Here is a 57671-nt window from a genome sequence, read left to right on the forward strand (position 1 = left end):
CACGTTCTTGCTCCTTCTGCAGTGGAAACGGGCCGGCACCCGCGTACGTGCGCCGCGACCCGTTGCCAGCCTAGTGCCCTGGCTCACTTCGCCACCCGCGCAGGTCACGATCCGGCGTCAGCCGCGCGCCTCCCCGTGGCCGCGCCGCCCCGGACGTACGGTGAAGTGGTGACCAGCGGCCCGCCCACCGGTGTTCCCGTCGACTTCGCAGCAGCCCTCGCTGACCTGCGCGGGGCGGCCCTGCGCGCCGAGGTACGCCTCACCGAGATCCCCGCCCCGCGCCGGGTGGCGCCGTTCAGCGTGGCGCTCTCCGGCGACGTCCTGCCCGGCGCGCCGCCTGCCCGGCGCGAGCCGGACCGGCCCGACGAGCACGACCACGACACCGACCCGCTCGCCACCGGCCGCTTCGTCGTGCTGCACGACCCGGCGGGCCAGGAGGCCTGGCACGGCACGTTCCGCGTGGTGACCCTGGTGCGGGCCACGCTGGAGCCCGAGATGGCCGCCGACCCGATGCTGGCCGACGTCGCCTGGTCCTGGGTGGGCGAGTGCCTCGAGTCCGCGGGCCTGGTGCCCGGCACCGACACGCTGGCCGACGGCGGCACGGTCACCCGGGTGCTGTCACAGAGCTACGGCGCCCTGGACGGCACGCCCGACGCGGTGGACCTGGAGATCCGCGCGTCGTGGACGCCCGTCGACACGCGGCTCGGGACGCACCTGCGCGCCTGGGCGGCCCTGCTCACGACGGCCGCGGGAGTGCCGCCGCTGCCCGAGGGCGTCGCGGCTCTCACCAGGCGTTTTACCGACCGATCCAGGCAACGCCATACGGTAGGCCCATGACCACCACGGAGCGAGGAGTCCCTGCGGAGACATCGACGCCCGTGCAGCCACCCGTCACACCACTGACCGAGCCCGCCGACGGGCTGCCCGATGTCGTGGCGACGCCCGGTGCGTTCGCACGAGTCGTCGAGGCGTTCGCCGCCGGCTCGGGCCCCGTGGCGGCCGACGCAGAGCGCGCCTCCGGGTACCGCTACGGGCAGGCGACCTACCTGGTCCAGGTACGGCGCGCCGGGGCGGGCACGGCACTGATCGACCCCGTCGGCGTGCCCGACCTGGGCGCGCTGGGCGAGGCCGTGGGCGACGCCGAGTTCGTGCTGCACGCCGCCTCCCAGGACCTGCCGGGACTCGCCGCGCACGGTCTGCACCCCGCCCGCGTCTTCGACACCGAGCTCGCGGCGCGGCTGCTCGGCATGGAGCGCGTGGGCCTGGCCGCCGTCGTGGCCGAGGTGCTGGGGCTCGGGCTGGCCAAGGAGCACTCCGCCGTCGACTGGTCCACCCGCCCGCTGCCGGAGGACTGGCTGCGGTACGCCGCCCTCGACGTCGAGGTGCTGGTCGAGCTGCGCGACCGGCTCGCCGAGCGCCTGGAGGCGGCCGGCAAGACGCAGTGGGCCGCGCAGGAGTTCGAGGCGGTGCGCACCGCCGCGCCGCCCGCGCCGCGCGTCGACCCGTGGCGCCGCACGTCCGGCATGCACGTGCTGCGCAACCCGCGCCAGGTCGCGGCCGTGCGGGCGATGTGGGTCGCGCGGGACGCCAGCGCCCAGGCGCGCGACATCTCGCCGGGCCGGGTGCTGCCCGACCGCGCGATCGTCGCGGCGGCCAAGGCCATGCCCAGGACCGCCGGCCAGCTCGTGATGCTGCCCGAGTTCGCGGGGAAGGGCACCAAGCGCCGGGCCGCCTACTGGCAGAAGGCGATCGACGACGCGCGCGCCCTGCCCGACGCCGAGCTGCCGACCGTGCGCGGACCGCGCTCCGACGGTCCGCCGCCGCCGCGCACCTGGGGCGACCGTGACGCCGCCGCGGCGCGCCGCCTGACCGCCGCCCGCGAGCTCGTGACCGCGCTGTCCGAGGAGCTGAGCATCCCGGTGGAGAACCTGCTCCAGCCCGACGCGCTGCGCCGGCTGTGCTGGACACCGCCGTCGCCCGCGGACGCCGCCGGGATCGCCGACTTCCTGCGCGGTCGCGGCGCCCGCGAGTGGCAGGTCGGGCTCCTGGCCGAGGGCCTGGAGCGGGCGTTCGCGCAGGCCGCGCAGGACCCGGTGTGAAAGCCCCGCGCCGACCCCAGTAGAGTCGTCCCCATGCCAGCCCTGTCGGAGCCCATCACGCTCGCCGTCGACGTCGTCACCGATCCTTCGACCTGGGACCGCGAGGTGCTCGCCCTGGGCGGGCACCCGCTCCAGCTGTGGGGCTGGGGCGAGGTCAAGGCGGCCGGAAGCTGGCGCGCGCACCGGCTGCGGGTCACCGAGGACGGCTCGACCGTCGGCCTCGCGCAGCTCCTCGTGCGGCCGCTGCCGGCCCAGTTCCGGGCGCTGTCCTACGTGCCGCGCGGCCCCGTCGTCGCGCACCACGACGGCGAGACCGCCCAGGCGGTCTTCGGCGTGGGCGACACCGCGACGCGCAACGCCGTGACCAACACGGTGGTGGAGTGGGCGCGCGAGAACGTGGGCGGCGTCGGCATCACCATCGAGCCCGACTGGCCCGCGGGCACCCAGCTCGACCTGGCCGGACGGCGGTACGCGCCGAACCAGATCCTCATCCCGAGCACGCTGATCCTGGACCTGACGCGCCCCGCCGACGAGCTGCTGGCCGACATGCGCAAGTCCACGCGGTACGAGATCCGCAAGGGCTCGCGGGCCGGTCTGGACATCCGCCGGGTCACCGAGGACGCCGAGGTGCTGCGGGTGCTCGACGTCTACAAGGAGACCGCGCAGCGCGCCGGGTTCGCCATCCACGCCGACGAGTACTACCTGGACATCAACCGGCAGCTCGGCGACAAGTCGGTGCTGGTGGCCACCTACATCGACGACGTGCCGGTGTGCTTCGCGTGGTGCGTCAACTCGGCCAGCACCTCGTTCCTGCTCTACGGCGGCGGCAACGACGCCGGCCGCAAGGCCACGGCCACCGCGCCCACCTACTGGCGCACCATCGAGATCGCCCGCGAGCAGGGCCTCGTGCGGTACGACATGAACGGCCTGCTCAACGACGGCATCAGCGACTTCAAGAAGAGCTTCGCGAAGCACACGGACGAGCTCGTGGGCTCGATCGACGTGTCGTTCTCGCGCTGGTACACGACCTGGAACAGCGCGCTGCCGACCGCCAAGAAGGTGGTCCGCAAGCTCCGCGGCAACTGACCCGCACCCACCCGCCGGAGCGCAGGAGCGCACACGGCTCGCCGAGCGACACGGAAGTGCGCTTCTACCCAGTCGTCGGGCCCGGAATCACGCTGATTTCGGGCCCGACGACTGGGTGGAAGCGCACTTCTTGCGTTTCGAGACTGCGTTTCAGAACCGCACGGGACCCGGTCTCAGATCGTGCGTGCTTTTTACCGGTACTCGCGGTAGCGTGTATCTCGATCCAGCGGCGTCGCTCATGGACGCCGCCGTCCCGAAAACCCCAGGAGTTCTGCTGATGACCGCAGCCCCGGAAACACCGCGTGCCCGCCGTGCCGTACGCGACGTCGTCTTCGTCGACGGCGCCCGGACGCCGTTCGGCAAGGCCAAGCCCGACGGCATGTACGCGCAGACGCGTGCCGACGACCTGATCGTCAAGGTGGTGCGCGAGCTGCTGCGGCGGCACCCCGAGCTCCCCCCGGAGCGCATCGACGAGGTGGCGATCGCCGCCACCACGCAGCAGGGCGACCAGGGGCTCACCCTCGGCCGCACCGTGGGCATGCTGGCCGGCCTCCCCCAGTCCGTGCCGGGCTACGCCATCGACCGCATGTGCGCCGGCGCCATGACGGCCGCCACCACCACGGCCGCGGGCATCGCCATGGGCGCCGCCGACGTCGTGATCGCGGGCGGCGTGGAGCACATGGGCCGCCACCCGATGGGCTTCGACGCCGACGTCAACCCCCGGTTCGTGGCCGAGAAGCTCGTGGACCCGCAGGCCCTGAACATGGGCGTCACCGCGGAGAACCTGCACGACAAGTTCCCGCAGCTCACCAAGGAGCGCGCCGACCGGTTCGCCGTCGAGTCACAGGCCAAGTACGCCAAGGCGCTGGCCAACGGGAACATCGACCCGGACCTGGTCCCCGTCGCCGTCCGCTCCGCGGAGCTGGGCTGGGGCCTGGCCACCGCCGACGAGCTGCCCCGCCCGGAGACCTCCTTCGAGTCCATCCAGGGCCTCAAGACGCCGTTCCGCGCGGGCGGCCGCGTCACCCCCGCGACGTCGTCCCCGCTGACCGACGGCGCCACGGGCGCCATCCTGGCCGCCGGCGACGTCGCCGCCGAGCTGGGCCTGCCCGCGAAGATGCGCCTGGTGTCCTACGGGTACGCCGGCGTGCCGCCGGAGATCATGGGCTACGGCCCGGTGCCCTCCACCGAGAAGGCGCTGAAGGCCGCGGGCCTGACCATCGACGACATCGGCCTGTTCGAGCTGAACGAGGCGTTCGCCGTGCAGGTGCTGTCCTTCCTGGACCACTACGGCATCGCCGACGACGACCCGCGCGTCAACCCCTACGGTGGCGCGATCGCCATGGGCCACCCCCTGGCCAGCTCCGGCGTGCGCCTCATGACGCAGCTCGCCCGCCAGTTCGAGCAGCACCCCGAGGTCCGCTACGGGCTGACCGCCATGTGCGTGGGCCTGGGCCAGGGCGGCAGCGTCATCTGGGAGAACCCGCACCACGCCGACTACTCCGGCCACACGGACGAGGAGAACTGACCCGTGCCTGAGACCACCACCCCCAGCGCTCCGGCGGAGCGCGTCACCCACTCGCTCGTCCGCGACGTCACCCTGCCGGGCGGCGCCGGCGTCCTCGCGCTGGTCACGCTCGACAACGGCCTGGACCACACCAAGCCGAACACGCTCGGGCCGGCCGGCATGGCCGAGCTCAAGGCGGCCCTGGAGATCGTCCGCACCCGCGCCGAGGCCGGCGAGCTCGCCGCCGTCGGCGTGACGGGCAAGCCGTACTTCCTCGCCGCCGGCGCCGACCTCAAGGGCGTCACCACCCTGAACGGCCACGACGAGGCCGTCGAGCTGGGCCGCATGGGCCACGCCGCGTACACGATCCTGGGCGACCTGCGCGCTGCCACGGGCGTGCCGACGTTCGCGTTCGTCAACGGCCTCGCGCTCGGCGGCGGCCTCGAGGTCGCCCTGAACTGCGACTACCGCACCGTGGCGTCCGACGCCGCCGCGCTCGGCCTGCCCGAGACCGGCATCGGCCTGGTGCCCGGCTGGGGCGGCGCCTACCTGGTGCCGCGCCTGGTCGGCGTGGAGAAGGCCGTCGAGGTCATCCTCACCCGCCCGGCCGCGAACAAGCCCTTCAAGCCCGCCGAGGCGCTGAAGATCGGCCTGGTGGACGCGCAGTTCGACGCCGCCGACTTCCTGGAGCAGTCCATCATCTGGGCCGCCAAGGTGGTCACCGGCGCGATCGAGGTGCCGCGCCGCGAGCTCGACCCGCAGCCCGTGTGGGACGCCGTCGTCGGCGCCGCAAAGGCGCAGCTCGACGCCGTGGTCGGCACCTCGCGCCCGGCCCCGGGCCGCGCCCTGGAGCTGATCGCCGCCGCCCGCAACGCCACGAAGGCGGACGCGTTCGCCGCCGAGAACCAGGCCCTCGCGGACCTGATCATGTCGGACGAGATGCGCGCCAGCATCTACGCGTTCAACCTGGTGGGCGCCGGCAAGAAGCCCGTGGGCGCGCCGGACCCGCAGCTCGCCCGGCCGATCACCCGGGTCGGCGTCGTGGGCGCGGGCCTGATGGCCGCCCAGATGGCGTTCCTCTTCGCGCAGCGCCTCGGCGTGCCCGTCGTCATGCGCGACCTCGACCAGGAGCGCGTGGACAAGGGCCTGGCCTTCGTGCGCGAGACGGCCGAGAAGCTGGCCGGCCGCGGGCGCCTGACGCCGGAGGCCGCCACCCGCATCGTCTCCTCGGTGTCCGGCACCACGGACGTCGGCGAGTTCGCCTCGTGCGACTTCGTCATCGAGGCCGTCACGGAGGTGATGGGACTCAAGAAGAAGGTGTTCGCCGAGCTGGAGGGCGTGATCGCCCCCGAGACCATCCTGGCGACCAACACCTCGGCGCTGTCCGTCACCGAGATGGCGGCCGACCTGGCCCACCCGGAGCGCGTGGTCGGCATCCACTTCTTCAACCCGGTGGCCCAGATGCCGCTGGTCGAGGTGATCAACGCCGACAAGACGTCGCAGGAGGCCCTGGCCACGGCGTTCGCGGTCACCAAGAAGCTCCGCAAGACCGCGGTGCTGGCGGGCGACCGCCCGGGCTTCGTGGTCAACCGGCTCCTGCTGCTCGTCATGGGCAAGGTCATGGACGCCATCGAGAACGGCACGCCGGTCGACGTGGCCGACCGCGCGCTGGCGCCGCTCGGCTTCCCGATGCCGACGTTCGAGCTGCTGGACCTGGTCGGCCCCGCCGTCGGCCTGCACGTGCTCACCTCGCTGCGCGAGGACCTGGGCGACCGCATCCCGGCCTCCCCCGGGCTGCAGAAGCTGGTGGCCGACGGCACCCGCGTGGTGCTCGACGCGCCGGCCAAGGGCCTGCCCAAGCCCGTCGACCCGGCCATCCAGGCCGTGTTCGGCGACGCGCTCACGCCGGGCGAGACCGGCCGCCACGGCGAGGTCGTGCTCGACGGCGACGGCGTGCTCGACGCGGTGCTCACCACCCTGACCACCGAGATCGGCCTCATGCTGGAGGAGGGCGTGGTGCCCGGGCCGCAGCAGATCGACCTGGCCATGATCCTCGGCGCCGGCTGGGGCTTCCACACGGGCGGCATCACGCCGTACCTGGACCGCACGGGATACAGCGAGAAGGTCCTGGGCAGCCGGTTCCTGCCGGACGGCGTGGCGAACGTCCCCGTCGGCTGAGCCGGAGCCGGCTAGCACCACCCGCGGGACCCTCCGACGCCCGGCGCACACGACGTGCCCCGGTGTCGGAGGGTCCCGCTACGCTCTGCGAACATGACAGCCGCCGGACCGGTCACGCGCGCGCACTACGTCGTCGTCGGCGACGGTCCCCTCGCCTTCCGCCTCACCCGGGCCCTCAGCACCCGCTTCCGGGGCACGGTCGCGGTGCTGGTGCCCGACCGCACGTCGCGGTACGCCCAGGAGATGGCCGTGCTGGACGGCGTGGACGTCCTGGGAGCGGAGCGCGTCGACGAGAAGGCCCTCCTGGCGGCGGGCACGGACCGGGCCGCCGCGGCCGCCCTCGTGGACCAGGACGACGGCGGCAACGTGGCCCTCGCACTCCTGCTGCGCGAGACCTGGCCCGCGCTGCACGTCGTGGTCCGCATCTTCGACGAGTCGCTGGGCCGGCACCTGGAGCACGACCGCTGCACGGTCCTGTCGTCGTCCGCGTTCGCCGCACCCGAGATCGTCGGCGCGGCGCTGCGGCGCCAGGTGCGGCTGCCGGTGCGGCACCGTCGCCTCGTCACCGTCTCGGACGAGGAGCCGTCGCTGCCCACCCGCATGGTCCTGTTCGCGACCGACGGGGCCGACACGGTGGTGGCCCTGCCGAGCGGGCGCGAGCTGGCGGCGCTGACCCCCAAGGTCCTCCTGGCGGACGCCGGCGAGGACGACGTGCTGCCGGAGGTGCGGGCGGAGCTGGAGCCCGACGAGGACGAGGTGGACCCGCACCGGCCCCGCCGGTTCGGCGAGTACCTGCGGACCCTGGCGCTCACGTCCGGGTGGAACCTCCTGCTCGCCGCCGGGGTGCTCCTGGTGGTGGTGCTCGTTGGGGCCGTGACCATCAAGCTGGCCACCGGCGCGTCGTTCCTCGGGGCGCTGTACGAGGCCGTGCTGCCCTCCCTGGCGGGCAGCGATCCCGACCACGACGCGCACCCGGTCGTGAAGGTCACGCAGGTGGCGCTGACGGTCGTCAGCGTCGCCGTCATCCCCTGGGTCACGGGTGTGGTGGTCGACGGCGTGGTGCGCACCCAACGGCTGCTCGACACCGGCTCCCCGCTGCACGCGATGTCCGACCACGTGGTCGTCGTCGGCATGGGGGACCTCGGCACGCGCATCGTGCGCTCCCTGGACCGCCGCGGCGTGCCGGTGATCGCCGTCGACGTCGACGAGTCCGCCCGCGGCATCGCGGTGGCGCGCGCCCGGGACGTGCCGGTGGTGATCGGCGACGCCCGCCGGGCCACGACCCTGCGCGGCGCGTACGTCGGGGCCGCCCAGGCGATCGTCGTGGTCACGAGCGGCGGCGCCACGACCATCGGGATCAGCTTCGCGGCCCGCTCGATCCCGCGGGCCAAGGACGCCCCGGCGAGCCTGCGCACCGTCCTGCGGGTGTTCGACCGGGACCTGGCCCGCCGCATCCGGCGCGAGATCCCGGACTCCGTGGGGCTCAGCTCGTCGTTCCTGGCCGCGCCGTCCTTCGCGGCGGCGATGATCGGCCAGGAGGTCAAGGCCACCATCCCCTACCGGGACCGGGTGCTGGTGCTCGCCGAGATCCTGGTCGAGCGGGGCAGCGCGCTCGACGGCGCGCACAGCAGCGACGTCGGCCTCGACGAGGGCGGGGCCGTGGCCCGGGAGCCCGACGGCGACGGGCCGCCCGTGCGCAGCCGCCTGCTGGCGATCGACTCGGTGACCCACTCGAGCGGCGGGGGCGGGCGCATGTTCGAGCCCTCGCAGGGCCGCACGCTGAACCCGGGCGACCGGGTGTTCGTCATCGCGACCACCGCGGGCCTGCTCCACCTGCGCGACCTGGCGAGCGCCCCGGCGGGCCTGACCCGGGCGGCGAGCGGCCTGAACGACTGACCCGGGATCGGACCGTTCGCCGGTCCACCGCACGCCTAGGGTCGGGACCATGAAGAACGGTCTCAGCGTCCCCCAGGGCGCGGCGCTCACCCTCGGCGCCATGCTCGGCACCGGCGTCATCTCGCTCCCGGCCCTCGCCGCCGGCGTGGCCGGTCCGGCTTCGCTCGTGGCGTGGGCGGGTCTCGTGCTCCTGTCGATCCCGCTCGCCACGACGTTCGCCGCGCTCGGCGCCCGGCACCCCGACGGCGGCGGCGTGGCCACCTACGCCCGGCTCGCGTTCGGCGAGCGGGCGTCCACCATGGTCGGCTGGGCGTTCTACGCGACCATCCCGGTGGGCGCGCCCGCCGCGGCGGGCTTCGCGGGCGCCTACGTCGCGGACGCGACAGGCGGCGGGGCCGGCACCGCCCTGGCCACGACGGTCGCCATCATCGCGGTCTGCGCCGTCATGAACTGGTTCGACCTGCGCGTCTCCGGCACCGCGCAGCTCGTCATCGCGGGCTCGGTGGCGCTGCTGCTGGCCGTGGCCGTGGTGGTGGCGCTGCCGCACGCACAGCCGGGCAACCTCACGCCGTTCGCCCCGCACGGCTGGGGCGCGGTCGGCTCGGCGGCGGCGCTGCTGGTCTGGGCCTTCGCCGGCTGGGAGATCCTGGGCTCGCTGTCCGCCGAGTACTGCCATCCCTCCCGGGACATCCCGCGGGCCACGGCGATCGCCGTGGCGGCGGTCGGCGTGCTGTACCTCGGCGTCGCGTTCGCCACGGTCGCGGTGCTCGGGCCCACCCCGGGCCCGGCGCCGCTGTCCGACCTGCTGGTGCTCGGGTTCGGCGAGCACGCCCGGCCGGTCACCACGGTGGTGGCCGTGCTGCTGACCGTCGGCGCCATCAACGTCTACTTCGCGGGCGGCAGCCGGATGGGCGCGGCCCTCGCACGGGACGGCGCCCTGCCGGGCTGGCTCGCCGCCGAGCCGGGCCGCACGCCGCGCCGCTCCCTGGCCCTCATCACGGTGGTCGCGCTCGGTACGACGGCGGTGCTCGCCGCGACGCACCAGTCCACGGACGCGATCCTGCTCATGGCGACCGCGACGTTCTCCCTGCTCTACGTGGTGGGGACCGCGGCGGCGCTGCGGCTGCTGCCCCGCTGGGGCGCGGCCTGGTGGTGCGCGGCCGTGTCCCTGGTGGCCGCGCTCGGTCTGCTCGTGATGACCGGGGCGCACATGACCGGGCCCGTGGTCGCCGCCCTCGGCGGGCTCGCCTGGACGGTCTGGCGCCGTCGCCGGGCGCGGGCCACGGCGGCCGTCGCGGCCCCTGCCACGGCGGCCGCCACCACGCCCGTCGTGACACCCGTCGCGGCACCCGTCACGGCTCCAGCAGGCGACCCAGAGCCTGGATGCCTGGCCGGATCGAGCTCGTGACCGCGGCGCCGATGCCGAGCACGAGGCCGTCCCGGTGGGGTCCGGTCGCGAAGGAGGCCAGCGAGTCCAGGCCGATGGACCGCCGTCGGGCACGGGAGACCAGGGCGGTCGAGGTCAGCGGGGCGGCGTCGGAGAGGTAGGCCGCCACGTGCAGGCCCGCCGCCGCCGGGACGGGCTCGACCGGCAGCCCGGCCAGCGCGTCCAGCAGGATCTCGGTCCGCTCGGCGTAGACCGCGGACGCCTTGCGGACGTGCCGGGCGAGCAGGCCGTCGTCGATGAGGCGCGCGAGCGCACCCTGCACGTGCACGGCCCCGTGCCCGTCGGTGAGCTGGCGCGCGGCGAGCAGCGCCTCGCGCAGCGACGGCGGCGCCACCAGGTACCCCACGCGCAGACCCGGCAGCAGCGACTTCGAGAAGGTGCCCACGTAGACCACGCGGCCGTCCCGGTCCAGGGCCTGCAGGGACTCGAGCGGACGGCGCGCGCGACGGAACTCGCTGTCGTAGTCGTCCTCGATCACCGCCGCGTCGTGCCGCGCCGCGTGCGCCAGGAGGGCGCGCCGTCGCGCGAGCGACAGCGGCATGCCGAGCGGGAACTGGTGCGACGGCGTGGTGTAGATCAGGCGGGCGCGCGTCGGGATCTCGTCCACGACCAGGCCCTCGGCGTCGACCGGCACGGGCACCACCCGCGCCCCGTGGAGCGCGAACAGCTCCCGGGCCTCGGGATACCCCGGGTCCTCGACGGCGACGACGTCCCCCGGTTCGAGCAGCACGCGCGCCACCAGGTCGAGGGCCTGCTGGGCGCCCGTCGTCGCGATGACGTCGTCGGGCCCGGAGCTGACCCCGCGAGCCCCCGACACGTAGCGGGCCACGGCCGCACGGAACCGGGGCAGGCCCGCCGGGCCGCCGTAGGAGCCCGCCGCGACCCCGCCCGCGCGCGACTCGGCCGCCAGCAGCCGACGCCAGGTGTCGAACGGGAAGAGGCCCGCGTCCGGGATGCCCACGCGGAAGTCGTGGGCCGGTGGCGGCGCGTCGCCGCTGGCGGGCTGCACCGCCCACCGCCATCCCGCACGCGGCCGCAGCACGCCGGGGCTGCGCCGCCGGGCGGGCACCGCGTCGCGTGCGGCCGCCGTCGCGAACGTCCCGGCGCCGGTCCGCGTCTCCAGGAAGCCCTCCGCGATGAGCCGTTCGTACGCCGTGGCGACGCTGGCGCGCGAGACGCCGAGGTCCCGCGCGAGGTCGCGCGTCGAGGGCAGCCGCTCCCCCGCCGGCACGCGGCCCGTGGTGAGCGCGGCGTGCAGGGCGCGGTAGATCGCGTCGGTACGCCCGGTGCGGTTGCTGAGATCGACGGCGAGGTCCACCTGCCGATCATGGCGCATCGGGCGGGCCGGCTCGTCACAGTTCGGACTCAGCGAACAAATCACCCGGCCAACCAGGCGTTTTCGGGCTTTTCGCCCGGCCGTCGGACCTAGCATCCGGGCGTATGAGCACCGATAGCGCACCGGCGAAGGCCTCGGCCGAGGAACCGTCCGGCGCGACGTCCGAACAGCCCGACACGACCGACGAGACCGTCTCCGAGCTGCTGTCCGAGGCAGCGGCCCGGGCTGCCGTCCCGGGGGCGGCGCCCGCACGGGCCTCGTCCGGCGCAGCGCCCGGGACGTCATCCGCCGCGACGCCTGAGGGGACGCCCGGGGCGGACGAGCCGGGCGGCCCGACCGGAGCGCCCGACGAGCCCGCGCACGCGGGCGACCTGCCGCCGTCGGCCCGCCCGCTGACGGCCGCGCTGCTCAACCTGAGCGGCCTCGGGCTGGGCTACCTGCACCTGCGGGCGTGGATCCGCCTGGCCGTCGCCCTGGCGGCGACCGCGGGCCTCGCCTGGGTCGCGCTGCCGATCGGGCGCGAGCCGATCGCCGCCTGGTGGGCGGTGGGTTACGTGGGCGCGCTCGCGCTGCTCGCCCTGGACGCCGCGCTCCTCGCCCGACGGCGGGCTCGGCGCGCGACCCGGAAGCGGACGGTCTGGACGCCGAGGGCCGCCGGCCGGGTCGCGTGGGCGACGCTCGCCGTCGTGCCGCTGCTGAGCGTCGGGTACGTGGTGACCCAGCACGAGGTGCTGGAGGAGTACCTCGCCTACGACCTCGACCAGGCGGCGCAGAGCCTGGAGTCCGCGGGCTCGGTGTTCGGGCCGTTCCGGGACGAGTACGACGCCGCGTACGCGATGTACGTGCGGACGGCGGACGAGCACCCCAGCACGCGCGCCGCCGACCGGGTCCCCGGGCTCGTCGACGACCTGTACACGCAGGCCAAGGGCAAGGACGCGTGCAACGCGCTGACCGTGGTGCGGCACTTCGCCGAGCCGGGCACCCCCGGGCCGCTGCAAGGTGTCGCCGAGGCCGAGGTGCCCGACGCCCTGCACGACTGCGGGATCCGCTCCGCCGACCTCGGCCAGTTCCCCACCGCGAAGAAGTACCTCACCGAGCTCCTGGTCGACCACCCGGTCAGCGACCCGGCCGCCGCCCTGCCCGGCGACCTCGAGAAGTGGCGGGACGGGCTGCTCAAGGACCTGGCCGGCAAGGACGGCTGCGACGACACGGAGCACGTGACGGGGTCGACGGGTTTTCTCGCGGGGTTCGACTCGGGCAAGGTCAGCGCCCTGGCGGACGAGGCACGCACGAAGGTGCCGGCCGGGCTGCTGAAGTGCGGCGTGCAGCAGCTCGAACGGCGGCAGTACGCGGCGTCGGCCCAGAACATGGCCGGCCTGCTCGAGTCGTACCCGAGGGCCAAGGAGGCCGAGTACGCCGAGCGGGTCCAGATCGCCGCGGGCATCGCCCTGGTGGACCCCAAGGCGGGAGTCAAGGTGCCGGCCCGCGACGAGCCCGAGGGCACGATCACGCTGACCGTCTACAACTACAGCCCCGACGAGTTCGAGATGGTCTACACCGGACCCGCGACCGGCGTCGTCAAGATCGAGGCGTGCGACGACTGCGAGTACATCGCGGAGGGCGACGACCCCGAGTGCAGCGTCTACTCGCTGACGCACCCGAGCAAGACCGTCACCATCCCGAAGGGCGACTACATCACGGCCACCCGCTACGACGGCATCGTGCAGGGCTGGCTCGGCAACGAGGTCGACAAGGTGAGCTACACCGCCAGCGGCGGGCTCTGCACCTGGACCTACGAACACTGACCACCGACGACCGGGCCAACCGGTCCCGTGCCGCCGAATTGAGTTCCCCCGGCGGCACGGGACCGGTTGAATACGTTCCGACATGACTACGTACTACACGTCCGACCTGCACTTCGGACACCTGAACATCATCCGGTTCTGCGACCGCCCGTTCCCCGGCGTGGGAGCCATGGACGCCCGGCTCGTGCAGCTCTGGAACGAGACCGTCACCGACGACGACACCGTGTGGGTGCTGGGCGACGTCGCCCTCGGCGCCCTCGACGAGTCCCTCACCAACATCGGCAGGCTCGCGGGGCGCAAGATCCTCGTGCCCGGCAACCACGACCGCTGCTGGGAGGGCGACCGCTCCCTGCGCAAGGGCGAGCCCGAGGCGCGCGCGAGGCGTCGGGCGAAGGAACGAGAGCGCTACCTTGCCGCGGGCTTCGCCGAGATCCACGACCGGCCCGAGCCGGTCACGGCCGACGGCCATACCTTCGAGCTGTCCCACTTCCCCTTCGAGGGCGACTCGCACGGCGCGGACCGGTACGTCGAGTACCGGCTCGCGGACCGGGGCGGCTGGGTGGTGCACGGCCACGTGCACGACACCTGGCGGCAGCGTGGGCGGCAGATCAACGTCGGAGTCGACGCGTGGGGCGGGCGGCCGGTCGCGGCCGGGACGATCGCGGGTCTGATCGCGGACGGGCCGCGCGACCTGGAGCCACTGGCCTGGGCGTGACGGCCGGCCCGGGGCACGGCCGGTCCGGACATGACAAGAGCGCACGTTCGCAGGTGATGAACGTGCGCTCAGGCGTCAGGTGCGTGGCGTCGCAGGTTCGCGGCACACGCACTGCGTCAGCGGATACGCCAGGGCGTCGTCCGCGACGCGGGGGTCATGCGGATACGAGGGACTCCGCGTCGCGGTGCTCCCGGTCGAACTTGTACGACTCGATCTCCGCGGCGCTGAACATCAGGTCTGCACCGACCATGTGGTAGTCGATCTCACCGGCCTCGAGAAGGTCGATGACGTGCAGCTTCGAGACTCCCAGCAACCGCGCGGCTTCGAGCGTGGTGAGGTCCTCGTGCGGACGGTCGGCTTCGGCTTCCATTGTGATCTCGTTCACACCTCAAGTCTTGCGCGTTCCGGTGCCCCGAGTCCAGTCGAATCGGTGCGAGTTTCGATATTGGGCGGTGATTCTTTTTTCCGCCGAGCCGACACCCACGGAAACCGGCACCACACTCACACTCTGGACATATCGGTCATTCAAGTTTGTACACCACGGCACCCGCTCGAGGAATGTGGCCCGAGGCTCCCTAAAGGGGATTCCCGGTAACGAACTTCCACCCCGTGGCTAACGGTGAGCAAGTCGGACCAGCTGCACGTCACCACGTGAGGATCCCGTGGGCACTTTGTACCCGTCAGTAGCCCCGGCACCTCGCCAAATCCCCCGGCGAGCAACAAACACGCAGGTCAGGGAACTAGGTTTCCGGATCAACCCTGCTTGCACCTTCTGGACGCGGAGCATTCCTTCCGTTGAATTGTGTTACCGGGCTAGCACTTCTCGGACTGCACATGGCAGGATCCACACACCCCGCTCAGAACGGATCACGCCCAACAGACAGTGTTTTGTGAACAGGTCTGAAAGCTGTCTGTCTCAGACGAGGACATTGGTAGAAGAGCGGTCTGGAGCACCCCATGCCTGTCGAAGTGATCCTGCTCTCGGAGCACGAGTCTCACGTCCAAGCCGTGAACGAGACCGCGTACGAGGTCAACGTCAACCACTACCGGGATCGCGCGCAGGAGCGCTTCGTCGCCGCCGACGACTGGCTCCTGCCGATCCTGACCGCACTCAGCAACCGGCCGGGCGCACGCGCCCTCGACGTCGGTTGCGCGGTCGGGACCAACTCCCTCTACCTCGCCAAGCAGGGTTACGAGGTCACCGGCCTCGACTTCAGCCCGCGGATGATCAGTGCGGCGCGGGCAGCTTCCAGGGACACCGGGCTCGACAACCGACCCGTCTTCATCCGCCAGGACTTCTGCACCTGGGTACCCGAGGACCACCTGTACGAGCTCGTGCTGGCCACGGCGTTCGTCCACCTCTTCCCCGAGCCGCTGGACGGCTCGATCACCGAAGCGCTCCTCTCGCACGTCGCGCCTGGCGGGTCCGCGATCATCTCGACGACGGTGGAAGCGGATCACTCGCAGGGGCTCAGGTCCAAGCACGACGAAGTGGGCCCCGGCCCTGGGCAGCCGCTCAGCGACCTGCGCTGGCGGAACCACTACACCAGGAGGTCGTTCCGCAGCCTGATCGAACGAGTCTCCGTGAGCCGGCCAGGCACGACGTGGACCGTCGACGAGCACGTGTCACCGGATCCGGGACGCCCACAGAAGTCCTGGTCGGACATCGTGATGACCCGGACGACCTGACCCGGCCGGGACCATGCCGTCAGGCCCGGGACGGTTGGAGGCCGCGATAGAGCGCCGTCCGAAGCTCTATCGCGTACGGCTCGAGCGCGGGCATACCCAGCTCGACCGCAGTCGAGATCTCAGACTCGACGTCGTACGGCACACGGATGATCTGCATCCCGAACGGCGCCGGGCTCTGCTCACCGATCGCTCCTTCGAGCACGACGTAGCTCGGCACCGGCTCGTCCAGCGGGTTACCGACGCTCCCGACATTGAACAAGGTCCGGCCGCCGTCGATCTCGACGAACGCCTCGTGGATGTCGCCGTAGCCGACCACCGAAGGAGCCGGGCCGTCACCCGTCATGAGGGTGTTGGCGAACATTCCTTCGAACTCGTCTGCCGTGTGGTTCGCACGGACCCGCACATGTGGACTGGTCGCCGACGCGTGAAACAGCCGAATGCGCCGACCGCTGATCAGCACGTCATGGCTCAGCGGCAACGCACTCAGCCAGTCACGCTGGTCCTGGCGCAGCTCGTCACGCCACCAGACCATCTCGGGCGACGACTCTTCCCGCAGCACCGGAAGGTGGTCGTCCCAGTTGCCGCGGATGTTGACGGCACAGGCTTGTTCGCAACGATCCACGACCTCACTGCCCCGCGGACCCTTGCCGACGAGATCGCCCAGATTGATGATCAGCTCGACGCCGCGCTTCTCGATGTCGTCAAGTACCGCGTCGAGAGCGGTCAGGTTTCCGTGGACGTCGCTGATCAGGGCGACTCGTTCCAGAGACATCACTGGATCGTGCCACACCCACCCGTGAGGATCACCAAACAGCATCGAGGTGTCGCGCGGAGGTCACACGGGCCCCGCACTCGCGAGCTGATAGCCGAGCAGGCGGTCCAGCTCGCGCAGGACGTGCGTCACGTATGGCCGGTTACCCCGCGGACCGTCGAACCCTGATGCGACGAGACGTATCCATGCCGGCCGCCGGCGGAACACGTGGAACTCCATGTAGCCCTTCGGCTCGTCCGACCAGGGGTCCGCGATCGTCGCACTGTGCTGCACCCACGCTCGATAGGTGTGCAGATGCACCGCGCCCTCGGCGCCCTCTCGGCCGAGCCGTTCCTCCAGCGACCTGATCGTCAGGTAGGCCCTCTCCACGCGGTCCGCGAAGGCATGCTCGTCGTAGAAGTCGTCCATGAGCGCGCGTACCCGCCGTTGGGAACGCAACCAGTGCGGATCCACCATCACGAAGTCCACTCGCACCCCCCGGCGGGTTGCCTCGACGATGTGGTCGACGTCCTTCGTGACGGCGGTGAGCCCGACGCCGAAGCACACCACGCGCTCGCTCGCGGCGCTCCAGACGTCATGAACGTCCGCCTCGCGGCTGTAGTCGCCGCCCACCGCCTCGATGCCGCGCATCCGCCGCCTGTCCTCCTCGAGCCGGCGGGAAGACTCGACCAGCTCACGGTAGACCCACAGCGGTGCCACGATGATGACCACGGCAGTCATGCAGTAGACGATCACTTCTGCCGCAGGCTTGGGAACGACATCCGGCACGAAGGTCAGAGCAAGGTTGGACGCCACGCCCAGCGCCACCACGATCAGCCCACCCTGGGCCCATCGTCCGTGGCCCCTCACCGTCCGGGCTTCCGGTGCTGCATGTGGACCACCCCAGGCGTCTCTGCGAACCCGCACATCTCCCGGCGCCACACACCTCCCGGCGCTCAAGCCGCCAGGATAAGGCAATGAAAGAGCAAATTCTAGCCGTTTTCGGACATAGCACTCCGTTGCAGTCGTCGGAGCCGGCACCATGTCCTACGCCGCGACCAGCCCCCCGAGCTCCAGCGCCTCCGCCCGCACCCGCCGCGCCTCGTCGAACCGCTCCTGGTCGTGCAGCGCAAGCGCCAGCGTCCGCAGCGCCTCGGCGAGGCGCGGGCGGTACTTCGCGGCGTTCTCGGCCAGGAGCTCACGCAGCAGGGCGACGGCCTCGCGCACGAGCTCGACTGCCTCGTCGCCGAGGCGGAGGACGGCGAGGAGCGCGCCCAGGTTGCTCAGCGACTGGGCCAGCCGGGCGCGGTAGCGGTGTGGGTCGGCGTCGGCCAGGCCGCGCCACGTCCTGGTCGCCTCGTGCTCCGCGTCGAGCGCATCCTGCGACCGGTGCAGCCGGGAGTGGGTGACGCCCAGGGCGGACAGCGCCTCGGCCAGCTCGGGGACGTACCGCCGCGGGTCCTCGGCCGCGAGGCGCCGCAGCACCTCGACGGCCTCCTGCTGGAGCTCGCGCCCCTCCTCCCACCTGCCCGCGTCGGACAGCCGGGTGCCCAGCGCCTGGAGGGAGCGCACGAGGTCCGCCAGGTAGCACCCCGGGTTCTCCTGGGCGGTCCGCCGCCGGATCGCGACGGCGTCCACGAGGTGCTCCAGCGCCTCCTCGGTCCGCCCCTGCGCCGTCAGCACGTTCCCCAGCACCTCCAGCGCGTCGCCGAGGCCGGGCAGGTGCGAGTCCGGGTCGACCGCGGCCAGGCGGCGCCGGAGCCCCAGCGCCTCCTCGGCGGGGGCCAGCGCCTCCGCACCCCGGCCCAGCTCCAGCAGCCGGCGCGCCACGTCCGAGAGGGAGCTGGCCAGGGGCGCGGCGCACCGCTCGGGGCTCCGGCGGGCGACGGCACGCCACAGCGCGACCGCCTCGCGGCTCGGCCCGAGCGCGACCAGCGGCTGCCCCAGCTCGGCGCGGGTCGCCGCCGCGGCCGTCTCCGCCGCGGCCAGGTCGAACGCGACGGCGTCCGGGTGGTCCGCGGCGACCAGGCGGAGCAGGCACCCGGCCTCCTCCAGGCAGGGCAGCGCCTCGGCCGGGCGGCCCTGGGCCGCGCAGGTGGCGCCCAGGTGCGCGAGCACGGCCGCCAGCCGGGGACGGAACCGGTGCGGGTCGGCCTCCACCGGCCCGCGGAGCAGGCCCACCGCCTCCCGCTCGAAGGGTTCGGCGTCGGCGGCCCGGCCCACGTCGCCGAGCGCGACACCGGCGTCGGCCAGGGCCTCGGCGCGGCGGGCGACGTCGTCACGACCGGTGGCGGCGAGCGTGCGCAGCGTGATCTCGGCGCGCAGCTCGCCGAGCGTGAGCGACGGGCGCGGGAGCACGCCCGTGACGGTGCGGAGCGTGTCGGCGTCCTCGGGGAGCGCCGCGACGGCCGCGCCGAGCAGGTCGAGGGCGGCGTCCAGGTCCCCGGTGCGCCCGTCGAGCCGGTCCACGACCATCGCGGCCGTGCGCAGCGCCGCCCGGCGCACCACGGGGGTGCCGGCTCCGGCCAGGCCCGCGCCGAGCAGCGCGGGCACGTCCGTGAGCTCCGCCAGGAGGTGGGGGTCCACCAGGCGGGGCGGCAGCGCCCGGTGCGGGTCCAGGTCGAGCAGCCACCGGCCGACGTCGTGCTCCGCGCCGGGCCGCACGCCCGGCAGGACGGCGGCGACACGACCCACGAGGCGTCCCGCGGCGTCCGCCGTCCGCACGCCGGTGAGGGTGGCCGCGGCGACGAGGCCGTCCACGGCCTCGGGCAGCACGCCCGCCTCGCCCAGCAGCCCGGCCTCCTCGGCGGAGCGGTACCAGGTCCAGCGCTCGTGCTCCAACAGCTCGTCGAGAGCGTCCGAGACGTCCACGGGCAGCGTGTCCCGCGGCCCCCGCGCCTGCGCGCGCAGGACGGCGCACAGCGCGGCCGCCTGCAGGTCGAGCATCCGGGCGCCGCCCGGGACCGAGGCCACCGAGACCTGCGGGGCGGGCAGCCCGAGGGCGTCCGCGTACGGCTCGACGAAGGCCGCCACGACCCGCGCGTCCACCTGCCCGGGCAGCACCGCGGCCGGGAGGTCCTCCCGCGCCCGGCCGGCCTCCAGCAGCTCCCGGACCGCCAGGTCGGTCGCCGCGAGCCGGTCGAACCACGGGCCCGCGTCCCGTGCGACCAGCACGATGCGCAGGGCGCCGTTGCGGCCCCGGGCGGCGTGGGCCAGGAGGGCGGCCAGCGCCGGCCCGCGGGCGTCGGCGTCGTCGACCAGCAGCAGGGCCGGGGCGCCGTCGGGGACGGCGGCCAGGGCGCGTGGCTCGGCGCCGTCGGGCACGTTCAGGCAGGTCCAGCCGGCGCGGGCCATGTGCTGGGCGAGCTCGCGGGCGAGGCGGGTCTTGCCCACGCCACCCGGGCCGGTGACCAGCCGGACCCCCACGGGTTCGGGGCTGGTGCACCACACGACGAGCGAGGCGTGCTCGGCCCGCCGGCCGACGAACGGCACGACGTGTCGTTCCGGCGCGAGCAGCCGTCCGGGCGACATCGTGTGCGCGAGCGCCGTACGGCGACGTGACGACAACGTGGACACAGCGTCAGTGAACCCCAATCCCACCCGAAGCGGTTATCACACCGAAATGGGCGGGCACGGGGCATCTCATGGTGTGCGGCGCAGCCGCTCCTGCTCCTCGGCGAGGATGGTGCGCGACAGCGTGGCCTCGGACGACGCGGCGTCCGCCGGTGCGGCCACGTCGACGGCGGACGGGGAGGCGTCGGTGATCTCGGACTGCCGGGCGAACTCCTCGAACAGCGCCGACTTGGACCCGAGGATCTCCATCATCCGCTGGTCCACGGACTGCTCGACCAGGAGCCGGTGCACCTGGACGGTGCGGGTCTGGCCCATGCGGTGGGCGCGCGCCACGGCCTGCGCCTCGATGGTGGGCTTGACCTGCGGCTCGCAGAAGATGACGACGCTCGCGGCCTGCACGTTGAGCCCCACTCCCCCGGCGGTGATCTGGCTGACCAGCACCGACGGCCCGCCGGGCTTGGACAGCGCGTCCACCATGGTCTGCCGCTCGGGCACGGGCACCGACCCGGTCAGCGGCCCGACGGCGAGGTCGCCGAGCAGGTCCATGACCTGTTCCAGGACCGACAGGAAGTAGGAGAAGACGATGACGCGGCGGCCGGCCTCGACCGCCTCGGTGACGAGCTCGCGCAGGCGGACCAGCTTGGCCGAGTCGTCGGCCGCGGAGACGGCGAACGCGGCGCGGCGCATCTTCATGAAGTTCCCGGCGAGCACGGCGTCGCGGTAGGCGGCGCCGTCGACCGGACCGAACTGCTCCCACTCCTCGACCTGCACCATCTCGGGCAGCTCGGTGAGCACGTCCTCCTGGTTGCGGCGCAGGTAGGCGGGCGCGACGATCCGGCGGAACGCCTTCGCCCCGGACAGGCCGGCGTTGGGGTCGAGCTGGGCCGCCACCTCCGGCTGCAGGTAGCCCACCATGTTCTTGAACTCGGCGACCTTGTTCTCCATCGGGGTGCCGGACAGGAACAGGACGCGGTCGGAGCGGTCGGCCCACCGGCGCACCTCGCGGCCGCGCAGCGTCTCGGGGTTCTTCACGTAGTGCGCCTCGTCCACGACCATGAGCGCGGGCCGCAGGTCGTAGGGCAGGTCGAGGCGGCCGAGCACCTCGAAGGTCGTGACGCCGACGCCGCCGTCCGTGAGCCAGCCCTCTGCCGCCCGCTCCCGGTCGGAGCCGTGCAGCACCACGGCCCGCAGGTCGGAGTGCTGCTCCACCTCGCGCTTCCAGTTGGTCACCACGCTCGCCGGGCAGACCACCAGCACGTGCGTACCGCCGGTGGCCATCAGGTGCGCGGCCACCGCGATCGACTGCATGGTCTTGCCCAGCCCCATCTCGTCGCCGAGGATCGTGCGCCGCTGCACCAGCGCGTACCTCGCGCCGAACTGCTGGTAGCCGCGCAGGTTGGCCCGCAGCAGGGTCCGGTCCAGGGGCTGCGCCTCGACGCGCCGCACGACGTCGGCGGGCAGGCCGCCCTCCGCGGCCTCGTGGTCGTCGCCCAGGTCCACGACCTGGGACAGCAGCCCGTAGTACTCGGCGGACCGCGCCTCGAAGTCGGCCCACACCTCGCCGCCCTCCGGCGGCTGCCCGACGGCGGCGCGCACCGCTCGCGCGTCGTCGGTCAACCGCGCGGCGTCGACCTGCTCCGCGAGCGCCGAGACCGCCGCGAGGGCGGCGGCCTTCCGGTCGGCGGGCGCGACGAGCCGGCGCCAGACGCTGGTGGCGAGCCGCGCGGGTTCCAGGTGCGCGGGCACGACGTCGGCGACACGGCGCGCCTCGTCGAGGTGCCGGTGCCTCGCGTCGGTGGCCAGGCCGAACGCGTACAGGGACTGGACGAGCACGGTGGCGTACGGGTCGTCAGGGTCGACGTCGATGCGGAAGCGCAGGTCGGCGTCGACCTCGTCGGCGAGCTCGCGGGCGGCGGACGTGGCGAGCTTCGCGGTGCCGGCGCCGATGCCGGCCTCGACGAGCCGGTCGGTCCCCGCGACGAGCACCTGGGTGACGTGCTTGAAGCCGGCCTTCTCCAGGACGGCGACGCGCAGCTTCTTGCGCCGCTCCTCCAGCGCCGTGACGGGCACGGTGCGCAGGTCGGCGTGGACGCGCACCTCACGGGTCGCGGTGTACGCGTCGCGCACCCGCTCGCGCAGGCCGAGGTCGGCGGTGGTGAGCAGCCGGGCGTCGTCGAGCAGGGACCCGGCCTGCTCCAGGACGCGACGGGCGGCGCGCGCCTTCCACGGCCGCGACGGGCCGGCGGCGAGGGCTGGTGCTGGGCTGGGGAGGGTCGTCTGCTCGGTCATGGCGCTGCGAGCGTACCCGGATGGTCTGACATGCCCCATTTACGACGAGGGCTATGTTGGGGGCATGACCCACGAGCAGAGCAAGTTCGGCGGGACGCCCGTCACGACGGTCGAGGAGCTCCGCGAGATCATCCCGCCGCCGCTGGGCGCCGCGGCGGGCAAGGTCCGCCCGGCCCTGCACGAGCTCGACCGGCAGTGGCTCCAGGCCGCGCCGCTGTGCCTGGTCGCGACGTCGGACGCCGCGGGCAACCTCGACGTCTCCCCCAAGGGCGACCCGGCCGGGTCGCTGGTGCAGGTCCTGGACGACCACACGATCGCGATCCCCGAGCGCCCCGGCAACCGGCGCACCGACGGCTTCCTGAACGTGCTGGCCAACCCGCACGTGGGCCTGATCTTCGTGATCCCCGGCCGCGGGGACACGCTGCGCGTGAACGGCCGGGCCCGCCTCGTGCGCGACGCGCCCTACCTCGCCGGGCTCCAGGTGCGCCGCAACGTGCCGGTGCTCGCGCTGGAGGTGGACATCGACGAGGTGTTCCACCACTGCTCCAAGGCGTTCCTCCGCTCGAGGACCTGGGACCCCGAGACGTGGGGGCAGGAGTCCGTGCCGCGGCGCGCGGTCATCTCGCGGACCCTGGAGCGCAAGGACGCCAGCATCGAGGAGCTCGACGCGTACTACGGCCCGAGCTACGCCGAGACCATCTACGGCTGAGTGCCCGGGCCGGGGTGAACTTCGCGGCTCTGGTTGGCAGCCCCCGGGCACGGAGAGACGATGCGAACATGTCCGCACCTCCTCCGGAACAGCCCGCTCCCGGCCCCACCCCGCAGCAGCACGCGCCAGGCGGGGGCCAGCCGTACCCCCCGCCACGACCGCGGAGGACCGGCCCCAAGGTGCTCACGTTCGGTGCGATCGCCGTCCTGCTGGTGGGCATGATCGTGGCCGTCGTGGGGTTCGCGGGGGCGGCCCGGGGCATCGTCGAGCTGGTGCCCACGGACCTGGTCACCAGCGAGGGTACGGCCGGCAGCGACGCGCTCGCCCTGGGGCCGTCCACCACGCCCCTGCCCTTCGACGTCCAGGAGCGGGGCGCCTACCTGGTCCTCGAGGTCTCACGGGACTCGTCGGCCAGTCTGCCCACCTCGGCGGTGGGCGCCGAGGGACCGAGCGGCCCGGTGCGCATCAGCCGGCCGGACCAGTCCGGCTCCCTGGAGGTCAACGGCTGGACGGTGCACCCCGTCGGGGTGCTGGTCCCCGACGAGGAGGGCACGCACGCCATCGTCGTCGACCCGCAGGTGGCGACCGACGACGTGAGCATCGCCGTGAGCGGTCCGTTCAACGCGGACAGCGTCGCCGGGATCGGTGGCAGCGGACTCGTCCTCCTGATCGGCCTCCTGATCGGCGGGCTGGGCTTCCTGCTGCTGATCGGCGGCATCATCTGGTGGGCGCTCGCCAAGAAGTAGGTCAGCGCCGGCTCGTCCTACCCCTGCTCGTCGATCCCGAGCATCGCGCGGACGGCGGCCACACCCGCGAGCGTGACGTCGGGCCGGTGCAGGTCCGGTCGGGCCGCCCACATCTCGCGGGTCATCCGGTAGCGGTTCTCCGTGGCCGGCGAGCCCTGCCGGTCCACCAGCGCGACGCCGTTCGGCGCGTAGCCGAGCGACCGGGTCACGCCGTTGGACTCCGGGTTGTCGTCGAACGCCTCGGTCGTGGCGACGGCGGCGCCGAACCCCTCGAAGAGCAGATGCAGAGCCATCAGCCGCATGCGCTTGCCGATGCCCTGGCCGTGGTGGGCCAGGCCGAGCCACGAGCCGGTACCGGCGGAGCGGGTCGCGGCGAACGCCCTGGCGCCCACGCCCTGCACGCCGACGGGCTCGCCGTCGCGGAACACCCCGAGCTCGAACCCCCAGGCCTCGGGGGACACCTTGCCGCGCGACGCCCAGTGGAACTGCAGGAAGCCGCGGCGCACCTCGTCCGGCTCGCCGAGGTTCCACGGGACGAGGAACGGGCTCCGCTCCGGCGGATGGACACCCGCCACGGCGACGTCGGCCAGGCGGACGAGCTCGGCGTCGTCGGGCAGACGCAGCTCGAGGTCGCCGCTGGTGACCCGGAGCCCGAACGGCGGAAAGGCGGTGGCGAGATCCATCGCCCGACCGTTCCAGGTCCCGCCGGGCGCGGGCAACCTGAAATCGGGACACGATCCCGGCCGCGAGGGCACCGACCGCGTACCAGTGGGGCCGACGGGGCATCGCGGCCCTCGGCGTGTCGGGGTGAGCAGCGACGACTTGCCGGGCGTCGACGGCGTGTCGTGGGGCGGGGCAAGCCGCACCCGGACGAGGGGTGTCGGCTGGGATGAACCTCGGCCGCCGGAGCCCCGAGGAATCCACCTCAGCCGAACTATCCACCTGGGCCGGAATCCTCGGTGCCGAGACGAACGTAGTTCAGCCGGCCCGACACCCCTCACGCGGGTGTGCGTTACCCCTGAGCGCTCTCGCGCGGCCTCCGATTCGGGAGCCCCTGTGGACAGGCTCCGGGAGCGCCCGCAGCCGGGCAGGCTGGTCGCATGGCACGCACCAACTACGACCCGCTCGACCGCGACCCGCTCTTCGACGGCACCCTCGACCCCGACCTCGACGACGACGTCGACGCCCCCGTCGTCGCCCCGCGACCCGCTCCGACCCTGTACCTCGACGGCCTGGCGCTGGTGTGCGCGGCGGCCGTCCGGTTCGAGGCCGCACGGCGGGGCCTCAGCCAGCGCCAGATCGCCGCCGAGGTCGGGCTGTCGCGAGCCGCCGTCTCCGAGCGGTTCCGGGGCCGGACCGCCTGGACGCTGGACCAGGTCGGCGTGCTGGCACAGCTCTTCGGCTGCGACGTCACCGTGCTGGTCACCGAGCCGCGCAAGCCGGTGCGGGAGCTGGCCGGGAACTACCGCTGAGCCCCGCTCACCGCAGCGTGGCGTCCGCCGCGTGCAGGGCCACCGCGCCGAGGTCGCCGTCGGCCTGGGCCGCCCAGGCGTGCTGGCGGGACGCGCCGTTGCCCCCGGCCCAGAGCCCGCCGAGCAGCTCGGTCACGGTGTCGAGGTCCCCGAGGTCCGTCAGGGCGTCGCGGACGTGGTCCACGAGCGCGCCCACGACGTCGTGCGCCGGGGCCGGCCGCCAGGTCCGCGGGTCCACGAGGTCGCCGGACAGCCCGGAGCGGCCCGCCCGCCACAGCGCGGTGCGCAGCACCTCGACGGGAGCCTCGGGCGGCGGCGCGTCCGCCGCCCGCGCCGCCGTCTCCACGAGGCCCCGGGCCAGGGCGGCCAGCAGCGTCGCCGTGTCGGCGGAGAGGCAGACGTCGGCGACCCGGATCTCGACGGTCGGGTACCGCGCCGACAGGCGGGCGTCGAAGTAGACCATCCCCTCGTCGAGGATCGTGCCCGTCGCGACGAGGCCTGCGACGGCGGCGTGGTACGCCTCCGGCGACCCGAAGATCCGGGTCGGGCCCGCCGTGGGCCAGCGCGACCAGACCTGCGAGCGGAAGCTCGCGTACCCGGAGTCGTCGCCCATCCAGAACGGTGAGTTCGCCGACAGCGCCAGCAGCGGCGCGAGCCACGGGCCGATGCGGTCGAGCACGGCGACGCCCTCGGCGTCGTCGGCCACGGAGACGTGCACGTGACAGCCGCTGGTGAGCTGTTCGCGGGCGGTCAGGCCGAACTCGGCGCGCGCCTGGAGGTAGCGGAGCTTCCCGACCGTGGTCCCGGCGAAGGCCAGGGGCGACGTGCCGAGGGCCGCGATGCGCGCGTCGTGCCGCTCGGCGGCCGCCTGGGCACCGGCACGGCCCTCGCGGATCGCCACGGCGACGTCCTCCAGCGTCGAGCGCGGCGGCGTGGCCGTCTCGATCTGCTCCTCCATGAACTCGTGCTCCAGCGGGCCGTCGTCCGGCTCCGCCGACCCGAGCACGTCCTGGGCGCGCGCGATCGGCGCCCCGTCGTGCCCGACGAGCATGAGCTCTTCCTCGACCCCGACGGTCCGCCTGGTGACCGTCACAGCAGCGCGAGCGCCGCGAGGGCGTCCCGCGTGGCGTCGGCCGCCGTCATGCGCTGCGCCCGGACGATGTGGTCGCGGCTCGCGTGGTCGAGGAACTGGACCGGGAGGCCCATGTGCACCTGCGGTGTGCCGATGCCCTGCTCCCCCGCGCGCTGCGCCAGCATGTCGCCCACGCCGCCGTCGACCACGCCGTCCTCGACCGTGACCACGAGGTCGTGCTCGCCGCAGAGCTTGACCAGGTTCTCCGGGACCGGCAGCACCCACGTCGGGGAGGCCACCGTGGCCTCGACGCCGTGCGCCGCGAGCGCCGCGCCGGTCTCCATGGCGCAGGCCGCCATGGAGCCCACGCCGACCACGAGCACCTTGCGGGTCACCGGGGCCTGCGTGCGGTTCGCGTCCGGGGAGAACCGGCCCACGACGTCCACGCCGTCGAGCTCCTCGACCGCGGGGATGTCCTCGCCGACCGCGCCCTTCGGGTAGCGGACCACGGTGGGCGCGTCGTCGACGTCGACGGCGGCGCGGAGGGCGGCGCGCAGCGTCCTCTCGTCGCGCGGGGCGGCCAGGCGCAGGCCGGGCACGATGCGCAGCATGGCCATGTCCCACATGCCGTTGTGGCTGGCGCCGTCGTCGCCGGTGATGCCGGCGCGGTCCAGGACGAAGGTGACGCCCGCCTTGTGCAGGGCGACGTCCATCAGGACCTGGTCGAACGCGCGGTTCAGGAACGTGGCGTAGACGGCGACGACGGGGTGCAGGCCGGCGAAGGCCATGCCCGCGGCCGACGTCGCGGCGTGCTGCTCGGCGATGCCGACGTCGAAGGTGCGCTCCGGGAACTGCTCCTGGAACGGGGCGAGCCCCACGGGGTGCAGCATGGCGGCGGTGATCGCGACGACGTCGGACCGGCGGCGGCCGATCTTGACGATCTCGTCGGCGAAGACCTTGGTCCAGCCGAACCGGCTGGCGGCGACGGGCAGCCCGGTCTCGGGGTGGATGACGCCGACGGCGTGGAACCGGTCGGCGATGTCGTCCTCGGCGGGCTTGTAGCCGCGGCCCTTCTCGGTGATCGCGTGCACGATCACGGGGCGGCCGTACGCCTTGGCGCGGCCCAGCGCGCGCTCGAGCGCCTCGGTGTCGTGGCCGTCGACGGGCCCGATGTACTTGATGCCCAGGTCCTCGAACAGGCCCTGCGGCGCGACGACGTCCTTGAGGCCCTTCTTCAGGCCGTGCAGCCAGCGCCACGCGAAGCGTCCGGGCGGGCCGGAACGGTGCAGGGCGCGGGTGCCCCAGCTGAGGAAGGCCTCGTACCCGCGCGTGGTGCGCAGCGTGTCGAGGTGGTTGGCGAGCCCGCCGATGGTCGGCGAGTAGGACCGGCCGTTGTCGTTGACGACGACGACGAGCTTGCGGTCCCGGCTCTCGGCGATGTTGTTCAGTGCCTCCCAGGCCATGCCGCCCGTGAGGGCGCCGTCGCCGATGACGGCCACGACGTGGTCGTCCTTGCCGCGCACCTGGTTGGCCTTGGCGATGCCGTCGGCCCAGGACAGGGCGGTGGAGGCGTGGGAGTTCTCCACGACGTCGTGCTCGGACTCCGCGCGGCTCGGGTAGCCGGACATGCCGCCGCGCTTGCGCAGGTCGGAGAAGTCGTGGCGGCCCGTCAGGAGCTTGTGCACGTAGGACTGGTGGCCCGTGTCGAACACGAGGGTGTCGCGCGGCGAGTCGAAGACCCGGTGCAGGGCGATGGTCAGCTCGACGACACCGAGGTTGGGGCCGAGGTGCCCGCCGGTGCGCGAGACGCTGTCCACCAGGAACCGGCGGATCTCCTCGGCCAGCTCCGGCATCTGCCCGGGCGTCATCGCCCGGACGTCCTCAGGCGAACGGATGTCGCTCAGCAAGCCCATGCGCGTCCTTTCGTCGTGCCCGGTGAGGGGCGAATCGGGGCCCTACTCTAAGGGGCGCCGACCACTCCACTGTGCCACGCCGGGGCCGCCTGCCACGCCTGTCTCCGATACCTCCACAACGATGTGTCCCGACTCATAGGCACAGGCAGGCAAACTCTTTACTCTTGGTGAACGTGCGATTCCTCGACGGGCAGACCCCGGCCACCGACCTCACCTATGGCGACGTGTTCCTCGTGCCGTCGCGCTCGGACGTCACGTCGCGGTTCGACGTCGACCTCTCGTCCGACGACGGCACCGGGACCACGATCCCCGTCGTCGTCGCGAACATGACCGCGGTGGCCGGCCGGCGCATGGCCGAGACGGTCGCGCGGCGCGGCGGCATCGCGATCATCCCGCAGGACGTCCCGGCCGACGTCGTGGCCGGTGTGGTCGCGGACGTCAAGGCCAAGGACCCCGTCATCGAGACGCCGGTGGTCGTCGCCCCGCAGGACACCGTGCACAGCGTGCTGACCCTGCTGGGCAAGCGCGCGCACGGCGCCGCCGTCGTGGTGCAGGACGACCGGCCCGTGGGGGTCGTGACGGAGTCGGACTGCGCCGACGTCGACCGGTTCACCCGGGTGTCCGAGGTGATGTCCGCCGAGCCCCTGCTCCTGGAGGCCGCCCTGCTGGACGGCCCGGGCGGGCTGGAGGCCGCGTTCGACGTGCTGCACTCCGCCCGGCTCGACCTCGCCCCCGTGGTCCGCGACGGCCTGCTGGCCGGGGTGCTGACCCGCAAGGGCGCGCTGCGCTCCTCGATCTACTCCCCCGCGCTGGACGCGGCCGGCAGCCTGCGGATCGGCGCCGCCGTGGGCATCAACGGCGACGTCGCCGCCAAGGCCAAGGACCTGCTGGCCGCGGGCGTCGACGTGCTCGTGGTCGACACCGCCCACGGCCACCAGACCAAGATGCTCGCCGCGCTGGACGCGGTGCGGTCCGTGGACCCCACGGTGCCCGTCGTGGCCGGCAACGTGGTCACGGCCGACGGCGTGCGCGACCTCGTCGCCGCCGGCGCCGACATCCTCAAGGTCGGCGTGGGCCCCGGCGCCATGTGCACCACCCGCATGCAGACCGGCGTGGGGCGGCCGCAGTTCTCCGCCGTCCTGGAGTGCGCGGCCGCCGCGCGCGAGCTCGGCAAGCACGTCTGGGCCGACGGCGGCGTGCGCCACCCCCGCGACGTCGCCCTCGCGCTGGCCGCCGACGCGTCGCAGGTCATGGTCGGCTCCTGGTTCGCCGGCACGTACGAGTCGCCGGGCGACCTGAAGGACGACGGCACGGGCCGGCTCTACAAGGACTCGTTCGGCATGGCCTCGGCCCGGGCCGTCGCGGCGCGCACCGCCGGCAGCGGCTCGGCCTTCGCCCGGGCCCGCAAGGCGCTGTACGAGGAAGGCATCTCCACCGGCAAGATGTACCTCGACCCGGCCCGCCCCGGCGTCGAGGACCTGCTGGACGAGATCACCTCCGGCCTGCGGTCCTCGTGCACCTACGCCGGGGCCCGGTCGCTCGCCGAGTTCTCCGAGCGCGCCGTGGTCGGCATCCAGTCGGCCGCCGGCTACCAGGAGGGCATGCCGGTCGCGACGAGCTGGTGAGCCGGCCCGTCCGACGCCCTGCCCGACGAGCTAACCGACGACCACGAGCCGCCTCGTCGGGCGCGTCAGCGCCACGTAGAGGTCGCGCTCCCCGCCCGGCCGGGCGGCCGTGATCCCGTCCGGGTCGGCGACCACGACGGCGTCGAACTCCAGGCCGCGCACCTGGGAGACGGGCACCACCCGGACCCGCGTGCCGTCCAGCGCCTCGGCGACCTCCGGCGCCCGTGCGTCCGCGGCGACGACGGCCACCAGGTCGTCGGGCGCCGCGGACGCCAGCGCGCCCGCCTCCCGCACGACGGCGGCGACCAGCTCGCCGGGCACCGCTGCGACGCGCCGGGGCACGTCCCCGTGCCGCACCGCGCGGGTGGGCGCCTGGTCCGGCGCGATCCGGGCGAGCAGCGGCGCCGCCACGTCCAGCACCTCGGCGGTGGTGCGGTAGCAGACGGTCAGGGTGCGCACGTCGGCGCGGCGGGCCAGGTCGGCGCCCAGGGCGTCGGCCCACGAGGCCGCCCCGGTCGCCGGCCCGGCCTGCGCCAGGTCGCCGACCACCGTCATCGAGCGGCCCGGGCACCGGCGCAGCACCGAGCGCCACTGCATCGCCGTCAGCTCCTGCGCCTCGTCCACCACCACGTGCCCGTAGATCCGGGCGGGCGGACCGTTGAGCAGGTGCTCGGCCTCGTCCAGCAGGGGCAGGTGGGCCGACGTCCAGGCGGCGGTGTCGCCGTCCGCCGCCGCGTCGTCGAGCGCGAGCCCGGCGTGCGTCAGCTCCGGGTGCGCGTCCAGCAGGTCCAGCACCACGTCCTGGGCCACCAGGTGCGGCCAGGCGGCCTCGACGGCCCGCTCCAGGGCGACGTCGTCGGCGAGCTCCGCCTGCAGCGCGCCCGGGTCCAGCTCGGCCACGGCGGCGGCGTGCCCGAACGCGCCGCCCTCGTCGGGGGCGAAGCCCAGCCGCGCCAGGTCCCCGGCCGCCGCCTTGTCGACGTTCACGCCGCCGGTGAGCACCTCGATGTCCTCGTCCAGCTTGGCGAGGAACACGCGGGCCCGCGCCTGGACCTCGTCGGCCACGAACTCCACGACGAGGTCCTTGAACAGCGCCCGGGCCTGGTTGTGCGGCAGGCCGGTGCCCCCGGCCGTCTCGCGCGCCTCGGCGAGCGCGTGCTCGTCCAGCGTGACCGGGTCGCCGTCGACCAGCACCGTCAGGGTGCCGGACGGCGCCTGGTAGTCCCGCACGATCTCGGCCACCTCGTCGGCCCGCCGGACGTCGCCGGCGGCCCGGCGCAGCTCGTGGCCCGCGGCCGGGACACCGGTCAGGCCGAGCGCCTCGGCGACCAGGCGGTCGGCGGTGCTCATCGCCACGTCGTTCTCGCCGAGCGACGGCAGCACCTCCGCGATGTAGTCGAGGAACCGCGTGCCCGGGCCGAGCACGAGGACGCCGTCGGTCCGTGCCTCGTCGAAGCCCGCCAGGACGTACGCGGCGCGGTGCAGCGCGACCACGGTCTTGCCCGTGCCGGGGCCGCCCTCCACGACGGTCACGCCGCGGTGCGCGGAGCGGATGATCGCGTCCTGCTCGGCCTGGAGGGTGGCCACGACGTCGCGCATGCGGCCGGTGCGCCGGGCGCTGATGGCCTCCAGGAGCGGCCCGTCCCCGACGACGTCGTGCGGCCCCGGCTGAGTGCCGTCCAGGATCTCGTCGCTCACGCGGGCGACCTTGCGCCCGTCCAGGCCCAGGTGCCGGCGGCGGCGCAGACCCATCGGGTGGGCCGCCGTGGCGGCGTAGAACGGGCGCGCGGCCTCGGCCCGCCAGTCGACGAGGAGCTGGTCGTCGCCGTCGCTCAGCCCGGTGCGTCCGATGTGCAGCGTCCGGCCGTCGGCGCCGTCGATCCGGCCGAAGCAGAGGTGGTGCTCGGCGGCGCCCAGGGTGCGCGCACGCCGGCCCAGCATGGCCACGCGCACCTCGCGCGTGTAGGCCTCGGCCGGGTCGGTCGACGAGGCGCGCACCGCGTCGTCGAGGTCCGCGCGCACACGCTCGGTCTCGCGGTCGAGCCGGGCGTACAGGGCGTCGACGTACTGCTGCTCGGCGGACTGCTCGGTCTGGCGTGGCTGCACCGGGTCTCCTCGTTGTCGGAACCTGGTGTCAACGCGATCGTGCCGCAGAACGTTCCCGGGTCCGCACCGCGTCCGGGCGCGTCGCCGCTCAGGACACCCGGTTCAGGATTCCCGTTCAGGACTCCCGGGCCCGCTGCCCGAACGTCCCCGAGGTGACCGTCGCCCACGACCTGCGCAGGATGTCCTCCAGCACCGCGAGGTCGACCTGCTCCAGGTCCTTCAGGTACAGGCAGCCGACGCCGGTGGTGTGCGGGCCGAGCCGGGCCAGCCGCGTGACGCGCTCCATGAGGTCGCGCAGCGTGCGCGCGTCGCGACGGCGGACGGCAGGCGTCACGGCGCCGAGATAGGCGGTGGGGTCGCCGTCGGTCCAGGTGGTCGCCGTCCCGCCGGTATCGCGCTCCGTCCGGCTCGGCGTGCGGTCGGCGGCCGGCGCCGCCGGTAGGGTGAACGACCCCGCGCCCTCACGGGCGAACCCGCACCAGCGAAGGAGTCCCCTGTGGTCGCCGCCGACCTCGACGTCACCGTCGGCCTCGCCAGGTCCCTCCTGCGGGAGCAGCATCCCGACCTCGCCGACCGGCCCCTGGACCTGGTCGCGAACGGCTGGGACAACGTGATGCTCCGGCTGGGCGAGGGCCTCGCCCTGCGCCTGCCCCGGCGCGAGCTCGGGGCGCAGCTCATGCGCAACGAGCACCGGGTGCTGCCCCTGCTCGCGCCGCGGCTGCCCGTCGCCGTCCCGGACCCGGTCCGCGTCGGCGCGCCCAGCGCGGCGCTCGGCTACCCGTGGCCGTGGGCCGTGGTGCGGTGGGCCGACGGCGTCGCGGCCGCGACCGTCCCCGCGGCGCGGCGCACGCCCTGGGCCGAGCACCTGGCCCGCGTGTTCGTGGCGCTGCACCAGCCGGCGCCGGACGACGCCCCCGACAACCCCTTCCGCGGGGTCCCGGTCGCGACGCGGGACGCGGGCTTCCAGGAGCGCGTCGCGCTCCTGCCGGAGCGGGTCCGGCCCCGGGCGCGCGAGGTGTGGGCCGAGGCCCTGGCGGCGCCCGTGTTCGACGGCGCCCCCGTCTGGCTGCACGGCGACCCGCACCCGGCCAACCTCGTGGCCGACGGCGACCGTCTCTCGGCCGTCATCGACTTCGGGGACGTGACCAGCGGTGACCCGGCCTCGGACCTCGGCACCGTGTGGCTCACCTTCGACGCGGAGGGCCGCGAGCGCTTCCGGGCCGTGGTGGACGCCGAGGCGCGCGGCGGCCACGGCTGGGACGCCGGGACGTGGCGCCGGGCGAAGGGCTGGGCCGCGCTCTACACCGCGATCTGCTTCGCCTACCCCGACACCCACCCGGCCATGGTGGGCGTCGGGGAGCACGCGGTGGAGCAGCTCTTCGGCTGAGTGCTGCTGCTCCTCCCGGGTGTCAGTGGCTGCCGCTAGGTTCCTCGCATGACCTACGACCTCCCCTTCTTCGCCCTGCTCGACGGGACGCCCGAGGGCACCCCGTACCCCCAGCAGGTGCACGACCTCGGCCTGCTCCACGTCCCCTCGGGGCGCATCGAGGCGTCGGACCCGTACGTCACGCTCGGTGAAGGGCTGGTCGTCCGGGTCGAGCCGGGCTCCTACCCCGCGTTCGTGACCGTCGCCGACGTGTCCGAGGAGCGCGACGGCAGCCACCTGCGGGAGGCGTACCTGTCGCTCGTGCTGTCCGACGGCGGACCGGTCGCCGAGGTGCGGGGCGTCACGCCGGAGGGCGCCGAGCCCGCGGACGACGGCGAGCACTACGGGGTGGGCGTGGACGCCGGCACGGTCGGGTTCGCGGACGCCGAGGCGATCGTCCGCTGCATGCCGCGGGAGGACGACTCGACCGACTGGTACGACCTGCTGTTCGACTCGGGCGAGCCCACGTCGTGGTTCGAGCTCATGGACAGCCCCGGCCACTACCGGGAGGGCAGCGCGAACATCACGATGCCGCTGGCCACCGCCGGCGAGAACGTGGTGCTCAGCCACTCCGGCTGGGGCGACGGCTTCTACCCCGTGGTCACCACGCACGCGGCCGACGGCACACTGCTCGGCGTGCACATCGACCTGCTGGTCGCCGGCCCCGACGACGAGGCCGACGACGAGGAGGCCGACGCCGAGGAGGCCGCCACGGAGCGGGCCACGGCCTGACGGGCGCCGCTCAGAACCGCACGGCCGTGGTGTTCGCCCCGCAGACCAGCACGGCGACCCGCTCGCCCGGCTCGGGCACGTAGACCCCGGACAGCAACGCGGCGAGCGCCGTCGCGCCGCCCGGCTCGGCCACGACGCGGGCCGCCTCCCAGAGGGAGAGCTGGGCCGAGGCGATGGCCTCGTCCGTGACCAGCACGGACTGCGCCACGAACTGCTGGGCCAGCGGGAACATGAGCCCGCCCACCTGCTTCGGCGCGAGCGAGTCGGCGGCGATCCCCTCGGTGGGCGCGTCGACCGGCTCGCCCGCCGCGAGCGCCCGGTGCAGGGTGGGCGACCCCTCGGGCTCCACGGCCACGACCTTGACGTCGCCGCGGAACCAGGCAGCGATGCCGCCGATCAGCCCGCCGCCGCCCACGGCGACGAGCAGGGTGTCGAGGTCGGGGAGGTCCTGGGCGATCTCCAGGCCGAGGGTGCCCTGCCCGGTCAGCGTGGCCGGCTGGTCGTAGGCGTGCACGGTCATGGCCCCGGTGCCGGCGACGAACTCCTCGCTCGCGGCCAGCGCGTCGGCGTACCGGTCGCCGCCCACGACGAGCTTGGCGCCGTAGCCGCGGATGCGCTCGGCCTTGGCCGGGGAGGTCACGCTCGGCACGAAGATCGTCGCGGGGATCCCGAGCCGGGCCGCGGCGTAGGCGACGGCGGCGCCGTGGTTGCCGCCCGAGGCGGCGACCACGCCGGCGTCGGGCACGTCCCGGGTGAGCAGGCTGGTGAACGCGCCGCGCGCCTTGAACGAGCCGGAGTGCTGGAGGCACTCGAGCTTGAGCGCCACGGGCTGTGCGGGGCGGCCGAAGTCGGCGAGGTCGACCTCCAGCACGGGCGTGTGCCGCACGTGCGGGCGGATCAGCGTCTCTGCGGCGCGGATGGCGTCGCGGGTCACCTCGGTCATCGGGTCCTCCTCAGGTCTGCGAACACTCCGGCCAGCCGGCCGGCCAGTACGGGGTCGTGCCGTGCGGTCTCGTCTCCGAGCGCCCGGACGGCCGCGTCGTGGGCTCTGCGCAGCTCGTCCGGCCGGGCGGCAGCCGCGCGCACCTGGGCGAGCGTCTCCAGCTCCGCGGCGGGCAGGTCGTCGACGCCGCGGCCCTGGTGGGGACTGAGCCCGTGCCGCAGGCAGGCGAGCGAGACGAGCTGTTCGCGCACGCCGTCGAGCATGGACACCGCCTGCCAGTGGCGTCCTCGGGCGATGGCGGACCGGGCGTGCAGCGCGTGCAGCCAGGCCATGCCGATCAGACGCCCGGGAACGGGCGGCGGCAGGTGCGCGGGCGGGTTGGTCTCGCCGAACAGGAGCCGGAATCCCGGTACGGTCTCGCGGAACCGCTCGTACGGCCAGAACGACACGTCCACCTGCAGCGAGCCCCTCAGCAGGAACACGCGGTAGAGCACGCCGTCGGCCACGACGTCGAGGTGGTGCACGGCCCCGTGGGTCGCGTACATCGTCTCGGTCCATCGCGCGGCGACGTCGGCCGGGTCGCCGTCGGCGGCGACGCGCAGCACCAGGTCGATGTCCGACCACTCGTCCTCGCGCCCGGTCGCCCCGCTGCCGACGAGTGCGGCGGCCGCGACGGCGGCGTCGGCTCGTGCGGCGGCCGCCAGCGTCCCGCGCAGGGCCTCGCGGATGTCGGTCGTGAACATCACGAGATGCCCAGCTCTCGGCCTCGGTCCCAGCCCTCGGTCCAGCCGAGCTGGTCGAACATCGCGTCCAGGATCCCTGCGGTGAAGCCCCACACGAGGTGCGTCAGGTCGCCGTCGTGCACGTGGAAGCCGGGGCCGCGCCAGGTCTGGTTGCCGCGGCGCAGCACGGTGGTGAACCGGTTGGCGGGGTCGAGCAGGTCGGCCACGGGGGCGCGGAAGACGTGCGCGGACTCGGCGACGTCGACCACGCGGACGGGCGTGGGGCGCGCCCACCAGCCGAGCACGGGCGTGACCACGTGGTTGCTGACGGGCATGGGCAGCTCGCCGAACGCGCCGAGCACCTCGACGCCGGACGCGTCCAGGCCGGTCTCCTCGACGGCCTCGCGCAGGGCCGCCGCGACGGCGTCCTCGCCGTCGTCGGCGCGGCCGCCCGGGAAGGCGACCTGCCCGGCGTGGCTGCGCAGCGTCGCGGCGCGGGCCAGCAGCAGGACGTCGAGGTCGGCGGGCACCGCCAGGTCGTGGTCGTCGCGGTCGGTGGCGAGGTCGTCGAGCACACCGAACAGCACGAGGACGGACGCCGGGCGCGCGCCACCGGTGAAGTCGCCGCGCGCGTACCGCCACGGACCCTCGAAGCCCCGCTCGGCGAGGGCGACCAGCTGCTTGCGCGCGGATGCGGAGGAGCTCACCGACCGACCTTAACCCCGGCCGCGCACCCTCCCGCACGAGCGGCGGAGGTACGGGTCACCAGAGGAAGGACCGGACCGCCGTCGCCACGGCCGACGGCCGCTCGCGGTGCACCGCGTGCCCGGCGCCGACCACGACGCGCGCCCGCACGCTCGGGTTGCGGATCATCAGCTCGACGCCGGTCCGGGGCTGGAACAGCGCGCCGCGGGCCGGGTCTGCGCCCAGCACGAGCGTCGGGACGGTCAGGCGGGTGACGACGGCGGTGTGCCGCCAGGGCGCGTTGTCGCGCAGGGTGTGCGCCACGGCCGCGGCGTCGGCGGCCTTCGCGGCGGCGGCCACGGCCGCCGCGTCCCGCCGGTCCCAGGCGGCGTGCGCGCCCTGGACCGACCGGGCCGACGGCGGGTTGGTCGCGTCCCGGATCTCCGCCTCGGCGACGGCCTCGAACCGGTCCTCCTCGACGTCGAGCGCGGGGTCGAGCAGCACGAGCCGGCGGGTGAACCGCCGGTCGGCGTCGGCGGCCAGCGCGCCGAGCAGGCCGCCGAGGCTGTGCCCCACCACGAGGTCCCAGCCCGAGCCCAGGGCTCGCACGTCGGCGACGTGGTCGGCGAGCAGGTAGGAGTCGGCGCGCGGGCTGCTCCCGTGCCCGCGCAGGTCCGGGGCCACCACCTCGTAGCCGTCGTCGGCGAGGGTCTCGGCGAGCCGCCACCAGGTGGCCCCGGCGGACACGATGCCGTGCAGGAGCAGCGCCCGCCCCGGGCCGGTGCCCCATCTGGTCGTGACGAGCTCGACGGCCGCGGGTGGTTGGGAGGTGCCGCCGGGAACTTCCTGCCACATCGCCATGAACAGAGGGTAACGACGGTATGTATACGGGTTTGAAACAATTGAACGTTTCTACCGCAATGTGGCGAGATCAGCGCCGCGCGCCACCAGCAGGGCCCGCGCGGCCGCCAGCGCCCGCTCGTAGACGGCGTCGTCGCGGAGCAGCAGGGACCGGTCGTTCGCCGCGTTCAGCAAGGCGTTGATCTCGAAGGCGACCTGGTCGGGGTCGGTGCCCGGGGCGAGCTCGCCCGCATCGAGCGCCACCTGCGCCTGGTGCACCAGGTACGACTCCCAGGACCGCTGCGCCGCCACGACCGCGTCGTGCACGGCGCCGTCGCGCATGTCGAACTCGATCTCGACGGTGCGGAAGAAGCACCCGCCCTGGAACACCCGTGCCCGCGAGTACTCGGTCCACGCCAGCACCAGCGCCCACAGGCGCGCGAGACCACGGTCGGCCGTCCGCGCGCGGACGATGACGTGCTCGGTGTAGATCTCGGTCGCCCGCTCCACGGCGGCGAGCTGGAGCCTCTCCTTCGAGCCGAACAGGCCGGCGATCCCGCTCTTGTTCACCGGGACGGCCTCCGCCAGCGCGCCGAAGGACAGCGCGTCCAGCCCGCGGACGGACGCCTCCTGCACCGCGTGGTCCAGCACGGCGCGGCGCGTGCGGTCGCCGCGAAGGCGGCGCAGATCGGTCGGCTCGTTCACACAAGAGAGTGTACGACCGTTCGCTCATTCGATAGTGTGCGAACGTTCGTACAGATTATTCGCCGCCTCCCGGAGGTCCCCGTGCCCCAGACCCAGCGCGCAGCCCGCGCGATGTTCCGCACCCTCGCCCGCGTCGCGCCGCCGGCCGCCCTGGCGCACGGTGCGGCCACCTACTGGCGGGTCGGGGCGCCGGCACCGGTCCGGCCCGCCGACCAGGCCGTCCACGACGCGGCACGGCGCACACCGCTCGAGCACCGCCCCACGTTCCGCCGCGGCCGGGACGGCCGTCTCGGCGTCGGCGGAACCATCACGGTGGCCACCTACGCCTGGGGCGACCCCGGTGCACCCGCGGTCCTGCTGGTCCACGGCTGGCGGTCCCGCGCGTCGGCGTTCGGGCGGATCATCGAAGACCTCACCGGAGCCGGGCTCCGGGTCGTCGCCTACGACGCGCCCGGCCACGGCGCCTCCGGCGGGCAGCGACGCACGGGGCTCGACGACCTGACCGTCATCCGCCGGCTGTCCGACACCGAGAACGCACCGTGGGCCGGCGTCGTCGGGCACTCGCTCGGGGTGCTCGCGGCGGGGATCGCGCTGCACGAGGGCGTGGAGACCGAGCGGTTCACAGCCGTCGCCGGCCTCACGTCGTTCCGCGTCGCGACCGACGGCTTCGTCCGCGGGTCCGGGATCCCCTGGGCGCTCCGCGACGGCTTCGCGACGACCGTCCAGCGGTACGGCCTGCCCGACCACCCGGACGTCTACGAGCGCTTCGACCTGCTGGCACATCCCGTCCCGGCCTCCGTACCCACCCTCTGGCTGCACGACGACGGGGACCGCGTGAACCCGCACCACCTGTCGGTCCAGCTCCACGAGGCGCATGCGGACTCGAGCGAGCTGTTCACCACCACCGGGCTGGGCCACAACAAGATCCTCGGCGACCGGGCGGTGAGATCGAGGATCCTCGACCATCTCGCGGCACCGGCGCGGACCGGCAGCGGGACCCACCGGCCACCGGCGCGGTGAACTCCGCGTGAACTCCTGCCGACATCACCAGTCGGATACCGGAAACCTTCCCTGACCTGCGACGACGCCGTACCCTGCTGTCCGGTTTATACCCATTTCAACCGGAGGTAGGACGACGATGGAGCACACGAGCGACGGCGCCCTCGCAGCGACGGTGGTCAGCGTCCTGGCGGCCCTCTGGTTCGCCTGGACCGTCCGGCACTCCGGGCCGTGGTCCCGGCTCGTCCCCGTGGTGGGCGTCGTGCTCGCCGTCGCGGTCGCGGCGCTCGGTGTCCTGGCCGCGGTCCGCGCCTGGCCCGACGGCAGCGTGGTGACCGGCCGGGTCGTGAGCATCTACGTGGCGGCGCTCCTCGTGCACGGCGGCCTGACCCGGCTGTGCACCGGCATGATCGCGAGCAGGTACCGCAGGGCGCGGGCCGCCGCGAAGGACGCCGACAAGGCCGGAGTGACGACCGGGAAGTCCCGGCTGCACCTGATCCCGACGGTCGTGGCGGTGTCCACGGCGATCCAGGTGGGGGTCGTCGCGAACACCCTCGCCGTGCCGAACCTGTACCTCGGCGCCGCGGCCGGGCTCGCGGCCGCGGTCCTCGCCTGGCCGCTCGGCTGGATCCTGCGCGCGGTCACCCGGCCGCGCGGCCACCGTCCGACGGCGGCGCTCGCCCACCCGCTGACCGGCCTGCTGACCGGGGCCACCCTGGTCACGACGGCGGCCTGGCTGCTGCTCGCGCTCGACTGACCCCGCCCACCCCCGCCTGACCTCGCGCGACCCACCGGGATCTTTGCTTGGTCGCATAGACGAATCCTGTCACTGTTTGTCCATCTTTTGCTTGACAGTCGGCATAAGTCCTCCTATGTTCGAAAAGTCACCCGGTGGAGTACGTCCTGCCACGGGGGCGTGGCCGTCGTCGCCGACGACCACGTGACGCACCCCTGGAGGGAACGACGATGAGGTCCACCTTCGTGACAACGCTGTCACTCACCGCGTCGACGCGACGAGCTTCGCGCGCCTGAGCCAGTCCCCTCCCGCACTTCTGTCTCGCCGGGACGGCACTCCCGCCTGCCCGACGGTGTCGAACGGAGACCCATGCCCGAGAACAGCCCCGAGAACAGCACTGACGCCCCAACCCAGTCCGGCGGCGTGTCCCGTCGCTCGATCCTGACCGGTACCCTCGCCGGGCTCATGGCGCCGACGGCGGCGCTGGCGCTCGGCTCCGACTCGGCCGCCGCCGTGTCGTCGGCGGTCCTGGGCACGACCCGGCACATCACCGTGTACGCCGAGGCACTGCCCGGGGGCCAGTACGGCTACGGGCTGACGCCCGGAAAGGCCACCATCCCCGGCCCCGTGCTGGAGATGTGGGAGGGCGACACCCTCCAGGTCGAGCTCGTGAACAACACCGACAAGCGCCTGTCGATCCACCCGCACGGCGTGGACTACGCGACCGACTCGGACGGCAGCCCCTTCAACGACTCGTTCAACGAGCCCGGCGAGACCCGCACCTACGTCTGGAAGAGCCACAAGCCGAAGCAGCGCGCCGACGGCACCTGGATGGCGGGCTCCGCGGGCTACTGGCACTACCACGACCACGCGATGGGCGGGGAGCACGGCACCCCCGGGCTGCGCGCGGGCCTGTACGGCGCCCTCGTGGTGCGGCGCCAGGGCGACACGTTGCCCGACCGTCAGCACACCGTCGTGTTCAACGACATGACGATCAACAACAAGGTCGCGCCCGACACCCCGATGCTCGAGGCGAACAAGGGCGAGAAGGTCGAGTTCATCGCGATCGGCCACGGGGACCAGCTCCACACGTTCCACGTGCACGCCCACCGCTGGGCGGACAACCGCACCGGCTACCTGACCGGCCCGGACGACCCCACCCGGGTGATCGACACCCGCGACCTCAACCCCGGCTCCTCGTTCGGGTTCCAGGTCGTGGCGGGCGAGGGCGTGGGCGCGGGCGCGTGGATGTACCACTGCCACGTCCAGTTCCACTCGGACGGCGGCATGGCCGGGATCTTCCTGGTGCGCAACGCCGACGGCAGCATGCCCGCCGGTGCCCAGGCGGCGATCGACCGGTTCCACGAGCACGGCGGCCACACGATGAGCGGCACGGCCACCACCGAGACCGACGGCGCGGCGGCCCATGCCGGCCACTGACCGCCCCGACTCCCCGTTCACGCGCAAAGGAGCAGTGATGGAACGAACCCGAAGAGGCATCATCGCCGCGGTGGCCGGCGCCGCCCTCGTCGCCACGATGACGACGACGCCGGCCGCGGCCCAGCGGAGCGCCGCGACCGTCGACACGGCCCCCGTGGCCGCCGCCGTCAAGGACGCGGCGGTCACGGACACGGCGTCCGTCGTGCCCGCCGCCACGGCCGCCGCGGCCGAGCCCACCGTGCTCGTGTTCCACGGCGCGGCGGCCGACCAGGCCGACCCGGTCGCCGTCGCGACCCGGACCATCCGGGAGCTCGGCGCCGAGAACGGCTTCACGGTGCACACGGCCAGCGACCCGAAGGTGTTCACGGCCAAGAACCTCGCGGAGTACCGCGGGGTCGTGTTCCTGTCCGCCGAGGGCGTCGAGCTCAGCACGGCGCAGGAGGACGCGCTCAAGGCCTACGTGCAGGGCGGCGGCGGGTTCCTCGGCGTCCGTGACGCGGCGCGCGCCCAGGCCCGCTCGCAGTGGTTCACGGGCCTGATCGGCACGCGGCCCGCCGGCAACCTGCCGGACCCGCTGCCGGTGGCGAGCGCCACCGCGAGCGCCGAGAACCCGCCGAACGAGGTGGCCGCGAACCTGATCGACGGCGACTCCCGGACCAAGTGGCTGGCGTTCGAGCCGACGGCGTGGATCGAGCTCGAGCTGGAGGAGCCGCTCGCGGCCGCCCGGTACGCGCTCACCTCGGCCAACGACTCCGAGGGCCGCGACCCGCAGGACTGGACGCTGCAGGGCTCCACCGACGGTGAGACCTGGACCGACCTGGACACGCGGGAGGGCGAGGACTTCCCGGACCGGTTCGTCACGAACGACTACGACCTCGACAACGACGTGGCCTACCAGCACTACCGGCTGGACATCACGGCGAACGCCGGCGACGACCTCACCCAGCTCGCCGAGATCCAGCTCTTCGACACCTCGGGCGAGGAGGAGCCGGACCCCGAGGTGCCGGTGCAGGAGGCGACGGTGAACGTCGTCGACCGCGCGCACCCCGCCAACGACGGGCTGCCCCTGAACTGGACCCGTGAGGACCGGTGGCTGAACTGGTCGCCGAACCCGATCGGCGAGGTGCACACGGTGGCGCAGGTGCAGGAGTGGGACTACGACCCGGGCGAGGCCGCGAACGGCGCCTTCCACCCGATCTCGTGGTGCCGCGACTACGACGGCGGCCGCTCGTTCTACACCGGCATGGGCGGCACCGCGGAGAGCTACGCGGAGGAGGGCTTCCGTGACCACCTGCTCGGCGGCCTGCTCTGGGCGGCGGGCATGGTGCGCGGCGACTGCCAGGCGACCATCGCGGCGAACTACGCGGCCGAGCGCCTGACCGCGCAGAACACCGCGGGCACGCTCGACCAGATCGGCGAGCCGCACGGGCTCACGGTCGCACCCGACGGCGGCGTCTTCTACGTCGGCAAGGGCGCGTGCCCGTCCGGCCCGATCGTCTCGTGGGACGACCCGAACGTGGGGCTGGGCTGCGGCACGATCCACCGCTGGGACCCCGAGGCGGGCGAGACCAAGCTGCTGACCACCCTCGACGTGATGGGCAACCGCGGCAGCGGCAGCGAGCTGGTCAAGAACGAGGAGGGTCTGCTCGGCATCACGCTGGACCCCGACTTCGAGGACAACCACTGGATCTACGCCTACTGGATGCCGCACGAGTCGATCGACGTCGAGCGGCGCGTGGGCCAGCGCACGGTCTCGCGCTTCACCTATGACGCCGCGGCCGACACGATCGACCAGTCCACCCGCAAGGACCTGCTGCACTGGGAGACGCAGATCCACAGCTGCTGCCACGCGGGCGGCGGCATGGACTTCGACAACGACGGCAACCTGTACATCGGGTCCGGCGACAGCAACTCCTCGGGCGGGTCGAACGGCTACTCCGGCAACAACTGGACGCAGGAGTTCGCGGGCCTCTCGTTCCAGGACGCCCGCCGCACGGCCGGCAACACGAACGACCTGAACGGCAAGATCCTGCGGATCCACCCCGAGGACGACGGCACGTTCACGATCCCCGAGGGCAACCTGTTCCCCGAGGCGGACGACCCGGGTGACAAGACGCGCCCGGAGATCTACGTCATGGGCGTGCGGAACATCTCGCGCCTGGCCTACGACAAGAAGAACGACTGGCTGACGGCGGCGTGGGTGGGACCGGACGCGGGCGCGCCGGACCCGGAGCTCGGGCCGGCCAAGTACGAGACCGCGACCATCATCACCTCGGCGGGCAACCAGGGCTGGCCGTACTGCATGGGCAACCGGCAGCCCTACCGCGACCGCAGCAACGAGGACGCGACGGTGCTGGCCGGCTGGTACGACTGCGACAACCCGAAGAACACCTCGCCGCGCAACACCGGCCTGGTGGACCTGCCGCCGGTGCGCGACAACATGATCTGGTACTCGCCGAGCGGCGGCGGCCCGGTCTTCCCGGAGGGTGAGAACGGCATCCCGTCGTACGTCGACGAGGAGGCCACCTACACCCTGCCGTACCTGCGCGGTGGCGGTCAGGCCGTGATGGACGGTCCCACGTACCACCGGTCCGAGGTGGACACCGACAGCGGCGTCGCCTGGCCCGCGTACTGGGACAACAAGTGGTTCATCGGCGACCAGTCGAACGCGAGCAACCGGATCGCCGTCACGGTGAACCCGGACACGGTGGAGGAGGCCGGCCCCCCGGTCTTCGCCGAGGACCTGCGCAAGATCATCCAGGGCGGCGCGGGCAACGAGCAGGTGCAGAGCTGGATGGACGCCAAGTTCGGTCCGGACGGCGCCCTGTACCTGCTGGACTACGCGGGCGGCTTCTTCTCGCTGCACCCGAACCAGAAGCTCGTCCGGATCAGCTACAAGGGTGGCCCGGCGACGCCGGTGCCGGCCGCGTCCGGCGCGAGCGTGCAGAGCTCCCCGCTGACCGTCGCCTTCACCGGTGACCGCTCGGGCGGCGTCTCGTACGCCTGGGACTTCGGGGACGGGAGCACCTCGACCGAGGCCAACCCGCGGCACACCTACGCCCGCGTGGGCAGCTACGACGCCACGCTGACGGTGACCTACGCCGACGGCGAGACGTCCACGGTGAAGGTCGCGGCCGAGACCACCTGCACCATCCCGGACGACCGGGGCACCGTGTGGTTCGGCGACGACAACACGGGTGTCACCAACGACGACCTGGGCGGCTGCACGATCAACGACATCGTCGAGGACGAGCGGGAGTGGGACACGAACGGCCGGTTCGTCAACCACGTCACGGCCGTGGCGGACCAGCTCCGGGCCGACAAGGTGATCACCGTCACCGAGCGCAAGAAGCTGATCAAGGTGGCGCAGTCGTCCGACATCGGCACCGAGGGCAGCACCGGGTACCGGTGGTGGTTCGACGGCACGGCCCAGACGCTGGCCGACTGGCGGCAGGCACCGGGCGGCGCCTTCGACCTGAAGGAGGACGGGTCCATCCTGGCCACCGGCGGGCTCGGCATGCTCTGGTACCCGAAGGAGGAGCTGGGCGACTTCTCGCTGAAGCTGGAGTTCAAGGACTCCGCCCCGGAGGGACGGTTCGCCAACAGCGGCGTCTTCACGCGGTTCCCCGACCCGCGGGTGGCGCGCGACGACCGGCCCGAGTGCGGGCAGGGCACCGACGCCGAGGCCTGGGTGGCGATCTACTGCGGCCACGAGATCCAGCTCTACGACGGACCCACGGGCGAGGTCCAGAAGACGGGTTCGGTGTACAACTTCGACCCCAACACCCTGGAGCAGGCCCGGCCCACCCCGAAGGGCGAGTGGAACACCTACGAGATCCAGGTGGTCGGCCAGCAGTACACGATCATCCGCAACGGCGAGGTGATCAACGAGTTCGAGAACTCGCCCGGCAAGGAGTCCTCGCGCGCCGGTGACCCGCCGACCGACCTGCGGCAGTTCCTGAGCGGCTTCATCGGTCTGCAGAACCACAGCGACGCGGACGCCATGGAGTTCCGCAACATCCGGGTGCGTGACCTGTGACCGGGCCCGCGGAGACGAGAGGTACACCCATGCGACACAGACTGTCCCGCCTGCTGGCGGTGGCGGCGGTCGGCGCCCTCGTGGCGCTGCCGTTGGCACCCGCCACCGCCGTCGAGACCACCACCATCAAGCCCGTCGCCGACGTCACGCCGGACCGGGCCGCCACCCAGGCGGCCCAGTCCGACCAGGCAGCCCAGGCCGGCGAGTCCGAGGCCCAGGCCGACCAGGTGCTGACCTTCACCGCGAGCGCGAGCGTCTCGGCGTACGCGTCCGCACCCACGACAGCGGCGGCCGGGCCGACCACCGTCGTGTTCGAGAACAGCACGGCGACCGGTAACAACATCGGGATGTCCCACACCCTGACGTTCGACACCGGCACCCCGGGCTACAACCAGGACGTCACCCTGGACATCCTGGCCAACCCCCTGGACGCCAACGGCGGCCGCTACGAGGCCGAGGTCAACCTGACCCCGGGCACGTACCGGTACTTCTGCGCCATCCCGGGGCACGGCACCATGGTGGGCGAGCTCGTGGTCACCGAGGGCGGCGGCGGTGACGACACCACCGCCCCGACGGTGACGGCGGACGTCGCCGGGGACCAGAACGACGAGGGCGCCTACATCGGCTCGGCGAGCGTGAGCCTCGCGGCCGACGACGGCGACGGCTCGGGCGTCGAGTCCGTCGAGTATGACCTGGACGGGGCCGGGTACACCCCGTACACCGCGCCCGTCGTCCTCGACGAGCCCGGCACGTACATGCTGGAGTACCGGGCCACCGACGTGGCGGGCAACGTCTCCGAGCCGGAGATGCTGCACGTCACGGTCGTCGCCCCGGACGGCGAGGACGCGACGCCGCCGGTGGTCACCGCCGAGGTGACCGGCGACCTCGACGCCGACGGCGCCTACGTCGGGTCCGGGACCCTGAACCTCACGGCCAGGGACCCCGGTTCGGGTGTGGCGGGCATCGAGTACGACCTCGACGGCGCCGGCTGGGCGGCGTACACCACGCCCGTCGTCGTCGACACGCCGGGCGAGCACACCGTGGCCTACCGGGCCACGGACCGGGCCGGCAACGTCTCGGAGCCGGGTTCGGCCACGTTCACCGTGGTCGAGGCACCCCCGGTGGACGAGACCGCGCCGACCGTCACGGCCCAGGTCACCGGCGAGCAGGACGAGGACGGCGCCTACGTCGCCTCGGCGACCGTGCAGATCCTGGCCGAGGACGCCGGGTCGGGCGTCGAGACCGTCGAGTACAACCTGGACGGCGACGGCTGGACGGCCTACACGGACCCCGTGATCGTGGACGTCACCGGCGCCCACGAGGTGTCCTACCGGGCCACCGACGCGGCGGGCAACACGTCCGAGCCCGGGAGCGTGGAGCTGGTCGTGGTGGACGGGCAGGACCCGCCGGACACCACGCAGCCGATCGCCTCTGCCCAGGTGGACGGCGACCAGGACGACGAGGGTGCCTACCTCGGGTCCGCCACGGTCACCATCACCGCCCGGGACGACGAGTCGGGGGTGGCGTTCATCGAGTACGCGCTCGACGACACCGCGTTCCGGGAGTACACCGGCGCCGTGGAGGTCACGGAGCCCGGGTCGCACGCGTTCGCGTACCGGGCCACCGACAACGCGGGCAACGTGACCCGGACCGGCACCCTGCGGTTCGACGTCGCCCGCGGTGCGATCGACGCCTGCCCCGTCTCCGACGAGCGCCCCACGGTGATCCTCGGGAACAAGGACAGCAAGGTGACCAACTACGACACCGGCAACGGGTGCACGGTCGCCGACCTGCTCGACGCGGACGGCGGGTGGGTCAGCCACAGCGCGTTCGTGAGCCACGTGCAGCAGGTCGCCGACCAGCTCGACGACGCCGACGTGCTCACGGCGCAGGAGGTCACGAAGCTGGTCCGGGCCGCCCGCCAGTCGGACGTCGGGCGGTAGGCACCGGCACGGCCGCACACGCACCACCCTGAGACGGAGCGGACCGTCTGCCCCCTGGGCAGGCGGTCCGCTCCGTCGTCGGGGCACACTGGCCGGATGGCGTCCACGGCCGGTTGGGCAGTTGTCGGTGTGCCGTCCAGCGCCGCGGCGCACTCCCGCGGGCTGGAGAAGGCACCGGCAGCCCTGCGCATGGCCGGGCTGCTCGACGCACTACGAGCGGCCGGCGTCGACGTCCGGGACGACGGCGACCTGCCGACCGCGACCTGGCGCGCACACCGGAGTCCGGGCGAGCCCAACGACGTCGGCCGCGTGATCGACGGCCTGCGCGGCGTGCGGCGGAGCGTCGACGCGGTCCTGGCCCGGGGCGAGCGGGCCCTGGTGCTCGGCGGGGAGTGCACGGTCGCCCTCGGGGTGGTCGACGCCGTCGCCGAGCGGCACCCGGACGTGGCCCTCGTGTACGTCGACGGCGGCCAGGACCTCCAGCTCCCGCCGGACCACCCCGACGAGCCGATCCTCGACTCGATGGGCGTCGCCCACCTCCTCGACCTGCCCGGCACTTGGGGGCCGCTCGCCGCGGTCGGCCACCGGCGCCCCCTGCTGACGGCCGACCGGCTCGTCTACCTCGGGTACAGCGACGACGAGGAGGACGTCCACGGGCTCGTCCCCGCGGTGCGGATCCCCGCCGCGCAGGTGCTCGCCGACCCGGAGGACGCCGCACGGCGCGCCCTGGCCGCCGTGGGCGGCACCCCGTTCGTGCTGCACCTCGACGTCGACGTGCTGGACTTCCTGACCCTCCCGGTGGCCGACGTGCCGACGTACGGCCGCGGCCTGGTCCCCGCGACGCTGGACCGCGTACTGCGCGCGCTCGCCGCCGACCCCGGCCTGCGCGCCATGACCTGCGTGGAGGTCAACCCCGACCACGCGGACGAGGCGGGCCTGCGCGGCGTCGTCCGGCTGCTGGCGGGAGCGCTCGCCGCGGGGTAGACGACGGCGCCCCGCCCCTCCGCGAGGAGGGACGGGGCGCCGTGGTTCGGCTCAGGAGGCTCTGCCTTCTGTCGCCTGAGCCTGCGGTTCCGCTCCGGGCGGGTGCCTCGTTCCTCGGCCCCCACCCTGCGCTGCACCTCCGGCTCAGGCGACGAGCGAGCGGAGCACGTACTGCAGGATGCCGCCGTTGCGGTAGTAGTCCGCCTCACCCGGGGTGTCGATGCGGACCACGGCGTCGAACTCGACCCGCGAGCCGTCGCCCTTGGTCGCGGTGACCTTGACCGTCTCGGGCGTGACGCCCTCGTTCAGCGCGGTCACGCCGGTGACGTCGAAGGTCTCCGTGCCGTCCAGGCCCAGCGAGTCGGCGTTCTGGCCGGCCGGGAACTGCAGCGGCAGCACGCCCATGCCGATGAGGTTGGAGCGGTGGATCCGCTCGAAGCTCTCGGTGATGACGGCCTTGACGCCCAGCAGCGCGGTGCCCTTGGCGGCCCAGTCGCGCGACGAGCCGGAGCCGTACTCCTTGCCACCGAGCACCACGAGCGGGGTGCCGGCCGCGGCGTAGTCCTGCGCGGCGTCGTAGATCGTGTCCTGGGCGTTCTTCACGAAGTTGAAGGTGAAGCCACCCTCGACGTCGTTCAGGAGCTGGTTGCGCAGGCGGATGTTCGCGAACGTGCCGCGGATCATGACCTCGTGGTTACCGCGGCGCGACCCGTAGGAGTTGAAGTCGCGACGGCCCACGCCGTGCTCGGCGAGGTACGTGCCCGCCGGGCTGTCCGGCTTGATCGAGCCGGCCGGGCTGATGTGGTCGGTCGTGACCGAGTCGCCGAGCTTGGCCAGCACGCGGGCACCGGCGAAGTCGGTGACGGGCTCCGGCGTCATGCCCATGCCCTCGAAGTACGGGGGCTTGCGCACGTAGGTGGACTCGCTGTCCCAGGCGAACGTGTCGCCCTCGGGCGTCTCCAGCGCGGCCCAGCGCTCGTCGCCCTTGAAGACGTCGGCGTAGTCCGACTCGAACATCTTGCGGTCGATCGAGGACGCGATCGTCTTCTCGACCTCGTCCGGCGAGGGCCAGATGTCGCGGAGGAACACGGGGTTGCCGGCCTCGTCGCGGCCCAGCGGGTCGTGCTCGAAGTCGAACTCCATGGTGCCGGCCAGGGCGTACGCGATGACCAGCGGCGGGGACGCCAGGTAGTTCATCTTGACGTCCGGGTTGATGCGGCCCTCGAAGTTACGGTTGCCCGACAGCACCGAGACGACCGACAGGTCGTGCTCGTTGACGGCCTCCGAGACCTTCTCGTCCAGCGGCCCGGAGTTGCCGATGCAGGTGGCGCAGCCGTAGCCGACCAGGTGGAAGCCCAGCTTCTCGAGGTACGGCCAGAGGCCGGCCTTCTCGTAGTAGTTGGTCACGACCTGCGAGCCCGGCGCCATGGAGGTCTTGACCCACGGCTTGGAGACGAGGCCCTTCTCGACGGCGTTCTTGGCGAGCAGGGCCGCCGCGATCATGACCGACGGGTTCGACGTGTTGGTGCACGACGTGATCGAGGCGATCGCGACCGCGCCGTGGAACAGCTCGAACTCCTTGCCGTCGCTGTTCGTGACGTGCACGTGCTTGCGGCCGTTCGCGGCCGGCGCCGGGGAGTCCGACGCGGGGAACGACTCGCGGCCGACCTCGTCGGCGCCCGCACCCACCTCGGGCGCGTAGTTGGGCAGGTCGTGCAGGAACGCCGACTTCGCGTTCGTCAGCTCGATGCGGTCCTGGGGGCGCTTCGGCCCGGCGATCGAGGGCACGACCGTCGACAGGTCGAGCTCCAGGTACTCGGAGAAGACCGGCTCGACCGAGTCGGCGTCGAGCCACAGGCCCTGCTCCTTGGCGTACGCCTCGACCAGGGCGAGCTGCTCCTCGGAGCGGCCCGTCAGGCGCAGGTAGTCGACCGTGACCGAGTCGATCGGGAAGATCGCGGCCGTCGAGCCGAACTCCGGCGACATGTTGCCGATGGTGGCGCGGTTCGCGAGCGGCACCTGGGCCACGCCCTCGCCGTAGAACTCGACGAACTTGCCGACCACACCGTGCTGGCGCAGCATCTGCGTGATCGTGAGCACCACGTCGGTGGCCGTCACGGCCGCCGGGATCGAGCCGCTCAGCTTGAAGCCGACCACGCGCGGGATGAGCATCGAGACGGGCTGGCCGAGCATCGCGGCCTCGGCCTCGATGCCGCCGACGCCCCAGCCCAGCACGCCCAGGCCGTTGACCATGGTGGTGTGCGAGTCGGTGCCGACGCAGGTGTCGGGGTAGGCGCGCAGCGCGCCGCCCACCTCACGCGTCATGACCGTGCGGGCCAGGTACTCGATGTTGACCTGGTGCACGATGCCGGTGCCCGGCGGGACGACCTTGAAGTCGTCGAACGCCGTCTGGCCCCAGCGCAGGAACTGGTAGCGCTCGTGGTTGCGCTGGTACTCGAACTCGACGTTGCGCTGGAAGGCGTCCGCGCGGCCGGCGACGTCGATCTGCACCGAGTGGTCGATGACCATCTCGGCGGGGGCCAGCGGGTTGACCTTCGTGGCGTCGCCGCCGAGCGCGGCGACGGCCTCACGCATCGTGGCGAGGTCCACGACGCAGGGCACGCCGGTGAAGTCCTGCATGATCACGCGCGCCGGCGTGAACTGGATCTCGGTGTCGGGCTGCGCGTCCGGGTCCCAGGACGCGAGGGCACGCACGTGGTCGGCGGTGATGTTCGCGCCGTCCTCGGTGCGCAGGAGGTTCTCGGCGAGGATCTTCAGCGAGTACGGGAGGCGCTCCACGCCCTCGACCGCGCTGAGCCGGAAGATCTCGTAGGACTTGCCGGAGACCTCCAGCGTTCCCTTTGATCCGAACGTGTCCACGGTGCTCACTCGGGCTCCTTCTGCGGGGCTGACGGTGCGTCGGCTCTCACAGGCGCGGTCATCGCGCGAAGGAGCCGCCGCATGGGTTCCAGGGGGCTTCACCCAGCCTAGGCCGGGCTGCTGGAGCCAGCATATCGCATTTATCTTGACGTCAAGATATCTGCCGGCCGGGCGCCCGTCTCCTCCTGCTCGGCCGCCGGCGCCTGGAGCGTCCGCACCACCCGCCGGGCGATCGCGGCGTTGCCCGCGTCGGTCGTGTGGATCCCGTCCTCGTGCACCAGGCGGCCCTGGACGATGTTGGGGTCCAGCAGCGACACGTACGTGGCCTCCGCCTCGGCCGCCGCGGCCCGCACGGCGCTGTCCAGGGCGCGCGCCTCCAGGCCGACCGCCCACGGGGTGGAGGGCCCGACCGACACGATCTCGGCGTCGGGGAACCGCTGCACGGCCAGGGCGTACGTGTCCGCCACCGCCTCGAAGACCGGCCCGGGCTCGGCCCGCAGGTCCTTGAAGTCGTTCTGCCCGCCGGCGATCACCACGATGTCCACGCTGCCCGGGGGCACCGACCGGAGCTGGGCGGGATAGTTGAGCTTGTTCAGCTCCGCGTTCCCCTTGACGAACCCGGTGCCGCCGTCGGCCACGTTGAGCTCACGCCAGCCCATCTGCTCGGACACGAGCGTGCTCCACCGCAGCTCGGGCGACGTCGCGCCCTGTCCCACCGTGTAGGAGTCGCCGACGAAGAGGGCCACCGGCTCCTTCTCGGCCACCGGGGACGGCGAGGGCGACGGCGACGGGGACTCCGCCCAGACCGACGGCGCACCCCGCGGCGCGGGCACCGAGGCCCCGCCCGTACCGCCGACGGCGATGCCGCCGGCCCCCAGGACCATGCCCACCAGGACGGCGACGGCAAACGCCGCCACCACCGACACCGCGATCCCGCCGCTCACCAGCCACCGCTTCACGGTGCGCATCCTATGCGCACTGACCTGGGGCTTCGTCCATCGTCCGGTCAGCCCTGCCGGTCCAGCACCGCCACGGCCTCGACATGGTGCGTGTGCGGGAACAGGTCGAACGCGCGCACGCCCATCAGCACGTACCCGTGCGCCGCGAGGTATCCGACGTCGCGCGCGAGCGCCGCCGGGTCGCACGCCACGTAGACGACGCGGCGCGGCTCGCGGGCCGCGATCGCGTCCACCACGGCGCGCCCGGCACCCGAGCGGGGCGGGTCCAGCACCACGACGTCCGCGGCGGGCACGTCGGCCTCGCCCGGCCCGCCCGCGAGCACCCGGTCCACGGAGCCCACGCGCAGGTCCACCTGCTCGTGGGCGTGCGCGTTGCGGCGGGCGTCCTTCACGGCGCGCGCGTCGCCCTCGACGGCGACCACGCGCCCGTCGGGCCCGACGGCGTCCGCCAGCGGCAGCGTGAACAGGCCGGCGCCGGAGTACAGGTCCAGCACGGTCTCCCCGGCCAGCTCCCCCGTGCTCGCGCCGGCGGCGTCCAGCACGGCGCCCGTGAGCACGGCCGGTGCCTCGCGGTGCACCTGCCAGAACCCGTCGGCGGCCACGCGGTAGCGGTGCGTGCCCCACGGGCCGGTCACGACCTCGCTCACGGCGCGACGGGCGTTGGGCCGGGAGTCCGGCCGGCCGCGGCGCCACGGCTCGCCGTCGACCAGGAGTGCCGGGTCGCCCTCGGACGGCGCGACGAGCTCCAGCCGCGCGCCCGGCGTCCAGGTGCGGGTGAACACGTCCTCGGCGACGGCGAACGCCGCCAGCTCGGCGGAGGCCAGCGGCATCTTCTTCAGCGCCACCACGTCGTGCGAGCGGTGCTTGCGCATGCCGGCGTGGCCGTCGGCGTCGGCCACCAGGTCGATCCGGGTGCGGTAGTGCAGGCCGCGGCGCTCGTCGTCGCCGGGCACCGCCTCGACGGTGACGTGCTCGGCGAGCCAGTCGGCGTCGATGCGCGCCAGGCGCTGCAGCTGCTCGGTGAGCACGGCGGTCTTCCAGCGTCGCTGCGCGGGCAGGGCGACGTGCGACAGCTCGCCGCCGCCCACGCCGTCGGCCCCGGCCGCGGGCCACAGGGGCTCGACGCGGTCGGGGGACGCCTCGAGCACCTCGACGGCGTCGGCACGCCAGAAGCTCGGGCCGCCCTCGGTGACGCGGGCGCGGACCCGCTCCCCCGGCAGGGTGTGGCGCACGAACACGACGCGGCCGTCCAGGCGGGCCACGCAGTGGCCGCCGTGCGCGACCGGGCCGACCTCCAGCTCGAACTCCTGGCCCACCTCCGGCCCCGGGGCGGCGTCGCTCACGCGCCGCGCGCGGCCCGGCCGCGGGGAACGCTGGGGGCGACGGCGCGGGCGGCCGCCCTGCTCGGGGTCTGCGGGCGCGGTGCGACGGTCGGGGTTGCGGGGCATGTGCTCAAGTATCGCCCACGGGCCGCCCGGACCCGGCCCGTCACCGGCCCGGCTGCGTCACATCCTGCGGCCGCGCAGGAAGGTGTCGCCCTCCAGGCCGGTCTGCCCGTGCGTCGAGGCGAGCTGCCACGGCACCGACGCCACGACGACGCCGGGGGTGAACAGCAGGCTGCCCTTGAGCCGCAGCGCCGACTGGTTGTGCAGGAGCTGCTCCCACCAGTGCCCGACCACGTACTCCGGGATGTAGACGATCACCAGGTCGCGCGGCGACTCGCGGTGCACGGACCGCACGTACTTGACCACCGGGCGGGTGATCTCGCGGAACGGCGAGTCCAGGATGCGCAGCGGCACGGGCAGGTCGAGGGCCTCCCACTCGGCGGTGAGCCGTTCCACGTCCTCACGGTCCACGCCCACGCTGACCGCCTCCAGCACGTTGGGGCGCGCGGCCCGCGCGTAGGCCAGGGCCCGCATGGTCGGCTTGTGCACCTTGGAGACCAGCACGACGGCGTGCACGCGGCTCGGCAGCGCCCGCGCGGCGGAGACGTCGTCCAGCGCCAGCTCGTCGCGCACGCGGTCGTAGTGCTTGCGGATGGCCCGCATGAGCACGAACAGCACGCCCATCGCCAGCAGGGTGATCCAGGCGCCGTGCGTGAACTTGGTGAGCAGCACGATGATCAGCACGATGCCGGTCAGCCCGAACCCGACGCCGTTGACCAGGCGCGAGCGCTTCATCCGGCTGCGCGCCGCGGGGTCGGGCTCGGTGCGCAGCCCGCGCGTCCAGTGCCGCAGCATGCCGAGCTGGGACAGCGTGAAGGAGACGAACACGCCCACGATGTAGAGCTGGATCAGGCGGGTGACCTCGGCGTCGAACACGACGATGAGCACGATCGCCGCGACGGCGAGGGTGACGATGCCGTTGGAGAACGCGAGCCGGTCGCCGCGGGTGTGGAGCTGGCGCGGCAGGTAGCCGTCGCGGCCCAGGATCGAGCCGAGCACGGGGAACCCGTTGAACGCCGTGTTCGCGGCGAGCACCAGGATGAGGCCCGTGACGGCGGAGACCGCGTAGAAGGCCGGCGGGAAGCCCGAGAAGACGGCCTCGGCGAGCTGGCCGATGACCGGGATCTGCACGTAGTGGTCGGAGACCGGCTCGCCGTTCAGCGTGAGCTGGCTGTGCGGGTCCTCCGCGAACTGGACGCCGGTGGCCTGGGCCAGCAGGAGGATCGACATGATCATCGTCGCCGAGATCGTGCCGAGCAGCAGCAGCGTGGTCGCGGCGTTGCGCGACTTGGGCTTGCGGAACGCCGGCACGCCGTTGCTGATGGCCTCGACGCCGGTCAGGGCGGCACAGCCGGACGCGAACGCCCGGGCCAGCAGGAACGCGCCCGCGATGCCCACCAGGCCCTGGTCGAACGCGGCCTCGGCGGACAGCTCGAACTCCGCGCTCTGGGCCTTGGGCAGCGTGCCCGAGAAGAACCGGAACGCGCCCGTGACGATGAGGGCCCCGATGATCGCCATGTAGCAGTAGGTCGGGATGGCGAACGCCGTGCCCGACTCCTTGACCCCGCGCAGGTTGACCAGGGTGAGCAGCGCCACCGCGATGACGGCGGCGAGCGCCTCGTGGCCGCGCAGCCCGGGGATGGCCGCGGAGGCGTACTGGGCCGCCGACGAGATCGACACGGCCACGGTGAGCACGTAGTCGACGAGCAGCGCGGAGGCGACGCCGATGCCCGCCGAGGGGCCGAGGTTGGTCGTGGCGACCTCGTAGTCGCCGCCGCCCGACGGGTAGGCGTGCACGTTCTGCCGGTAGGACGCCACCACGATGAGCAGCACCACGACCACCACGAGACCGACCCATGGCGAGAACGCCAGGGCCGCGATGCCCGCCAGTGACAGGGTCAGCAGGATCTCGTCCGGGGCGTACGCCACCGAGGAGAGGGCGTCCGAGGCGAACACCGGCAGTGCGATGCGTTTGGGCAGCAGCGTGTGCCCCAGGCTCTCGCTGCGCATGGGGCGGCCGACCAGGAGTCGCTTGGCCGCATCGACGATGTCCGACACGTTGGAAGACTCTATGCCCGTCGATGGCCTCCAGCGCACCCGGGGCACTCGCGGCGCGGTAGCGTTCCGTCCGTGCACTTCGTCATCATGGGCTGCGGCCGCGTCGGCTCCAGCCTCGCCCAGGAGATCGAGGGCCGCGGACACTCCGTGGCCGTCATCGACCAGAACCCGGACGCGTTCCGGCGTCTGCCTGCGGACTTCTCCGGCAAGAAGGTGACCGGGGTGGGCTTCGACCGCGACACCCTCGTGCAGGCGGGGATCGAGGACACGTACGCGTTCGCCGCGGTGTCCGACGGCGACAACTCCAACATCCTGTCCGCGCGCGTGGTCCGGGAGACGTACGGGGTCGACAACGTCGTGGCCCGGATCTACGACCCGCACCGCGCCGAGATCTACCAGCGGCTCGGCATCCCGACCGTCGCCACCGTGCGCTGGACGGCGGACCAGGTGCTGCGCCGGATGCTGCCGCTCGGCTTCACCGACGAGTACCGCGACCCGTCCGGCACGGTGCGGCTCGCGCAGATCGACTACCACCGGCGGTGGGTCGGCCGGCCCGTGCTCAACGTCGAGGCCGCCACGGGGGCGCGGGTCGCCTTCGTGACCCGCTACTCGTCGGCCATCCTGCCCACCCCCGACATCGTGCTCCAGGAGAACGACGTGCTCCACCTCCTCATGGCGGCCGACCGGTCCGCCGAGATCGAGCGGATCCTCACCGCCGCGCCGACCGCCGAGGAGGACTGATGCGCGTCGTCATCGCCGGGGCCGGCTCCGTGGGCCGCTCGATCGCCCGGGAGCTGCTGAGCCACGAGCACGAGGTCACCCTCATCGACAAGAACCCGGCGGCCATGCGGGTCTCGCAGGTCCCCGAGGCGGAGTGGGTGCTCGCGGACGCGTGCGAGCTGCCCGCGCTGGAGGCGTCCGAGCTGGAGCAGGCCGACGTCGTCGTGGGCGCCACCGGCGACGACAAGGTGAACCTGGTCTTCTCCCTGCTGGGCAAGACGGAGTTCGGGGTGCCGCGCACGGTCGCGCGCGTGAACAACCCGAAGAACGAGTGGATGTTCGACCAGTCCTGGGGCGTCGACGTGGCGGTCTCGACGCCGCGCATCATGACGGCGATGGTCGAGGAGGCCGTGGCCGTCGGCGACCTGGTGAAGATCTTCAGCTTCAGCCACTCGCGCGCCGACATCCTGGAGCTGACGCTGCCCGCCGACTCCCGGGTCGCCGGGACGCGCGTGGGCCAGGTGGTGTGGCCGGCGGACGTCACGCTCTCGACGATCGTGCGCGACGGCCGCCCGCTGGTGCCGAGCCCCGACGACACCCTGGAGGCCGGCGACGAGCTGCTGCTGGTCGCCGGCTCGGACGCCGACACGGACGCGCTGCAGAAGCTGCTGGTCCCGAAGGGCTGACCGGGCGGGGGCCCGGCCCGCGGCGTCAGGCAGGGCTTGACGTCAGGCAGGGCTGACGTCAGGCAGCGGGCCGCGGCTGGGGACGGCGCACGACGTACCAGGTCAGGTACAGCACCAGCGCCCAGAGCGGCACGCCGAGCAGCAGGTGGAACGTGCCCAGCCAGGCGACGTCGCCCGCGAAGTAGAGCGGCGTCTTGACCGCGAGGCGCAGCGCGAACAGCCCCACCCAGAGCCAGGTGGCGATCGCGTACATGCGCATCTTCGCCGGGTCGTCCCGCCACGCGGTCAGCGCGGCGAACGCCGAGGGCTGGTCGTCGGCGCGGTTGGCCTCGGCCTTCACGGCCTCCGGCGTCAGGCCGGCGCGCAGCGCCTCCACCACGTAGCCGACGGCGGGGCGGCGCGCGAGGATCGTGCCGAGCAGCACCACGAGGTAGCCGGCGTTCAGCAGCAGGCCACCCGCGTAGTAGTCCTCCGCGTCGCCGGACGTCCAGGCCCAGACCACGCCGACGGCGATGCCGAGCAGGCCGCCCAGCGCCTGGGTGACCGGCGTGCGCTGCACGAGGCGCGCCACGACGAGCACCAGGGCGGCCACCACGGACGCGACCAGCGGGACGGTCAGGTCGTTGGTGATCACGAACGCGACCACGAACACCAGGCCGGGCAGCACCGCCTCGACCAGGCCGCGCACCCCGCCCACGGCCTGCGCGGCCGAGAAC

At 73.4% G+C, this 57671-nt stretch carries 46 protein-coding genes (2 of these 46 only partly in view); 24 read left to right on the plus strand and 22 right to left on the minus strand.

All coding sequences use genetic code 11. The features are described 5' to 3' along the window. Window positions 1–3, minus strand: the 5' portion of a protein-coding gene (gene gndA / locus AB0I29_RS00565; protein WP_357476736.1) for an NADP-dependent phosphogluconate dehydrogenase. 1434 nt of this gene lie to the left of the window's left edge; only the first 3 of its 1437 coding nucleotides appear in the window; it begins with the start codon at window positions 1–3; its stop codon lies beyond the left edge, outside the window. A gap of 165 nt (window positions 4–168) precedes the next feature. Between gndA and AB0I29_RS00570 the strand changes: the two genes are divergently transcribed. The 7 genes from AB0I29_RS00570 to AB0I29_RS00600 all read left to right on the plus strand — a co-directional run bounded on the left by AB0I29_RS00570 (window position 169) and on the right by AB0I29_RS00600 (window position 10174). Next, a complete protein-coding gene (locus AB0I29_RS00570; RefSeq protein WP_285103660.1) occupies window positions 169–837 on the plus strand; it encodes a DUF3000 domain-containing protein in 669 nt (222 codons plus the stop codon). Beyond that, complete coding sequence (locus AB0I29_RS00575) at window positions 834–2099, plus strand: ribonuclease D (RefSeq protein ID WP_357476739.1); 1266 nt, start codon at window positions 834–836, stop codon at window positions 2097–2099. Before AB0I29_RS00570 ends, AB0I29_RS00575 begins: the two co-directional genes overlap by 4 nt. Before the next feature lie 33 nt (window positions 2100–2132). Beyond that, a complete protein-coding gene (locus AB0I29_RS00580; RefSeq protein WP_285103657.1) occupies window positions 2133–3185 on the plus strand; it encodes a peptidoglycan bridge formation glycyltransferase FemA/FemB family protein in 1053 nt (350 codons plus the stop codon). A 277-nt stretch (window positions 3186–3462) separates the two neighbouring features. Beyond that, complete coding sequence (locus AB0I29_RS00585; RefSeq protein WP_357476742.1) at window positions 3463–4713, plus strand: thiolase family protein; 1251 nt, start codon at window positions 3463–3465, stop codon at window positions 4711–4713. A 3-nt stretch (window positions 4714–4716) separates the two neighbouring features. Beyond that, on the plus strand, window positions 4717–6870 hold the full coding sequence (locus AB0I29_RS00590) for a 3-hydroxyacyl-CoA dehydrogenase NAD-binding domain-containing protein (protein ID WP_357476745.1): 2154 nt from the start codon (window positions 4717–4719) through the stop codon (window positions 6868–6870). Between the two features lie 93 nt (window positions 6871–6963). Beyond that, entirely contained in the window at window positions 6964–8766 is a 1803-nt protein-coding gene (locus AB0I29_RS00595) for an NAD-binding protein (RefSeq protein ID WP_357476748.1), read from the plus strand. A 49-nt stretch (window positions 8767–8815) separates the two neighbouring features. Then, window positions 8816–10174, plus strand: a complete 1359-nt coding sequence (locus AB0I29_RS00600) for an amino acid permease (protein ID WP_357476751.1) — start codon at window positions 8816–8818, stop codon at window positions 10172–10174. Here the strand turns inward: AB0I29_RS00600 and AB0I29_RS00605 are convergent. Next, window positions 10119–11531 carry a PLP-dependent aminotransferase family protein gene (locus AB0I29_RS00605; protein WP_357476754.1) on the minus strand — a complete coding sequence of 471 codons (1413 nt, stop codon included), beginning with the start codon at window positions 11529–11531 and terminating at the stop codon, window positions 10119–10121. The genes AB0I29_RS00600 and AB0I29_RS00605 overlap by 56 nt on opposite strands. 122 nt (window positions 11532–11653) lie before the next feature. On the opposite strand from AB0I29_RS00605, the gene AB0I29_RS00610 reads away from it, so the two are divergent. Further along, on the plus strand, window positions 11654–13354 hold the full coding sequence (locus tag AB0I29_RS00610; RefSeq protein ID WP_357476757.1) for a hypothetical protein: 1701 nt from the start codon (window positions 11654–11656) through the stop codon (window positions 13352–13354). Window positions 13355–13436: 82 nt separating this feature from the next. Beyond that, on the plus strand, window positions 13437–14069 hold the full coding sequence (locus AB0I29_RS00615; protein ID WP_357476760.1) for a metallophosphoesterase: 633 nt from the start codon (window positions 13437–13439) through the stop codon (window positions 14067–14069). 154 nt (window positions 14070–14223) lie between these two features. Here the strand turns inward: AB0I29_RS00615 and AB0I29_RS00620 are convergent, their stop codons facing one another. Continuing rightward, window positions 14224–14439, minus strand: coding sequence for a helix-turn-helix domain-containing protein (locus AB0I29_RS00620; RefSeq protein WP_357476763.1), 216 nt, complete (start codon window positions 14437–14439; stop codon window positions 14224–14226). Between the two features lie 587 nt (window positions 14440–15026). Between AB0I29_RS00620 and AB0I29_RS00625 the strand changes: the two genes are divergently transcribed. Continuing rightward, on the plus strand, window positions 15027–15758 hold the full coding sequence (locus AB0I29_RS00625; RefSeq protein ID WP_357476766.1) for a class I SAM-dependent methyltransferase: 732 nt from the start codon (window positions 15027–15029) through the stop codon (window positions 15756–15758). A gap of 19 nt (window positions 15759–15777) precedes the next feature. Here the strand turns inward: AB0I29_RS00625 and AB0I29_RS00630 are convergent, their stop codons facing one another. From AB0I29_RS00630 to AB0I29_RS00645, 4 genes are all read right to left on the minus strand, one after another. Next, on the minus strand, window positions 15778–16530 hold the full coding sequence (locus AB0I29_RS00630) for a metallophosphoesterase family protein (RefSeq protein WP_357476769.1): 753 nt from the start codon (window positions 16528–16530) through the stop codon (window positions 15778–15780). Window positions 16531–16593: 63 nt separating this feature from the next. Next, complete coding sequence (locus AB0I29_RS00635; protein ID WP_357476772.1) at window positions 16594–17340, minus strand: hypothetical protein; 747 nt, start codon at window positions 17338–17340, stop codon at window positions 16594–16596. Window positions 17341–17556: 216 nt separating this feature from the next. Beyond that, window positions 17557–20085 carry a tetratricopeptide repeat protein gene (locus tag AB0I29_RS00640; protein WP_357476775.1) on the minus strand — a complete coding sequence of 843 codons (2529 nt, stop codon included), beginning with the start codon at window positions 20083–20085 and terminating at the stop codon, window positions 17557–17559. 66 nt (window positions 20086–20151) lie between these two features. Continuing rightward, window positions 20152–22371, minus strand: coding sequence for a DEAD/DEAH box helicase (locus tag AB0I29_RS00645; protein WP_357476778.1), 2220 nt, complete (start codon window positions 22369–22371; stop codon window positions 20152–20154). Window positions 22372–22435: 64 nt separating this feature from the next. Here AB0I29_RS00645 and AB0I29_RS00650 point away from each other — a divergent pair, with 64 nt between their 5' ends. Continuing rightward, window positions 22436–23080, plus strand: coding sequence for an MSMEG_1061 family FMN-dependent PPOX-type flavoprotein (locus AB0I29_RS00650; RefSeq protein ID WP_285103628.1), 645 nt, complete (start codon window positions 22436–22438; stop codon window positions 23078–23080). A gap of 68 nt (window positions 23081–23148) precedes the next feature. Then, window positions 23149–23826, plus strand: coding sequence for a hypothetical protein (locus AB0I29_RS00655; RefSeq protein WP_357476782.1), 678 nt, complete (start codon window positions 23149–23151; stop codon window positions 23824–23826). A gap of 17 nt (window positions 23827–23843) precedes the next feature. On the opposite strand, the gene AB0I29_RS00660 is transcribed toward AB0I29_RS00655, so the two are convergent. Next, window positions 23844–24509 carry a GNAT family protein gene (locus AB0I29_RS00660; protein ID WP_357476785.1) on the minus strand — a complete coding sequence of 222 codons (666 nt, stop codon included), beginning with the start codon at window positions 24507–24509 and terminating at the stop codon, window positions 23844–23846. A gap of 417 nt (window positions 24510–24926) precedes the next feature. On the opposite strand from AB0I29_RS00660, the gene AB0I29_RS00665 reads away from it, so the two are divergent. Continuing rightward, a complete protein-coding gene (locus tag AB0I29_RS00665; protein WP_357476787.1) occupies window positions 24927–25298 on the plus strand; it encodes a helix-turn-helix transcriptional regulator in 372 nt (123 codons plus the stop codon). Between the two features lie 7 nt (window positions 25299–25305). On the opposite strand, the gene AB0I29_RS00670 is transcribed toward AB0I29_RS00665, so the two are convergent. Both AB0I29_RS00670 and dxs read right to left on the minus strand, forming a co-directional pair. Next, a complete protein-coding gene (locus tag AB0I29_RS00670) occupies window positions 25306–26391 on the minus strand; it encodes a glutamate--cysteine ligase (protein ID WP_285103624.1) in 1086 nt (361 codons plus the stop codon). Next, window positions 26388–28283, minus strand: a complete 1896-nt coding sequence (dxs, locus tag AB0I29_RS00675; RefSeq protein ID WP_357476790.1) for a 1-deoxy-D-xylulose-5-phosphate synthase — start codon at window positions 28281–28283, stop codon at window positions 26388–26390. Before dxs ends, AB0I29_RS00670 begins: the two co-directional genes overlap by 4 nt. Window positions 28284–28456: 173 nt before the next feature. Between dxs and AB0I29_RS00680 the strand changes: the two genes are divergently transcribed. Further along, a complete protein-coding gene (locus AB0I29_RS00680; protein ID WP_357476792.1) occupies window positions 28457–29908 on the plus strand; it encodes a GuaB1 family IMP dehydrogenase-related protein in 1452 nt (483 codons plus the stop codon). Between the two features lie 30 nt (window positions 29909–29938). On the opposite strand, the gene AB0I29_RS00685 is transcribed toward AB0I29_RS00680, so the two are convergent. Together AB0I29_RS00685 and AB0I29_RS00690 are read right to left on the minus strand one after the other, a co-directional pair. After that, window positions 29939–32014 carry an AAA family ATPase gene (locus AB0I29_RS00685; protein ID WP_357476795.1) on the minus strand — a complete coding sequence of 692 codons (2076 nt, stop codon included), beginning with the start codon at window positions 32012–32014 and terminating at the stop codon, window positions 29939–29941. A gap of 115 nt (window positions 32015–32129) precedes the next feature. Continuing rightward, window positions 32130–32348, minus strand: a complete 219-nt coding sequence (locus tag AB0I29_RS00690) for a hypothetical protein (RefSeq protein WP_357476798.1) — start codon at window positions 32346–32348, stop codon at window positions 32130–32132. Between the two features lie 162 nt (window positions 32349–32510). Here AB0I29_RS00690 and AB0I29_RS00695 point away from each other — a divergent pair, with 162 nt between their 5' ends. Then, entirely contained in the window at window positions 32511–33401 is an 891-nt protein-coding gene (locus tag AB0I29_RS00695) for an aminoglycoside phosphotransferase family protein (RefSeq protein WP_357476801.1), read from the plus strand. 48 nt (window positions 33402–33449) lie between these two features. Then, complete coding sequence (locus AB0I29_RS00700) at window positions 33450–34172, plus strand: DUF4241 domain-containing protein (RefSeq protein ID WP_357476804.1); 723 nt, start codon at window positions 33450–33452, stop codon at window positions 34170–34172. 10 nt (window positions 34173–34182) lie between these two features. Here AB0I29_RS00700 and AB0I29_RS00705 read toward each other — a convergent pair whose 3' ends face one another. Genes AB0I29_RS00705 through AB0I29_RS00725 form a run of 5 tightly spaced genes read right to left on the minus strand, consistent with a single transcriptional unit; the run spans window position 34183 to window position 38066 of the window. Continuing rightward, on the minus strand, window positions 34183–35115 hold the full coding sequence (locus AB0I29_RS00705) for a threonine/serine dehydratase (RefSeq protein WP_285103616.1): 933 nt from the start codon (window positions 35113–35115) through the stop codon (window positions 34183–34185). Beyond that, entirely contained in the window at window positions 35112–35858 is a 747-nt protein-coding gene (locus AB0I29_RS00710; protein WP_357476807.1) for a nucleotidyltransferase domain-containing protein, read from the minus strand. Before AB0I29_RS00710 ends, AB0I29_RS00705 begins: the two co-directional genes overlap by 4 nt. Continuing rightward, on the minus strand, window positions 35858–36544 hold the full coding sequence (locus AB0I29_RS00715; RefSeq protein WP_357476810.1) for a CoA pyrophosphatase: 687 nt from the start codon (window positions 36542–36544) through the stop codon (window positions 35858–35860). The genes AB0I29_RS00710 and AB0I29_RS00715 overlap by 1 nt, the downstream gene beginning before the upstream one ends. Before the next feature lie 55 nt (window positions 36545–36599). Further along, complete coding sequence (locus AB0I29_RS00720; protein WP_285103611.1) at window positions 36600–37382, minus strand: alpha/beta hydrolase; 783 nt, start codon at window positions 37380–37382, stop codon at window positions 36600–36602. Window positions 37383–37433: 51 nt separating this feature from the next. Continuing rightward, entirely contained in the window at window positions 37434–38066 is a 633-nt protein-coding gene (locus tag AB0I29_RS00725; protein WP_285103609.1) for a TetR family transcriptional regulator, read from the minus strand. An 81-nt stretch (window positions 38067–38147) separates the two neighbouring features. Between AB0I29_RS00725 and AB0I29_RS00730 the strand changes: the two genes are divergently transcribed. The 6 genes from AB0I29_RS00730 to AB0I29_RS00755 all read left to right on the plus strand — a co-directional run bounded on the left by AB0I29_RS00730 (window position 38148) and on the right by AB0I29_RS00755 (window position 48207). Continuing rightward, complete coding sequence (locus tag AB0I29_RS00730) at window positions 38148–39086, plus strand: alpha/beta fold hydrolase (protein ID WP_357476814.1); 939 nt, start codon at window positions 38148–38150, stop codon at window positions 39084–39086. A gap of 118 nt (window positions 39087–39204) precedes the next feature. Beyond that, the gene (locus tag AB0I29_RS00735) at window positions 39205–39822 is read left to right on the plus strand and encodes a hypothetical protein (RefSeq protein WP_357476817.1); all 618 of its coding nucleotides are present in this window, start codon (window positions 39205–39207) and stop codon (window positions 39820–39822) included. Window positions 39823–40170: 348 nt separating this feature from the next. After that, complete coding sequence (locus AB0I29_RS00740) at window positions 40171–41241, plus strand: multicopper oxidase domain-containing protein (RefSeq protein ID WP_285103603.1); 1071 nt, start codon at window positions 40171–40173, stop codon at window positions 41239–41241. Between the two features lie 37 nt (window positions 41242–41278). Then, a complete protein-coding gene (locus tag AB0I29_RS00745) occupies window positions 41279–45280 on the plus strand; it encodes a ThuA domain-containing protein (RefSeq protein WP_357476819.1) in 4002 nt (1333 codons plus the stop codon). A gap of 29 nt (window positions 45281–45309) precedes the next feature. After that, window positions 45310–47223: a plastocyanin/azurin family copper-binding protein gene (locus tag AB0I29_RS00750; RefSeq protein ID WP_357476821.1), complete on the plus strand. Its 1914-nt coding sequence runs from the start codon at window positions 45310–45312 to the stop codon at window positions 47221–47223. A gap of 96 nt (window positions 47224–47319) precedes the next feature. Further along, window positions 47320–48207: an arginase family protein gene (locus AB0I29_RS00755; protein WP_285103598.1), complete on the plus strand. Its 888-nt coding sequence runs from the start codon at window positions 47320–47322 to the stop codon at window positions 48205–48207. A 144-nt stretch (window positions 48208–48351) separates the two neighbouring features. Here AB0I29_RS00755 and acnA read toward each other — a convergent pair whose 3' ends face one another. The 4 genes from acnA to AB0I29_RS00775 all read right to left on the minus strand — a co-directional run bounded on the left by acnA (window position 48352) and on the right by AB0I29_RS00775 (window position 55549). Next, window positions 48352–51096, minus strand: coding sequence for an aconitate hydratase AcnA (gene acnA, locus AB0I29_RS00760; protein WP_357476824.1), 2745 nt, complete (start codon window positions 51094–51096; stop codon window positions 48352–48354). A gap of 131 nt (window positions 51097–51227) precedes the next feature. Next, the gene (locus AB0I29_RS00765) at window positions 51228–52046 is read right to left on the minus strand and encodes an SGNH/GDSL hydrolase family protein (RefSeq protein WP_357476826.1); all 819 of its coding nucleotides are present in this window, start codon (window positions 52044–52046) and stop codon (window positions 51228–51230) included. A gap of 47 nt (window positions 52047–52093) precedes the next feature. Next, on the minus strand, window positions 52094–53494 hold the full coding sequence (locus AB0I29_RS00770; protein WP_357476829.1) for a TRAM domain-containing protein: 1401 nt from the start codon (window positions 53492–53494) through the stop codon (window positions 52094–52096). 57 nt (window positions 53495–53551) lie between these two features. Further along, complete coding sequence (locus AB0I29_RS00775) at window positions 53552–55549, minus strand: APC family permease (protein WP_285103590.1); 1998 nt, start codon at window positions 55547–55549, stop codon at window positions 53552–53554. An 87-nt stretch (window positions 55550–55636) separates the two neighbouring features. On the opposite strand from AB0I29_RS00775, the gene AB0I29_RS00780 reads away from it, so the two are divergent. Next, window positions 55637–56290 carry a TrkA family potassium uptake protein gene (locus AB0I29_RS00780; RefSeq protein WP_285103745.1) on the plus strand — a complete coding sequence of 218 codons (654 nt, stop codon included), beginning with the start codon at window positions 55637–55639 and terminating at the stop codon, window positions 56288–56290. Next, window positions 56290–56955 (plus strand): TrkA family potassium uptake protein, encoded by a 666-nt coding sequence (locus AB0I29_RS00785; RefSeq protein ID WP_285103589.1) that lies wholly within the window; start codon window positions 56290–56292, stop codon window positions 56953–56955. Before AB0I29_RS00780 ends, AB0I29_RS00785 begins: the two co-directional genes overlap by 1 nt. Window positions 56956–57013: 58 nt before the next feature. On the opposite strand, the gene AB0I29_RS00790 is transcribed toward AB0I29_RS00785, so the two are convergent. Then, window positions 57014–57671, minus strand: partial view of a DUF3159 domain-containing protein gene (locus tag AB0I29_RS00790; RefSeq protein WP_285103588.1) — the 3' portion only. Its footprint extends 110 nt past the window's final position; only the last 658 of its 768 coding nucleotides appear in the window; its start codon lies beyond the right edge, outside the window — the gene reads right to left on this strand; the stop codon is at window positions 57014–57016.

The organism is Promicromonospora sp. NPDC050262 (assembly GCF_040655935.1).
Taxonomy (GTDB): domain Bacteria; phylum Actinomycetota; class Actinomycetes; order Actinomycetales; family Cellulomonadaceae; genus Promicromonospora.

Bases quoted from the DNA above. Each gene is read 5' to 3' on its own strand.
- dxs (WP_357476790.1), bottom strand. From the start codon at position 28,283: ATGGGCTTGCTGAGCGACATCCGTTCGCCTGAGGACGTCCGGGCGATG.
- AB0I29_RS00655 (WP_357476782.1), top strand. From the start codon at position 23,149: ATGTCCGCACCTCCTCCGGAACAGCCCGCTCCCGGCCCCACCCCGCAG.
- AB0I29_RS00700 (WP_357476804.1), top strand. From the start codon at position 33,450: ATGACCTACGACCTCCCCTTCTTCGCCCTGCTCGACGGGACGCCCGAG.
- AB0I29_RS00585 (WP_357476742.1), top strand. From the start codon at position 3,463: ATGACCGCAGCCCCGGAAACACCGCGTGCCCGCCGTGCCGTACGCGAC.
- AB0I29_RS00630 (WP_357476769.1), bottom strand. From the start codon at position 16,530: ATGTCTCTGGAACGAGTCGCCCTGATCAGCGACGTCCACGGAAACCTG.
- AB0I29_RS00780 (WP_285103745.1), top strand. From the start codon at position 55,637: ATGGGCTGCGGCCGCGTCGGCTCCAGCCTCGCCCAGGAGATCGAGGGC.
- AB0I29_RS00595 (WP_357476748.1), top strand. From the start codon at position 6,964: ATGACAGCCGCCGGACCGGTCACGCGCGCGCACTACGTCGTCGTCGGC.
- AB0I29_RS00575 (WP_357476739.1), top strand. From the start codon at position 834: ATGACCACCACGGAGCGAGGAGTCCCTGCGGAGACATCGACGCCCGTG.
- AB0I29_RS00720 (WP_285103611.1), bottom strand. From the start codon at position 37,382: ATGGCGATGTGGCAGGAAGTTCCCGGCGGCACCTCCCAACCACCCGCG.
- AB0I29_RS00710 (WP_357476807.1), bottom strand. From the start codon at position 35,858: ATGTTCACGACCGACATCCGCGAGGCCCTGCGCGGGACGCTGGCGGCC.
- AB0I29_RS00610 (WP_357476757.1), top strand. From the start codon at position 11,654: ATGAGCACCGATAGCGCACCGGCGAAGGCCTCGGCCGAGGAACCGTCC.
- AB0I29_RS00650 (WP_285103628.1), top strand. From the start codon at position 22,436: ATGACCCACGAGCAGAGCAAGTTCGGCGGGACGCCCGTCACGACGGTC.
- AB0I29_RS00625 (WP_357476766.1), top strand. From the start codon at position 15,027: ATGCCTGTCGAAGTGATCCTGCTCTCGGAGCACGAGTCTCACGTCCAA.
- AB0I29_RS00755 (WP_285103598.1), top strand. From the start codon at position 47,320: ATGGCGTCCACGGCCGGTTGGGCAGTTGTCGGTGTGCCGTCCAGCGCC.
- AB0I29_RS00705 (WP_285103616.1), bottom strand. From the start codon at position 35,115: ATGACCGAGGTGACCCGCGACGCCATCCGCGCCGCAGAGACGCTGATC.
- AB0I29_RS00600 (WP_357476751.1), top strand. From the start codon at position 8,816: ATGAAGAACGGTCTCAGCGTCCCCCAGGGCGCGGCGCTCACCCTCGGC.
- AB0I29_RS00750 (WP_357476821.1), top strand. From the start codon at position 45,310: ATGCGACACAGACTGTCCCGCCTGCTGGCGGTGGCGGCGGTCGGCGCC.
- AB0I29_RS00645 (WP_357476778.1), bottom strand. From the start codon at position 22,371: ATGACCGAGCAGACGACCCTCCCCAGCCCAGCACCAGCCCTCGCCGCC.
- AB0I29_RS00615 (WP_357476760.1), top strand. From the start codon at position 13,437: ATGACTACGTACTACACGTCCGACCTGCACTTCGGACACCTGAACATC.
- AB0I29_RS00735 (WP_357476817.1), top strand. From the start codon at position 39,205: ATGGAGCACACGAGCGACGGCGCCCTCGCAGCGACGGTGGTCAGCGTC.
- AB0I29_RS00620 (WP_357476763.1), bottom strand. From the start codon at position 14,439: ATGGAAGCCGAAGCCGACCGTCCGCACGAGGACCTCACCACGCTCGAA.
- AB0I29_RS00665 (WP_357476787.1), top strand. From the start codon at position 24,927: ATGGCACGCACCAACTACGACCCGCTCGACCGCGACCCGCTCTTCGAC.
- AB0I29_RS00580 (WP_285103657.1), top strand. From the start codon at position 2,133: ATGCCAGCCCTGTCGGAGCCCATCACGCTCGCCGTCGACGTCGTCACC.
- AB0I29_RS00660 (WP_357476785.1), bottom strand. From the start codon at position 24,509: ATGGATCTCGCCACCGCCTTTCCGCCGTTCGGGCTCCGGGTCACCAGC.
- AB0I29_RS00745 (WP_357476819.1), top strand. From the start codon at position 41,279: ATGGAACGAACCCGAAGAGGCATCATCGCCGCGGTGGCCGGCGCCGCC.
- AB0I29_RS00770 (WP_357476829.1), bottom strand. From the start codon at position 53,494: ATGCCCCGCAACCCCGACCGTCGCACCGCGCCCGCAGACCCCGAGCAG.
- AB0I29_RS00785 (WP_285103589.1), top strand. From the start codon at position 56,290: ATGCGCGTCGTCATCGCCGGGGCCGGCTCCGTGGGCCGCTCGATCGCC.
- AB0I29_RS00740 (WP_285103603.1), top strand. From the start codon at position 40,171: ATGCCCGAGAACAGCCCCGAGAACAGCACTGACGCCCCAACCCAGTCC.